The sequence below is a fragment of the Devosia sp. genome (assembly GCF_048261455.1).
Classification (GTDB): Bacteria; Pseudomonadota; Alphaproteobacteria; order Rhizobiales; family Devosiaceae; genus Devosia_A.
In genome coordinates, this window is record NZ_JBLXGA010000006.1 from 95,091 (window position 1) to 150,873 (window position 55,783).

At 65.5% G+C, this 55,783-nt stretch carries 51 protein-coding genes and 2 tRNA genes (1 of these 53 running past the window's edge); 29 read left to right on the forward strand and 24 right to left on the reverse strand.

Annotated features, from left to right (window positions below):
* The 7 genes from ACN0TK_RS08635 to ACN0TK_RS08665 form a co-directional block, all read left to right on the forward strand.
* Window positions 1-1,059 (forward strand): FecCD family ABC transporter permease (locus tag ACN0TK_RS08635; protein WP_417309071.1); only part of this gene is annotated, 1,059 nt, incomplete at its 5' end.
* Between the two features lie 40 nt (window positions 1,060-1,099).
* Complete coding sequence (locus ACN0TK_RS08640) at window positions 1,100-2,065, forward strand: ABC transporter substrate-binding protein (protein WP_417309072.1); 966 nt, start codon at window positions 1,100-1,102, stop codon at window positions 2,063-2,065.
* Window positions 2,062-2,844: an ABC transporter ATP-binding protein gene (locus ACN0TK_RS08645; RefSeq protein WP_417309073.1), complete on the forward strand. Its 783-nt coding sequence runs from the start codon at window positions 2,062-2,064 to the stop codon at window positions 2,842-2,844. Before ACN0TK_RS08640 ends, ACN0TK_RS08645 begins: the two co-directional genes overlap by 4 nt.
* A complete protein-coding gene (locus tag ACN0TK_RS08650; RefSeq protein ID WP_417309074.1) occupies window positions 2,841-3,623 on the forward strand; it encodes a class I SAM-dependent methyltransferase in 783 nt (260 codons plus the stop codon). Before ACN0TK_RS08645 ends, ACN0TK_RS08650 begins: the two co-directional genes overlap by 4 nt.
* 593 nt (window positions 3,624-4,216) lie before the next feature.
* Window positions 4,217-4,672, forward strand: a complete 456-nt coding sequence (locus ACN0TK_RS08655) for a hypothetical protein (RefSeq protein WP_417309075.1) — start codon at window positions 4,217-4,219, stop codon at window positions 4,670-4,672.
* Entirely contained in the window at window positions 4,669-5,514 is an 846-nt protein-coding gene (locus ACN0TK_RS08660; RefSeq protein ID WP_417309076.1) for a copper uptake system-associated protein, read from the forward strand. Before ACN0TK_RS08655 ends, ACN0TK_RS08660 begins: the two co-directional genes overlap by 4 nt.
* A 2-nt stretch (window positions 5,515-5,516) precedes the next feature.
* Window positions 5,517-6,011, forward strand: coding sequence for a copper chaperone PCu(A)C (locus ACN0TK_RS08665; protein WP_417309077.1), 495 nt, complete (start codon window positions 5,517-5,519; stop codon window positions 6,009-6,011).
* A 187-nt stretch (window positions 6,012-6,198) separates the two neighbouring features.
* Here the strand turns inward: ACN0TK_RS08665 and ACN0TK_RS08670 are convergent.
* Window positions 6,199-6,275, reverse strand: a tRNA-Pro gene (locus ACN0TK_RS08670).
* A 168-nt stretch (window positions 6,276-6,443) separates the two neighbouring features.
* Between ACN0TK_RS08670 and ACN0TK_RS08675 the strand changes: the two genes are divergently transcribed.
* The 4 genes from ACN0TK_RS08675 to ACN0TK_RS08690 all read left to right on the forward strand — a co-directional run bounded on the left by ACN0TK_RS08675 (window position 6,444) and on the right by ACN0TK_RS08690 (window position 9,866).
* A tRNA-Gln gene (locus ACN0TK_RS08675) sits at window positions 6,444-6,518 on the forward strand.
* Window positions 6,519-6,750: 232 nt separating this feature from the next.
* Window positions 6,751-7,968, forward strand: coding sequence for a Tm-1-like ATP-binding domain-containing protein (locus ACN0TK_RS08680; RefSeq protein WP_417309078.1), 1,218 nt, complete (start codon window positions 6,751-6,753; stop codon window positions 7,966-7,968).
* The gene (locus ACN0TK_RS08685) at window positions 7,968-8,813 is read left to right on the forward strand and encodes a phosphoenolpyruvate hydrolase family protein (protein WP_417309079.1); all 846 of its coding nucleotides are present in this window, start codon (window positions 7,968-7,970) and stop codon (window positions 8,811-8,813) included. Before ACN0TK_RS08680 ends, ACN0TK_RS08685 begins: the two co-directional genes overlap by 1 nt.
* Window positions 8,814-8,885: 72 nt before the next feature.
* Window positions 8,886-9,866: an NAD-dependent epimerase/dehydratase family protein gene (locus tag ACN0TK_RS08690; protein ID WP_417309080.1), complete on the forward strand. Its 981-nt coding sequence runs from the start codon at window positions 8,886-8,888 to the stop codon at window positions 9,864-9,866.
* Window positions 9,867-9,889: 23 nt separating this feature from the next.
* Here the strand turns inward: ACN0TK_RS08690 and ACN0TK_RS08695 are convergent, their stop codons facing one another.
* The 7 genes from ACN0TK_RS08695 to ACN0TK_RS08725 form a co-directional block, all read right to left on the reverse strand.
* A complete protein-coding gene (locus tag ACN0TK_RS08695; RefSeq protein WP_417309081.1) occupies window positions 9,890-10,918 on the reverse strand; it encodes a zinc-binding alcohol dehydrogenase family protein in 1,029 nt (342 codons plus the stop codon).
* 69 nt (window positions 10,919-10,987) lie between these two features.
* Window positions 10,988-12,967, reverse strand: a complete 1,980-nt coding sequence (locus ACN0TK_RS08700; RefSeq protein ID WP_417309082.1) for a family 43 glycosylhydrolase — start codon at window positions 12,965-12,967, stop codon at window positions 10,988-10,990.
* Between the two features lie 84 nt (window positions 12,968-13,051).
* Window positions 13,052-13,828, reverse strand: coding sequence for an SDR family NAD(P)-dependent oxidoreductase (locus ACN0TK_RS08705; RefSeq protein WP_417309083.1), 777 nt, complete (start codon window positions 13,826-13,828; stop codon window positions 13,052-13,054).
* Between the two features lie 189 nt (window positions 13,829-14,017).
* Window positions 14,018-14,764 (reverse strand): SDR family NAD(P)-dependent oxidoreductase, encoded by a 747-nt coding sequence (locus tag ACN0TK_RS08710; protein ID WP_417309084.1) that lies wholly within the window; start codon window positions 14,762-14,764, stop codon window positions 14,018-14,020.
* A gap of 34 nt (window positions 14,765-14,798) precedes the next feature.
* The gene (gene rhmD, locus ACN0TK_RS08715) at window positions 14,799-16,010 is read right to left on the reverse strand and encodes an L-rhamnonate dehydratase (RefSeq protein ID WP_417309085.1); all 1,212 of its coding nucleotides are present in this window, start codon (window positions 16,008-16,010) and stop codon (window positions 14,799-14,801) included.
* 5 nt (window positions 16,011-16,015) lie between these two features.
* Window positions 16,016-16,333, reverse strand: coding sequence for an L-rhamnose mutarotase (gene rhaM / locus ACN0TK_RS08720; protein WP_417309086.1), 318 nt, complete (start codon window positions 16,331-16,333; stop codon window positions 16,016-16,018).
* 179 nt (window positions 16,334-16,512) lie between these two features.
* Entirely contained in the window at window positions 16,513-17,151 is a 639-nt protein-coding gene (locus ACN0TK_RS08725) for a biotin transporter BioY (RefSeq protein ID WP_417309087.1), read from the reverse strand.
* Between the two features lie 65 nt (window positions 17,152-17,216).
* Here ACN0TK_RS08725 and ACN0TK_RS08730 point away from each other — a divergent pair, with 65 nt between their 5' ends.
* On the forward strand, window positions 17,217-18,128 hold the full coding sequence (locus tag ACN0TK_RS08730) for an MBL fold metallo-hydrolase (protein ID WP_417309088.1): 912 nt from the start codon (window positions 17,217-17,219) through the stop codon (window positions 18,126-18,128).
* On the opposite strand, the gene ACN0TK_RS08735 is transcribed toward ACN0TK_RS08730, so the two are convergent.
* The 4 genes from ACN0TK_RS08735 to pdxH all read right to left on the reverse strand — a co-directional run bounded on the left by ACN0TK_RS08735 (window position 18,125) and on the right by pdxH (window position 21,940).
* Window positions 18,125-18,910: a DUF1499 domain-containing protein gene (locus ACN0TK_RS08735; protein WP_417309089.1), complete on the reverse strand. Its 786-nt coding sequence runs from the start codon at window positions 18,908-18,910 to the stop codon at window positions 18,125-18,127. The two genes, ACN0TK_RS08730 and ACN0TK_RS08735, sit on opposite strands and share 4 nt — an antisense overlap.
* Before the next feature lie 71 nt (window positions 18,911-18,981).
* Complete coding sequence (locus tag ACN0TK_RS08740) at window positions 18,982-20,109, reverse strand: M48 family metallopeptidase (protein WP_417309090.1); 1,128 nt, start codon at window positions 20,107-20,109, stop codon at window positions 18,982-18,984.
* Window positions 20,109-21,305, reverse strand: coding sequence for a DUF898 family protein (locus ACN0TK_RS08745; RefSeq protein WP_417309091.1), 1,197 nt, complete (start codon window positions 21,303-21,305; stop codon window positions 20,109-20,111). The genes ACN0TK_RS08740 and ACN0TK_RS08745 overlap by 1 nt, the downstream gene beginning before the upstream one ends.
* Window positions 21,305-21,940: a pyridoxamine 5'-phosphate oxidase gene (gene pdxH, locus ACN0TK_RS08750; RefSeq protein ID WP_417309092.1), complete on the reverse strand. Its 636-nt coding sequence runs from the start codon at window positions 21,938-21,940 to the stop codon at window positions 21,305-21,307. Before pdxH ends, ACN0TK_RS08745 begins: the two co-directional genes overlap by 1 nt.
* A 111-nt stretch (window positions 21,941-22,051) precedes the next feature.
* Here pdxH and ACN0TK_RS08755 point away from each other — a divergent pair, with 111 nt between their 5' ends.
* Window positions 22,052-23,011 (forward strand): DnaJ C-terminal domain-containing protein, encoded by a 960-nt coding sequence (locus ACN0TK_RS08755; protein ID WP_417309093.1) that lies wholly within the window; start codon window positions 22,052-22,054, stop codon window positions 23,009-23,011.
* Between the two features lie 119 nt (window positions 23,012-23,130).
* Here ACN0TK_RS08755 and ACN0TK_RS08760 read toward each other — a convergent pair whose 3' ends face one another.
* Window positions 23,131-24,063 carry an L-threonylcarbamoyladenylate synthase gene (locus ACN0TK_RS08760; RefSeq protein ID WP_417309094.1) on the reverse strand — a complete coding sequence of 311 codons (933 nt, stop codon included), beginning with the start codon at window positions 24,061-24,063 and terminating at the stop codon, window positions 23,131-23,133.
* Between the two features lie 68 nt (window positions 24,064-24,131).
* Between ACN0TK_RS08760 and ACN0TK_RS08765 the strand changes: the two genes are divergently transcribed.
* The gene (locus tag ACN0TK_RS08765) at window positions 24,132-25,070 is read left to right on the forward strand and encodes a histone deacetylase family protein (protein WP_417309095.1); all 939 of its coding nucleotides are present in this window, start codon (window positions 24,132-24,134) and stop codon (window positions 25,068-25,070) included.
* 288 nt (window positions 25,071-25,358) lie between these two features.
* Here ACN0TK_RS08765 and ACN0TK_RS08770 read toward each other — a convergent pair whose 3' ends face one another.
* Window positions 25,359-25,787: an organic hydroperoxide resistance protein gene (locus ACN0TK_RS08770; RefSeq protein WP_417309096.1), complete on the reverse strand. Its 429-nt coding sequence runs from the start codon at window positions 25,785-25,787 to the stop codon at window positions 25,359-25,361.
* Between the two features lie 107 nt (window positions 25,788-25,894).
* Here ACN0TK_RS08770 and ACN0TK_RS08775 point away from each other — a divergent pair, with 107 nt between their 5' ends.
* Window positions 25,895-26,392, forward strand: coding sequence for a MarR family winged helix-turn-helix transcriptional regulator (locus tag ACN0TK_RS08775; protein ID WP_417309097.1), 498 nt, complete (start codon window positions 25,895-25,897; stop codon window positions 26,390-26,392).
* On the opposite strand, the gene ACN0TK_RS08780 is transcribed toward ACN0TK_RS08775, so the two are convergent.
* Entirely contained in the window at window positions 26,366-26,722 is a 357-nt protein-coding gene (locus tag ACN0TK_RS08780; RefSeq protein WP_417309098.1) for a DUF1294 domain-containing protein, read from the reverse strand. The genes ACN0TK_RS08775 and ACN0TK_RS08780 overlap by 27 nt on opposite strands.
* Before the next feature lie 26 nt (window positions 26,723-26,748).
* Window positions 26,749-27,282 carry a DinB family protein gene (locus tag ACN0TK_RS08785; protein WP_417309099.1) on the reverse strand — a complete coding sequence of 178 codons (534 nt, stop codon included), beginning with the start codon at window positions 27,280-27,282 and terminating at the stop codon, window positions 26,749-26,751.
* A gap of 86 nt (window positions 27,283-27,368) precedes the next feature.
* Here ACN0TK_RS08785 and ACN0TK_RS08790 point away from each other — a divergent pair, with 86 nt between their 5' ends.
* Window positions 27,369-28,283, forward strand: a complete 915-nt coding sequence (locus ACN0TK_RS08790; RefSeq protein WP_417309100.1) for a phosphotriesterase family protein — start codon at window positions 27,369-27,371, stop codon at window positions 28,281-28,283.
* A gap of 30 nt (window positions 28,284-28,313) precedes the next feature.
* On the forward strand, window positions 28,314-28,790 hold the full coding sequence (locus tag ACN0TK_RS08795) for a GNAT family N-acetyltransferase (protein ID WP_417309101.1): 477 nt from the start codon (window positions 28,314-28,316) through the stop codon (window positions 28,788-28,790).
* A gap of 30 nt (window positions 28,791-28,820) precedes the next feature.
* Here the strand turns inward: ACN0TK_RS08795 and ACN0TK_RS08800 are convergent, their stop codons facing one another.
* Window positions 28,821-30,341 (reverse strand): YifB family Mg chelatase-like AAA ATPase, encoded by a 1,521-nt coding sequence (locus tag ACN0TK_RS08800; RefSeq protein ID WP_417309102.1) that lies wholly within the window; start codon window positions 30,339-30,341, stop codon window positions 28,821-28,823.
* A gap of 226 nt (window positions 30,342-30,567) precedes the next feature.
* On the opposite strand from ACN0TK_RS08800, the gene ACN0TK_RS08805 reads away from it, so the two are divergent.
* The 5 genes from ACN0TK_RS08805 to ACN0TK_RS08825 all read left to right on the forward strand — a co-directional run bounded on the left by ACN0TK_RS08805 (window position 30,568) and on the right by ACN0TK_RS08825 (window position 35,182).
* Entirely contained in the window at window positions 30,568-31,101 is a 534-nt protein-coding gene (locus ACN0TK_RS08805; RefSeq protein ID WP_417309103.1) for a hypothetical protein, read from the forward strand.
* Between the two features lie 71 nt (window positions 31,102-31,172).
* On the forward strand, window positions 31,173-32,342 hold the full coding sequence (locus tag ACN0TK_RS08810) for an MFS transporter (RefSeq protein ID WP_417309104.1): 1,170 nt from the start codon (window positions 31,173-31,175) through the stop codon (window positions 32,340-32,342).
* A gap of 4 nt (window positions 32,343-32,346) precedes the next feature.
* Window positions 32,347-33,531 carry an MFS transporter gene (locus ACN0TK_RS08815; protein WP_417309105.1) on the forward strand — a complete coding sequence of 395 codons (1,185 nt, stop codon included), beginning with the start codon at window positions 32,347-32,349 and terminating at the stop codon, window positions 33,529-33,531.
* A complete protein-coding gene (locus ACN0TK_RS08820; RefSeq protein ID WP_417309106.1) occupies window positions 33,524-33,988 on the forward strand; it encodes an MmcB family DNA repair protein in 465 nt (154 codons plus the stop codon). Before ACN0TK_RS08815 ends, ACN0TK_RS08820 begins: the two co-directional genes overlap by 8 nt.
* Window positions 33,989-34,033: 45 nt before the next feature.
* The gene (locus ACN0TK_RS08825) at window positions 34,034-35,182 is read left to right on the forward strand and encodes an MFS transporter (protein ID WP_417309107.1); all 1,149 of its coding nucleotides are present in this window, start codon (window positions 34,034-34,036) and stop codon (window positions 35,180-35,182) included.
* Window positions 35,183-35,198: 16 nt separating this feature from the next.
* Here ACN0TK_RS08825 and ACN0TK_RS08830 read toward each other — a convergent pair whose 3' ends face one another.
* The 3 genes from ACN0TK_RS08830 to ACN0TK_RS08840 all read right to left on the reverse strand — a co-directional run bounded on the left by ACN0TK_RS08830 (window position 35,199) and on the right by ACN0TK_RS08840 (window position 38,888).
* Complete coding sequence (locus ACN0TK_RS08830; RefSeq protein WP_417309108.1) at window positions 35,199-36,860, reverse strand: MBL fold metallo-hydrolase; 1,662 nt, start codon at window positions 36,858-36,860, stop codon at window positions 35,199-35,201.
* A 124-nt stretch (window positions 36,861-36,984) separates the two neighbouring features.
* Window positions 36,985-37,539, reverse strand: a complete 555-nt coding sequence (locus ACN0TK_RS08835) for an ActR/PrrA/RegA family redox response regulator transcription factor (protein ID WP_417309109.1) — start codon at window positions 37,537-37,539, stop codon at window positions 36,985-36,987.
* Between the two features lie 38 nt (window positions 37,540-37,577).
* Window positions 37,578-38,888: an ActS/PrrB/RegB family redox-sensitive histidine kinase gene (locus ACN0TK_RS08840; protein ID WP_417309110.1), complete on the reverse strand. Its 1,311-nt coding sequence runs from the start codon at window positions 38,886-38,888 to the stop codon at window positions 37,578-37,580.
* Window positions 38,889-39,035: 147 nt separating this feature from the next.
* Here ACN0TK_RS08840 and ACN0TK_RS08845 point away from each other — a divergent pair, with 147 nt between their 5' ends.
* Together ACN0TK_RS08845 and ACN0TK_RS08850 are read left to right on the forward strand one after the other, a co-directional pair.
* Complete coding sequence (locus tag ACN0TK_RS08845) at window positions 39,036-39,473, forward strand: DUF2852 domain-containing protein (RefSeq protein ID WP_417309111.1); 438 nt, start codon at window positions 39,036-39,038, stop codon at window positions 39,471-39,473.
* Between the two features lie 102 nt (window positions 39,474-39,575).
* Complete coding sequence (locus ACN0TK_RS08850; protein ID WP_417309112.1) at window positions 39,576-40,310, forward strand: M48 family metallopeptidase; 735 nt, start codon at window positions 39,576-39,578, stop codon at window positions 40,308-40,310.
* A gap of 18 nt (window positions 40,311-40,328) precedes the next feature.
* Here the strand turns inward: ACN0TK_RS08850 and ACN0TK_RS08855 are convergent, their stop codons facing one another.
* Window positions 40,329-42,497, reverse strand: a complete 2,169-nt coding sequence (locus tag ACN0TK_RS08855) for a transglycosylase domain-containing protein (protein ID WP_417309113.1) — start codon at window positions 42,495-42,497, stop codon at window positions 40,329-40,331.
* A 273-nt stretch (window positions 42,498-42,770) separates the two neighbouring features.
* Between ACN0TK_RS08855 and ACN0TK_RS08860 the strand changes: the two genes are divergently transcribed.
* The gene (locus ACN0TK_RS08860; protein ID WP_417309114.1) at window positions 42,771-44,042 is read left to right on the forward strand and encodes an O-acetylhomoserine aminocarboxypropyltransferase/cysteine synthase family protein; all 1,272 of its coding nucleotides are present in this window, start codon (window positions 42,771-42,773) and stop codon (window positions 44,040-44,042) included.
* 83 nt (window positions 44,043-44,125) lie between these two features.
* Here the strand turns inward: ACN0TK_RS08860 and ACN0TK_RS08865 are convergent, their stop codons facing one another.
* The 3 genes from ACN0TK_RS08865 to gyrB all read right to left on the reverse strand — a co-directional run bounded on the left by ACN0TK_RS08865 (window position 44,126) and on the right by gyrB (window position 47,909).
* Entirely contained in the window at window positions 44,126-44,953 is an 828-nt protein-coding gene (locus ACN0TK_RS08865; RefSeq protein WP_417309115.1) for a hypothetical protein, read from the reverse strand.
* A 1-nt stretch (window position 44,954) separates the two neighbouring features.
* Window positions 44,955-45,356, reverse strand: a complete 402-nt coding sequence (locus ACN0TK_RS08870) for a hypothetical protein (protein ID WP_417309116.1) — start codon at window positions 45,354-45,356, stop codon at window positions 44,955-44,957.
* Window positions 45,357-45,452: 96 nt separating this feature from the next.
* The gene (gene gyrB / locus ACN0TK_RS08875) at window positions 45,453-47,909 is read right to left on the reverse strand and encodes a DNA topoisomerase (ATP-hydrolyzing) subunit B (RefSeq protein WP_417309117.1); all 2,457 of its coding nucleotides are present in this window, start codon (window positions 47,907-47,909) and stop codon (window positions 45,453-45,455) included.
* Between the two features lie 216 nt (window positions 47,910-48,125).
* Between gyrB and mutS the strand changes: the two genes are divergently transcribed.
* The 4 genes from mutS to ACN0TK_RS08895 all read left to right on the forward strand — a co-directional run.
* Window positions 48,126-50,804, forward strand: coding sequence for a DNA mismatch repair protein MutS (gene mutS, locus ACN0TK_RS08880; protein WP_417309118.1), 2,679 nt, complete (start codon window positions 48,126-48,128; stop codon window positions 50,802-50,804).
* Window positions 50,791-53,598: a [protein-PII] uridylyltransferase gene (locus tag ACN0TK_RS08885; protein WP_417309119.1), complete on the forward strand. Its 2,808-nt coding sequence runs from the start codon at window positions 50,791-50,793 to the stop codon at window positions 53,596-53,598. Before mutS ends, ACN0TK_RS08885 begins: the two co-directional genes overlap by 14 nt.
* 72 nt (window positions 53,599-53,670) lie before the next feature.
* The gene (gene murJ / locus ACN0TK_RS08890; protein WP_417309120.1) at window positions 53,671-55,233 is read left to right on the forward strand and encodes a murein biosynthesis integral membrane protein MurJ; all 1,563 of its coding nucleotides are present in this window, start codon (window positions 53,671-53,673) and stop codon (window positions 55,231-55,233) included.
* A gap of 127 nt (window positions 55,234-55,360) precedes the next feature.
* Window positions 55,361-55,783: the 5' portion of a hypothetical protein gene (locus ACN0TK_RS08895; protein WP_417309121.1), read on the forward strand. Its footprint extends 111 nt past the window's final position; only the first 423 of its 534 coding nucleotides appear in the window; it begins with the start codon at window positions 55,361-55,363; its stop codon lies off the right edge, out of view.

Consider the following 55,783-nt stretch of genomic DNA (forward strand, 5'->3'; position numbering starts at 1 on the left):
GCGGCGAATCACCCGCTCCAACGCGCCGCGCTTCGCCGGCGCCGGAGCGCCCGTATCCTTGGACTGGTCGCGCTGCTTATCGGTCTGGCGGTAATGTGCATTGGCCTGGGACCGGTGCCGATCGATCCGCCGACAGTGCTGGCGGTCGTCGGGCACAAACTGGTGAACCTGCCCGCCGAAGCCGACTGGTCGAATGCAACCGACGCCATCGTGTGGATCACGCGGGTGCCGCGGGTGCTGATGGCTATCGCTGTGGGCAGCACCCTTGCGATGGCTGGCGCTGCGCTCCAGGCCATGGTGCGGAACCCCTTGGCCGACCCTTACATTCTCGGCGTGAGTTCAGGCGCCTCCACCGGCGCCGCCTTCGCGATTACCATGTTGGGCGGGCTGGCCAGCGCCGTGGTGCTGCCCGTGGCCGCCTTCGCCGGCGCCGTGTTGGCAACGACCATGGTCCTGGCCATCGGCGGCAGGGCGGCGGGGAACAGCCCGTTTCGCCTCATCCTCGCGGGCATGGCGGTGAGCTATGCCCTAAGCTCGGTAACGAGTTTTCTGATTTTTGCTTCTGATTCGCCCGAAGCAAGCCGGTCCGTGATGTTCTGGCTATTGGGCTCGCTCGCCAATGTGCACTGGCCCATGGTGCAGCTCTGCCTGGTGATCGCTGTCTTCGCCGCGCTCGGCTTTTTCGCCGTGGCCGGTCAGCTCGATGCCCTGGCGGCGGGCGACGATACGGCGCTGGCGCTTGGCGTGCATCCCGGCCGCTGGCGCATCGCGTTGATGATCATCATCGCGCTGGTCGTCGGGGTCATGGTGGCCGGCGCCGGCAGTATCGGCTTCGTCGGCCTCATCGTCCCGCATATGGCCCGTGCCCTGGTGGGCACGAGGCACCGCCTCCTGCTGCCAGCGTCCGCCTGTATCGGCGCCAGCTTCCTGCTGATTGCCGATGTCGGCGCGCGCATGCTGTTCGCCCCGACCGAGATGGCGATTGGCGTCGTGACCGGCATCACCGGCGCACCTTTGATGCTGTTGCTGTTGCGACAGGCCAACCGCCAGACCTCCTGATCCCATCACATCATCACTTTAAACAAGCAAAGGATTTTCCATGCTCAGACCATTCGTTGCCGCGCTGGCGGCCAGCACAGTGCTCGCCTTCTCGGCACCTGCCGCCCTGGCCCAGCAGAGCTTCCCGGCCACTGTCGAGAACTGCGGTGCGACTGTGACCATTGAGGCGCAGCCCGAGCGCATCCTCATGGTCAATGCCGATGATGTTGCCTTGCTGGCCGAGCTCGGTGCCCTTGACCGTCTTGTCGCCCGCACCGGCACACCCGAAGCCGAACTTTTCGCCCCGGATGTCTACGCTGCGCTGGACAATGTGCCGTTGCTGACCACCGAGAACAATGTCACCGGCGGCTCTGTCCTCTCGCTCGAGACCATACTGGCCCAGAACCCGGATCTGGTGCTGGCGCCGGAAAATGCCGTCGACCGGCAATTGCTGGCCGAGGCGGGTATTCCGCTTTACTCGCCGCCTGCCTATTGCAACGACCTGTCCCTGATCCCTGGCGGCACGGCGAGTTTCGATCTCGTCTATGACCAGCTTGAGACCTTCGGCACCTTGCTGGGCAAGTCCGATCTGGCGGCGGATCGGATTGCGGCGCTCAAGGCAAGTGTCGCCCCCACGGACGCAGGAGACAGCCACGGCACCGGTTTCGCACTCTATGTCGCGGCCGGCGGCAAGACGCTCTATCCCTATGGCGCCCGCTCGATGGTGACGCCGGTCTTTGCGGCGGCCGGCCTGGACAATGTCTACGCAGACACCGACGAGCGGGTCTTCGAAGCGGGCACCGAAGAACTGCTCGGTCAGGATCCGGACGTCATCGTATTGCTCTATTCAGGCACGTCACCCGATGTGGTGCTGGCGGACTTCATGAGCGTGCCGGGCGTCGAGAACTTCAAGGCGGTCGAGAACGGTCATGTCGTGACCTTGCCCTTCTCGTTCACCGATCCGCCGTCCCCTCTTTCGCTGAAAGGCGCCGCGGCTCTCGCTGAAAAGCTCGCAGCGCTCAAGTGATAGAGGCGGAAGCCATCACTGTGACGCGTGGCCGGCGCCGTCTGCTCGACGGCGTCAGCCTCTCGGTCTCTGCGGGCGAACTGCTCGGCGTTGTCGGCCCCAATGGATCGGGCAAGACGACCCTGCTGCGCGCCCTCTATGGAGCCGTTGTCGCGGATGGCGGCAGCGTTCGCCTCGACGGAGACGAACTCGTGCGCCTCAACCGCCGGGCCATTGCCCGGCGCATTGCCGTGGTCCCGCAGGGCCAGACACTGGACCCCGACCAGACCGTGAGCGACATGGTTGCCCTCGGTCGCCTGCCGCGTCAGTCCTGGTTCGGGGCCCGCCGCCAAAGCGACGACACCGAAATTGCCGAGGCAATTGGTCGCGTCGGTCTCGCTGCGCTGGCAGCAGCGCCACTGCGGCGGCTCTCGGGCGGCGAGTTGCAGCGGGCGCTGATCGCCCGCGCACTCTGCCAGCAGGCCGATCACCTGTTGCTCGACGAGCCGACCAACCACCTCGATCTCGCCTATCAGCACGATGTGCTGCATCTCGTCCGTCAGCTGCATCTCGCGACGCTAGTCGTCCTGCACGATCTCAATCTCGCGGCCCGCTATTGCGATCGCGTAGCGCTCATTGACGGGGGCCGGCTCGTCGCCGTGGGCCCGCCCGATAGCGTGCTCACGCCCGAGCAGGTCTCGAGGACCTACAAGCTTCCGACAGATCGCATCATGACCCCTGCTGGCAGGCCCCATCTCGTTTTTGCCGACTCCCCCCAACCTCCGGAATGCCATCCATGAACGACCTCTCCGCATCATCCGCCCCATCATCAGCCCAATCCCCCGCCGTGGATCTGCTGCGCCGTTGGGATGCCCAGCAAACGGCCTATATCAAGCATCGTGACCAGCGCTTCGACGCCATGGCCGAAACCGTCGCGCGGCTCTGCGGCGAGTCCCCACGCATACTCGACTTGGCCTGCGGTCCCGGCTCGACCAGCGTCGCCATCCTGAACCGCCTGCCAATGGCGAAGATCGTCGCGGTCGACAAGGATCCGGCATTGCTCGCCATCGCCCGGGACGTGTTCGCGAACACACCGAATGTCGAGGTGCTCGAGTGCGACCTCGAGACCTCGGACTGGCCGGCCGGCACCGAAGGTGCTTTCGATGCCGTCATCTCCTCCACCGCGCTGCACTGGCTTTCGCCGGACGCGCTGGCGCGCCTCTATTTCGCCTTGGCCGACAGGCTGCGGGTTGGCGGCGTCTTCTTGAATGCCGATCATCTGCTCTATGGCAGGGACCAGCCGACCTTGGCCGCTCTGGCGAAGCAGGACGACGAGAGCAACCAGAGTGAGGCCTTCGGGTCTGGCACCGACACCTGGGACGGCTGGTGGGACCTGGTGGCCGCCAATCCCCGCTATGCCGAGGCTGCGGCGCAGCGCGAACATGTCTGGAAGGACAAGGCGCCGCCGCCTTATGTCACGCTGGGTTTTCACCTCGAGACCCTGCGCAGCGCTGGATTCCGAGAGGTTGGCACGATCTGGCAATATCTCGACGACTACATCGCGTGTGCCATTCGCTAGAGCGTTCCGGAAACTGGCAAAGGTTTGCCGGTTCGGAAAACGCGACCAGACGATCTTGATCCGCGACGCGCAGCGCCAGGCGCGCTGCGACCGTCTCGCCTATATCTGTCCGTGCAATAAACCCCGACTTCGTAAGTGGCCGGGGCGAATTGTCCCACCCGGGCTCGGGCCCAACCGATTGTCTATTGGCTCGAGCCGACATAGCGTGTGCGTCATATTCTCGCTCGTTGTCCCGGACAGGCTTGTTCCGGAGCAATGAGCCCGCATCGCAATATTGAAAGCGATATGACGGCAACGCGGCAAATCCTGGCAGATCTTTTGAGGGCAGCGCTCGTCTTTGCGCTGTTCGCGTTGAGCTTTGCACACGCGACGCCGCTCTCTATTGCGCACAATGCCGACGGCGCGACCATCGTGCTCAGCGATTGCGGTGGCCCTGACCCAGGCAGTGACGATCGGCAGGCCCCTATGACCGCTACAAATACTGGGGTGAGAAAGACGCCCTCAGCGCGGCGGCAAAGAACGGCGAGCAGCTGTTCTTCGACCACCGCTTCGAGTGCTACCACTGCCACACCGGGACCCTGTTCACCGACAATATGCAGACCAGCCGCAGTGGCACGGCCGAAACCGGCGCGCACAACAACGGCCTCTACAATCTCGGCGGCACCGGTGACTATCCGCGTACCGGCACTGGCCTCCACGAATTCACGGGCCGGAATGAAGACATGGGGCGCTTCCGCACCCCGAGCCTCCGCAATGTCTGGGTCACGGCACCCTATTTCCACGATGGCAGCGCGGCGACGCTGGACGACGTCATCGATCACTACGCCCATGGCGGGCGGGTCATCCCCGACGGCCCGAATGCCGGCGACGGCTCAAAAAATCCCTACAAGGATCCGTTGATCATCGGCTTCGGGATCACCGACGCGGAAAAATCCGATCTGATCGCCTTCCTCGAAAGCCTGACCGACCAGAGCTTTCTCACCAATCCCGCCTATGCCGACCCCTGGCCGGCCGGGCATCCCGCCACCATCCATCGGGTGATGCCATGAAGTCCCTCTTCGCTGCGCTTGCGCTCTTGCTGGGCCTCGTTGCGCCGCCCGCCAGTGCGCACGAGTTCTTCCTCGACGGCTTGCAGATCATCCACCCGGCCATCCCGGCGACGCCGCTGGATGCGACAACGGCCAATATCTACATGGCGATCTACAATGGTGGCACCGAAGACGAGCGGCTGCTGGCGATCGAGACGCCGTTCGGCCGAGCGGCACTTGAACGCCCCCTTGCCCAGCCGGATGGGTCGACCAGCTACGAGAAACTGGCCTGGATCGACATTCCGGTCGGCGAGACGGTGCTGCTGCTCCGCGGCGAAATGCGTGCGCGCATCAGCGGAGTCACCGAGCCGCTGTTCGAAGGTGGAGAACTGACTGGCACGTTCGTTTTTGAGAAGCGCGGACGCTTCAAGATGTTCTTCATGATCGACCCGCTGGAGCCGGTGGAAGATCCGCCGACATCTCCACAGCCGGAGAACGCAACCGTGTCGGATCGGGCAGGGGAGACGGTGCAGATCGCGGAAGCTCTGCGCGCCGCTATTGGTGCGGATGCCATTATCGCGCCCGTCGCCCTCGATGGCGATTTCGCCATTGCCGGCTGGAGCCTCGGTGATGAGGGCGCACGCGCCGTCCTGCGCCGCCGCGACGCTCATTGGCAGGTGGTGATGTGGGCAGGACCGAGCCTGTTGCTGCCGGCGACATTGAGCAGCCTCGGGGTCAGCGCCACTGCCGCCGACCGGCTCCGCACCGAACTGGCGGCGGGTGAGCTGGCGCTGGGCGCCCAATTCACCGACCGCTTCGATGCCTTCCCGGGCACCGTCGTCTTGCCCACCGAGGAGAACTGAACATGCCACCGAATCTGATCCTGAAGCTTGCCCTCGCCGCCTCCGTGACCCTGGGGGCACTCGGTCCTCACTTAGCCTCGGCCCAGGAGACGAAGACCGTCGCAGCCGAAATCGGCCCGATAGAAATCGTGGCGCCGTTTGCGCGTGCCAGCCTGCCCAACGCCCCCACGGGCGGCGCCTATTTCACGCTGGTCAACAACGGCGCAGAGGATGACCGGCTGGTCTCGGTGACCTCCCCCGGCGCGGAGTCGGTGGACATGCACGAGATGAAAATAGAAGACAACGTCGCCATCATGCGAAAGCTGACGGACGGCATCGTCCTGCCGGCTGGTGAGAGCACAGTGCTCGAGCCGAGCGGCACCCACTTGATGCTCAACCATCTGGTCCGACCGCTGGTCGAAGGCGAGCAGTTGAAGCTGACCTTGGTCTTCGAGCAAGCAGGTGAACTCACCCTCGACCTCCCCATCGCCTCCTTCGCTGCCCGCTCGGCGCCCTAGTTTCGAATGAGCAAAGGGGCTGCTCATACTGATCCGAGGTGATCTGCCCGCCGTCGGACATTCTGGGAAGCTTGCGCTGGTGATCGCTTGGGCACGTTGCACGCCCGATCGCGACAGGTGAGTACGACCGCAACCGCCAACCCTGTCGGTGCAAAAAACCCCGACCTCGCGAGAGGCCGGGGTTGATTGGTCGGAGTAGGGTGATTCGAACACCCGACCCCCTGCTCCCGAAGCAGGTGCGCTACCAGGCTGCGCTATACTCCGGTGATGTCGCCATGGTGCCGGTCGATGCCGCGGTCTCGGGAGGGCGCGGCGGCTGCCCATGGCTGCGGGGCGCTTTATAGCTTCGGTGCTCACCGGGTTCAAGCGCCTTCGCACAGCGGCGTCGTGATTGTTGCAGGCCCCTGCCGAACCGTGTAGGAACCCGCCCGTTGGGGCGTCGCCAAGTGGTAAGGCAGCGGCTTTTGATGCCGCCATTCCCAGGTTCGAATCCTGGCGCCCCAGCCAGTTGCTTGATGCGGCTTCAGCCGCCAACGCCCCGCCCGCACATCCCCCGCCCTGCCTGCTTCCCAGCCGGGCGCCGCCTTGCCATAGTGGGTGCTGAGGCCCTGCGTGGCGTTCTGGCCGTCCTGGAGGAGACGGGCGGCCCTGCACCCACTCGGGTGCCTGACGCGCAACGACAGCGACTGCGACTGCGAAAGACCACGAACGGCCCGTCAGAGGCCGCGGGAGGACGTCTATGCCGCACCATGCCTATGTCATCGGCACCTGGGACACCAAGGGCCCCGAACTCGACTATATCGCCGCCTGCCTTCGCACCGCCGGCGCGACGGTCCGAACCGTCGACGTCAGCACCGGCAGCGGTGCCCTGGCGGCAACCGACGTGACGGCCGCCGAGGTCGCCGCCCACCACCCCGATGGCGCAGCTGCGGTACGCGCGGAGGGGGATCGCGGCGCCGCCGTCACCGCCATGGCCCGGGCACTCGAAGCTTATCTGCAGGCCCGCACCGATCTTGCCGGCGTCATCGGCGCCGGCGGCTCGGGCAATACGGCGCTCCTCGCCCCCGCCCTCCGTGCCCTCCCGGTCGGCACCCCGAAAATTCTCGTTTCCACCGTCGCCAGCGGCAATGTCGCGCCTTATGTCGGGCCGGCCGATATCGCCATGGTTTATTCGGTCACCGACGTGCGGGGGGTGAATCGCATATCCCGCCGCGTCCTCGGCAATGCTGCCCATGCCCTCGCCGGCATGGTGCTCAACCCCATCCCGCCCGGCCCGGACACCGAAAAGCCGGCGCTGGGCCTCACCATGTTCGGGGTCACCACGCCCTGCGTCCAGGCGCTCACCGCCGCCCTCGAGGCGGACTATGATTGCCTTGTCTTCCACGCCACCGGCATCGGCGGCCAGTCGATGGAAAAGCTGGTCGATTCCGGCCTCATCGCCGCCGTCCTCGATATCACCACCACCGAAGTCGCCGACTTTTTGGTCGGCGGCGTCTTTGCCGCGACGCCCGATCGCTTCGGCGCCATCGCCCGCACCAAAATTCCCTATGTCGGGTCCTGCGGGGCGCTCGACATGGTCAATTTCGGCGCCCGCGACACCGTGCCGGAAAAATTCCGCGACCGGCAATTCTATGTCCACAACCAGCAGGTGACGCTGATGCGCACCACGCCCGATGAATGCGCCGAAATTGGCACCTGGATCGGAGAAAAACTCAACCGCTGCGAGGGCGAGGTCCGCTTCCTCCTGCCGGAAAAGGGCCTCTCGGCCATCGATGTCGCCGGCGGCGTCTTCGACGATCCCGAAGCCCGCGCGGCGCTGTTTTCTGCGCTAGAAAAAACCGTCATCGAAACCGATCGCCGGCGCCTCATCCGCGTCCCCCACGCCATCAACGACGATGGCTTCGTCGAGGCCGCGCTTTCGGCTTTCGCCCAGATCACCGCAACCCGGAGCCCATGATGGCCGCCATCCCACGTCAGAAAATTCTCGAAAACCTCCGCGCTGCCATCGCCGAGGGCCGGCCCATCATCGGCGGCGGCGCCGGCACCGGTCTTTCCGCCCGCTGCGAGGAAGAGGGCGGCATCGACCTGATGGTGATCTACAATTCCGGCCGCTATCGCATGGCCGGTCGCGGCTCGCTCGCCGGGCTCCTCGCCTATGGCAATGCCAACGACATCGTCGTCGACATGGCCCGCGAAGTCTTGCCGGTGGTCAGGCACACCCCGGTGCTCGCCGGCGTCAACGGCACCGACCCCTTCATGATCCGCGACGAGTTCCTGCCCCGCCTCAAGACACTCGGCTTCAGCGGCATCCAGAATTTCCCCACCGTCGGGCTGATCGATGGCACCTTCCGCGCCAATCTCGAAGAGACCGGCATGGGCTATGGCCTCGAGGTCGATCTCATCCGCGCCGCGCGCGACCTCGATATGCTCACGACGCCCTATGTCTTTGATGCCGATCAGGCGGCCGACATGGCCAGGGCCGGTGCCGATATCATCGTTGCCCACATGGGGCTCACCACCGGCGGCGCCATCGGCGCCGAAACCGCGCTGAAGCTCGAGGATTGTCCGGCGCTGGTCGACAGCTGGGGCGCGGCGGCGCGGCGCGTGCGCGACGACATCATTGTCATCTGCCACGGCGGCCCCATCGCCACGCCCGACGACGCGCGCTACCTGCTCGAAAACACCGAAACCTGCCACGGCTTTTATGGCGCCAGCTCGATGGAGCGCCTGCCTACCGAAACCGCCCTCGTCGCCCGCACCCGCGAGTTCAAGGCCCTGCGCGTCTCCCGCCCGCTGGTCTGATCGCCTCCGCGCTGTTGCCTTCAGCCGGCGCGCATCGGACACTGACAAAAAACCAAAGGGAGACAACACGCCATGGCCGGAAAAATCGCCATTGCCGGCGCCAGCGGGCTCGTCGGCGCTAATATTCTCAAGGCCGCATTGGCCCGCGGCTATGCGGTGAACGGCGCCATGCGCGACCCCTCCGGCCCGGCCGATACACTGATGGCGCTGCCCGGCGCCGATGAGCGGCTGCAGCTCTTTGCGGCCGATATGACCAAGCCGCAGGATTTCGATCCGGTGGTGCAGGGCGTCGATGGCGTCTTCATCGCCTGTCTCGTGCCGGTCTATGCCGCGCCCGACGGCACCCCGGCGCGGGAGCTGGACGATGCGCGCGGCTGGGCCGAGATCATCCAGCCCACGGTCGATGGCTGTCTCAACATCATGCGCTCGGCCATCGCTGCCGGCGTGCGCGATATCGTCATCTGCTCGTCCACCTCCAGCACCAATCCCGTGCCGCCGGTGCCGGTCAAGAACGAGGTCGACCACTGGTCCGACGCTGCCCAGCAATGCGCCGCCAAGAAATATACTTCCGCCACGAAAACCGTGATGGAGCATCAGGCCATGGCCCTGGCGGCCGAAAACGGCGTGCGGCTGCGCATTCTCCTGCCCACCCTGATGCTTGGGCCGGCGCTATTGCCGGCCCATGCGGAAACCGGGTTTCTTGCGGCTCTGCGGCGCATGCTGCGCGGCGAAAAAGGCATGCACGATCAGGCCCCCGACGATTCCGCCTCGATGGCGCATATCGACGACATCGCCGCGCTGTTCCTCGCCGCCTATGAAAGCCCGACGGCCGAGGGGCGCTATTACGCGGTGCGCGAAAGCTGGCACTGGAACGATATCTACCGCACCCTGCACGAGATCGAGCCGGCGCTGGCCATCCCGCCGCTGCACGAGGGCCCGACGGCCGAACCGACCCGCTTCGATTTCACCCGCCGTGACAGCCTCGGCGTCACCCTGCGCGATATCCCCGATATCCTCGCCGATACCGTCGCCTGGGTGCGCGCCAATCCCTGAGCCTCGGCGGCCCGGCCCCGCCGTCAGTCGATGGCGATCAGCGCCTTGATCAGCCCGGTCTTTTCCGTCGCCCAGCGGGGCAGGTCGGTCACCGCACCCTCCAGCGTCGTGCGGTGCGTGATCAGCTTGTCGATATCGACCTGTCCGTCACGGATCGCGCCCATCACCCGCTCGAAATCCTCCGATGTGGCGTTGCGGCTCGCCATCAGCGTCATTTCCTTGCGGTGGAAATCGGCGTCGGCGAAGGTGATCGAGGCTTTCAGCACCCCCACCAGGACGAACCGCCCGCCATGCGCGACATAGTCGAACCCGGCTTCCATCGATTTCGCATTTCCGGTGGCGTCGAACACCAGGTCGAACCCGTCGCCATCGGTCAGCGCCAGCGCCTTGTCCATCGCGTCCGGGCCCGCGGTGATCGTGCCGACGCCGACAATGTCTTCGGCCGCAGCCAGTCGGCCCGTGTCGACATCGAGCATCGTCACATCGGCGCCCGAAATCCTGGCGAACAGCGCCGCCCCGAGCCCGATAGGGCCGGCCCCGATCACCAGCGCCCGGTCGCCCGGCTTGGCGCCGCTGCGCCGCACCGCATGCGCGCCGATGGCGAGGAACTCGACCGTCGCGGCGCCGTCAGTGCTGATGCCCTCGGCGCGGATCAGATTGGCTTCGGGCAGCGCCAGCAGCCCCGTCATCCCGCCATCCATATGGACGCCGAGCACCGACAGCGTCGTGCAGCAGTTCGGCTTGCCCTGCCGGCACGCGACGCATTCGCCGCAATTGAGATAGGGGTTCACCACGCAGATATCGCCGGCCGAAAACGCCGAACCCTCCGGTGCCTCCAGCACTTCCACGGCCAGCTCATGCCCCATCACCCGCGGATACTCGAGGAATGGGTGCTTGCCCTCATAGATATGATAGTCGGTGCCGCAGATGCCGACCCGCCGCGGCTTCACCAGCACCTGACCCTTGGGCACGTCCGGCGCCGGGCGCAGCTCGATCTTCAGTTCGCCCGGGTTCACGCAGACCAGGGTGTCGGTGGCATTGGCTAGGGTCATCTCGTCTCTCGTCTGCTGCAGTGAAAAAGCGTGGCACTCTGGGTGATTGGCGCCCGGGCGCCGGGTCCGTCAAGTCTCATGGTCGCGTCGCGGCACCAGCCGCACCAGATCGCCCGCGTCGGGCGTCGGCCCGGGGCTGATGCAGGCAATCGTGCCGCTCTTTGCGTCAGCCTGGATGAAACGATGGGTTGCAAGGTTCATCAGCACCAGCTCACCGGCCGGCGTTTCGATCCATTGAAAGCCGCTGGCATCGCCCGCGGCTGTGTCTTGCAGCACCAGCCGGCCATCCGGCTCGGCCGCCAATACGCCCTCTTCAGCCTGCAGCGCCACCCGTCCCATGCCGAGATCGACAACCTCGAACCGCGCCGGCGGTCCCAGCCGCACGGTCCCGTCGACGATAGCAATCCCGTCGTCCCGGCCGAACACCGTAAAGCGGATCAGCGCCCCGAACGGGATCGGCTGCCGCAGCCCGCGCGGAAACGGCTCCTCCACCCGGAACCCGGCGAAATCCGCGTGCCCGCCCCCGCGGCCATCGCGGTTGAAGGCGAAGAGCCCATAGCGGATGCCCTGAAACGTCTTCAGCTGAAACACCATGGCGAAACGCGGCCCCAGCGGCGTGAACGTCTCGCCGTCGGCCGACCAGCTCAGCTGCGCCTCTTCGGTGATGAAATCGCAGTCCGCCCGCAGCCAAACCCGCGGTCCGGCCAGCGGCGCCTCCGCCGTCTCGCCCGTCTGCTGGTCGTGCATCAGCACCGCGAAATTCTCGTCGCGCCGCTCCACCCCGATCCAGCGATAGGGCCGCCCCACGAGCGCCAGTCCGGCAACATCGCCCGCCGCGAGACCCGAGGCATCGAGTTCCGCCGCCGGCACCGAGACCGGCCCGATGGCGCGCTGCGTCAGCGTGTTCCGCGCCCGCCACAGGTCCGCTGCCGGCAAGGTGTTGAGCCGCAAATGCCCGGGCCGCTCCGTCAGCGACCATTTATCGGCCACCGGCACGTGGTTCCACTGCCACACCCGCAGCAGCGCCGGCCCGTCGAAATCATCGTCACGCCTGAACAGCGGCCGCGCGGGGGAGGGGGCTGCGACCTTCGGCTTTTCCCAGGTGCGCGGCGTCCGCTTCAGATTGCCAGCAAGCCCGAAATACGGCCAGCCATCCTGCCAGGTTACCGGCGACAGGCAGGTCAGCCGCCCCAGCGCATTATAGTCCATCATCGAAAAGCCCCACCACGCGCCGTCGGGTGTATCGACCACCCCGCCCTGGTGCAGCGACATCCGGCCGCCATCCGCGGTATTGGGGGCGATGATCTCGAACGGCGGCGCATCCCCCCGCAGCCGATAGCCTTCGTTGAGCCCGAAATCCTCGTCCGCACTCAGCGCCGGGTTCACCTCCCACGGGCCATCGAGCGATCTCCCCCGCGCCGCCGGCATCCGCATCCGCCCCTCGAACCAGGCGCTGGTGATCAGATAGGTGCCGTCGATCTTGTAAAAATGCACCCCTTCGCCCATCCCGTCGTCGGGTGCCGTCAGCTGCCGTTCGGTGCCGGGCACGAAATCGGTCAGGTCGGCGCTGAGCTGCGCCATGCGCAGCCCCTGATAGCCCCATACCACCCAGGCCTTGCCGTCATCATCGAAGAGGACGCTCAGGTCATGCAGGTTGCGCGTCATCTCCCGCCGCTGCCACGGCCCCTCCGGGCTGCTGGCGGTAAAGATCTGCGTCCTGTGGCCGTTGATATTGGTGAAGATGTAAAACTGGCCGTCATGGTGGCGCAGGCACGGCGCCCAGATCCCCTGGCCGTAAATCTCCTGCCCGTCCTCCAGCCGCCAGGCGGGGCCGAGGTCCAGCACCTCGAAGGCATAGCTTTTCAGCTGCCAGTTCACGAGATCGGTCGAATGCAGCAGCGGCAGGCCAGGCATCGTGTGCATGGTCGTGCCGGTCATATAGAAATCCGCACCCACACGGATCAGGTCGGGGTCAGAAAACTCTTCGTAAAACAGCGGGTTGGTGAAGCTGCCGTCGCCATTGTCGGCGGTCCAGCTGATGGTCGACATGTGGTTCCCCCCGCGCGGGTGCGTCCCCGCGTCGTTGCCCATGTTTAGCCCATCGCGACCGCTCTGGCGACCGCCGGTGACGCCTCAGCGCGTCGTGTAGCCGCCATCCACCACCAGCACTTCGCCGGTCACGTAGCTGCCGGCAGGCGAGGCGAGGAACAGCGCCGCTGTTGCCACCTCGGCCGGGTCGCCGGCGCGGCCCATCGGCGTCATCTGCCGCCAGATCGGGCCCCATTCGGGGTGATTGATGCCGCCCCGCGACATGTCGGTGTCGATATAGCCCGGGGCGATCGCGTTGACTCGGATATTGTCCGCGGCGAGATCGCTGGCGAGGCTCTTGGTCATCATGTGCACCGCGGCCTTCGAGGCGTTATAGCCCACCTGCTGCTGCGGAATGTTCGAGGCGATACCCGACATCGAGCCGATATTGACGATGCTGCCGCCGCCCTGCTTGCGCATCGGGCCGATCGCCGCCTGGCAGCACTGGAAGACGCTGTCGACATTCAGCGCCATCAGCTCCCGCCACCGGTCCTGCGAAAAGCTCTCGCTGTCGCCGCTCGCGGCAATTCCGGCATTGTTGACGAGAATATCGAGCCGCCCGGCGTCCGCCAGCACCGCCGAGATCAGCTTTTGCGCCGCGCTCGGGTCGCGCAGGTCGGCAGGCAGAAACGTCACGTCGTGGCCTGCGTGCAGGATCGCGCCATCATCGTTGAACGTGTCGTTGCGCGACGCCAGATAGAGTTTGGCGCCCGCTTCGGCAAAGGCATAGGCAATCGCCAGCCCGATCCCGCGCGTTCCGCCGGTGATCAGTGCAACCTTGCCATCCAGCCGGAACCGGTCGAGAACGCCCGTGAAAGCCATGTCACCCCCCTTGATTAATATTACCGTCGTTGCGGCGTCACGGGTTTACTAGGACATTGCCCGGCGGTCCAGCCATTGCTTTGTCCAGGTCTTCGCTGGAACCGTCGTTTCTACAAAAAACCATATCTGCAATAAGAAAGGGCCGCGTGCAGCATGCACACGGCCCCGGATCAACTTTGTGGCGCTCGATCAATAGGTGGCGCGGCCACCCGACAGGTCGAATACCGATGCGGTGGTGAAGCTGTTCTCCTGGCTGACCAGCCAGGCCACCATGTTCGCGGCTTCCTCGACCTCGAGGAACCGGCCGCGCGGAATGCGGCTCAGCATATAGTCGATGAACTCGGGCTTCAGCTCGTCGAGAATTCGGGTCTTCGCCGTCGCCGGGGTAATGGCATTGATGGCGATATCGTATTTCGCGCACTCCTTGCCGACCGCCTTGGTCATGCCAATCACGCCCGCCTTGGCCGCGGCATAGGCGGCGGCGTTCGGGTTGCCCTCCTTGCCGGCGATCGAGGCGATATTGACGATGCGGCCGTAATTGCGCGCCTTCATCCCGGGCAGCACGGCACGATTCACGTGAAACGCGCCATTGAGATCGATGTCGATCACCCGGCGCCATTCATCGAGCTCATACTCGTCGAGCGGCGCATTCTTGCCGGCGATACCGGCCGACTGCACCACGATATCGAGACTGCCCAGCTTGCTTTCGACCTCGGCGACGGCGGCGGCCACCGCATCGTAGTCGGTGATGTTCACGGTCACGGCGCTCGCGGCGCTGCCCAGTTCCTTCACCGCGTCCGCCAGCAGGTCGTCGCGCATGTCCCACAGGCTCACCTTGGCGCCCGAGTCGATGAGCCGCTTGGCGACGGCAAAGCCGATGCCCTGTGCGCCACCGGTAATCACGGCGACCTTGTTGTTGAGATCGATCTGGTTCACTTGCTTGGTCCTCCTGCACCGCTGCCGGTGTCTGTCACCCGGCGCCCGGCGCTGCGTTCGTGTCATTCCCGAAAGGCTGTAACAGGCTTCGGTCCGCTAGTTCCATACCGAAACCGGGCGCGCCACTGACCTTTAGTCTACCTTTGTGCGGCAGGTCTTCACCAGTGAACAGCGCCCCGAAAATCGGCCGGATCGACCGCCCGTCCGGGCTCGCCGCCACATATTCGCACAAGGGTTCCTGCGGCTGGCTGGCAATGAAATGGTACGAATAGGGTCCCGAACCATGCGGGATCACCGGGATATCGTAGGCCGCCGCCTGTGCCGCGATCTGGTTCAGCGCCGTCAGCCCGCCCACCCACATTACATCCGGCTGCAAGACGTCGATGGTCCGTGCTTCGATCAGCCGGCGGAAGCCGTAGCGGGTATATTCGTGCTCGCCCGTGGTCCAGCGCAGCGTAGGATGCGCCTGCTTCAAAAGCGCATAGCCCTCGACATCGTCGGGGTGCAGCACCTCTTCCCACCAGTGGATCCCGAGCGGCTTCGCCGCCTCGGCCAGCGCGATCGCGTAGGGCACGGTCAGCGCCATGTAGCAATCGACCATCAACGGGAAGTCCGGCCCCACTGTGTCGCGCTGCGCGCTCAGATAGTCGATATTGGCCTTCAGCCCCGCCTCGCCGTCGAAATGGCTGTGGGGCAGGGGCACCTTCGCGCCCCAGAACCCGAGCTCCTTCACCGCGTCCGGCGCCGGCCCTGTGCAGTAGAACCGGATCTCTTCGTGGCACTGCCCGCCGATCAGGTTGTAGACCGGCTCGTCCCGCAGCTTGCCGTTCAGATCCCACAGCGCCAGGTCGACCACCGAGATCGTCGCGATCGGCAGGCCCTTGCGCCCATAGGGCATCGAGGCGCGGAACATCTGGTCCCAGATCTTGGTGATGTTGCGCGCATCCTCGCCCACGAGGAAGCGGCTGAAATGATTGACGATCAGCCAGGCCGCCGGCGTGCCGCCGAACCCCGTCGCGACGCCGGTCACCCCGCCTGCGGTTTCGATCTCGACAACGATCGAGCCCATCACCCCAATGCCCCAGCTCTCGCGCGAGCCTTTCCACTTCTCGTAGCCCGACATCGGATTGGCGATCAGCGTGTCGATCAGCCAGTGCCCGCGCTTTTGCTGGAAATAGTCGCCGCCATCGCCCTTGCTCTCGACAAGGAACACGCGCACGTCGGCAATGCTGTTGGGGTTGGACATGCGGGTCAGGGCAGCTCGAAGGCCTTGGTCAGCGGCACCACCACCGGCCGCCCGTCCGCACCATAGTCCATGATGTCGTCCATAAACTTCCACCAGCGCTGGTTGGCGTCGGTTTCGGGCAGATCATCCATCGTGTGGTCGTCTTCTCGCACCAGCGTGGCGAACAGGTAATCGGTCTCTGGATCGTGCCAGATCGTATAGTCCGAAATGCCCGCGGCCTTCAGCGCCGCCTTCATCTCGGGCCACAGCTCGTCATGGCGTTTCTTGTACTCGGCAAATTTGCCCGCGTGCAGCTTCATGCGAAACGCAATGCGCTCGGCCATCGTCTGGTCCCCCTCAACGCTCCCGGCAGCTCTCGGCGCCGGAGCCGCGCGTCTCTCTCCTCACACGCAGCGTGCTGAAGCTATCGCTCCGCGGCGCCTCCGGCAATGAAAAGGGCCGGTCTTCCGACCGGCCCCGTTCAGAATTTCGCTGTCAGCCGTTCGGCTGGCTGGGCGATCGCTCAGCCCTTCTTGGGCACCAGCTGCCACAGCCCGACGACGCTCAGCGCGGCGAGGGCCATCTTCAGCACGTCCCAGACCACGAAGGGCTGCACCGCACCGGCAAAGGCCGTGCCCAGCAGATTGCCGGCATCGAGCCAGGCCGGCAACGCCGCGCCCGACTGGGTCATCATGCTCGCCACCACCATCAGCCAGGCAAAGCCGAAGGCAAACAGCACCGCATCGGCCACCAGCATGGCGCCGAACAGCCGCATCACCTTGCCCGAGGCGCCCAGGTCGGCGGCCTTGCCGATGATGTAGGCCATCGCGAGATAGCCGAGAATGAAGCCGAAGCTCGGCGAGGCGATATAGCCAAACCCGCCGCCATAGGTGAACACCGGCAGGCCGGCGAGGCCTTCGGCGATATAGAGCGCCACCGTGGCCACGGCGATTCGCGCGCCGAAGGTTGCGGCGAGAAGTGCCACGGCGAAACTTGCCAGGGTCACCGGTACCGGCATCACCGGTACGCTGATTTTCGCGGAAATCGCCAGCAGCAGCGAACCGAAAACGACAGTGCCGATGGTCGTCGCCATCCGGGCGGCGCCGGTCTTGGGCGCCAGCGTGCCGAGCAGCGTATTGGTGGGAGTAAGCGTCAGGGCCATTGCCAAACCTTCCGGGAGTGGAGCATTGCTGGCACGATTACTAGTCGGTCACGGAACCCTGTGCAATGGCTGCGGCGCTGCGCTTCGACACCAGTTTCGACCCCGGCCACGGCGTCCCGGCGCTGCTGGCGCCAACCATTACGCGCATCACCGCCCCCAATGCCGGCCCCTATACCTTCACCGGCACCAACAGCTTTCTCATCGGCGACGCCCAACCCTTCATCCTCGATCCGGGCCCCGATGACGACCGGCACTTGAACGCGCTGGTCGGGGCGCTGGCCGGCCGCCGTCCGGCGGCGATCCTGCTCACCCACACCCATCGCGATCATTCCGATCTGGTGCCAAAGCTCGTTGCTGCCACCGGCGCGCCTGTCTGGTCCGGCGGTCCGCACCGGCTCAGCCGCACGCGCCGCCTGCTCGAGTTCAACCCGGTCGGCCGCGAAAGCGATTTCGCGCTGCTGCCCGATCGCACCCTCACCGACGGCGAGATCATTTCCACTGGCAAGCTGAGCCTCGAGGTCGTTACCACCCCCGGCCATTGCGCCAATCACCTCGCCTTCGCCCTGCGCGGCACGCCCATGCTGTTCTCGGGCGACCACGTCATGGGCTGGAACTCCACCCTCGTCGCCGTGCCGGACGGGTCGATGGCCGACTATCTGCGATCGCTGCAAAAGCTCATCGCCCGCCCCGAGCATCATTACATCCCGGCCCATGGCGGCGAGATCGCGGATGGCCGGGCCTATGCCGCGGCGCTGCTCGCCCATCGCGAAGCCCGCAACGGCCAGATCACCCAGGCCGTCAATGCCGGCGCGACCAGCGTCGCAGCGCTTGTCTCGGCAATCTACCCCAGCCTCGCCGCAAAGCTCCGCCGCGCCGCCGCAATGACCGTCACCGCCCATGTCGAATATCTTGCCGCCCGCGGCGACATCATCGCCCGCCCGGGCCTCTTCGGCCCGCGCCTCGCGCCCGCTGCCTAGCCGCGCTCGTCCAGCACGCCCGTCGTCGGTGACACCGGCGCATCGCGCAGCATCAGCGTGATCCGGCTGTCGAGTTCGACGAGGAAGGCCTCGATCCGCTGCCCGTTGCTGCCGAAATCCGGCCCGGCATGCAGCGGCGCCGAGCGCATATCGATTGTCGCGCCCTGGTTCGAGCCGCGCACCCGCATCGCCACCTCGTCGCGCCAGCCGAACAGCGTCGCATCCACCGCCGTCAGCGTACCCATGTCGAGCGCCGATGTCGGAGCCCGCGCCGTGCGGATCTCCCAGCCCTGCGCCCGCGCCAGATCTTCGACCACCGTGAACATCTGCGTCGCTTCGATCGGGTAGCTGCGGCTGCGCGCATTGGGGAAGGCCGCCTCGATCGTCCGCCGGTCGTCCAGACTTTGCGGTCCGGGTTTCGCTGAAACCAGCCGCGGCGGATCGATGAAATCGGTGCTGACCGCGCTCACCATTGGATGACGCCAGGCCTGATAGCCGAACCAGGCGAAGGGGAGCAGGCAGATCACCCCCAGCATCAGGCCCCAGCTCGCCTTGCTCCAGCCCTGGTCACCCGTCACCCACAGCCGGCCATAGGCGCCCAGCGCCAGCAGTACGGCCAGCACCGCCACCGCGATCGCCACCGCCTCGACCACCATGAAATCGCTGCTCGAAATCAGCTGCTCGCGGTGCAGCAGCACCGGCACGACCACCAGCGGCAACGCCAGGCTGCCGAACCGTCGGGCCCAGATGGCCCATTTCGATGTGCGGATCAGGATGCGCAAACAGCCACTGCCGTCTTAAGTTCAGGTGATGTTGCTAAGCATATGCCGGAGGTCTTGCAAAGCCGTTGCGCTCATTCATCCCTGGGCGGCAGACCGCACATCGACTTGATCGCGGTCCATTCCGCATCGCTGAACACCGGTGCGGCATCGTCTTGCGGTGGTTGTGAAGCGGCCAGTGCCGCCAGCGTCTCGCGCCGCTCCGCTGTCAGCGGATGGCTGCTGAGCAGCGCGAAGGTGACGCTCGAGGCATCGTCCTTGGCCACCCGCTCCAGCAATTCGCCCAGCGCTGAGGCGTCGAACCCCAGCCGCGTCGCGGCATCGGCGGCAAACCGGTCGGCCTCGCGCTCGGCCCGGCGCGAAAAACTGGTGTCGATCAGCGCCGCGCCCAGCCCGCCGGCAACCGACAGCCCGGTCATGTCGCCCAACACGAACCCGATCAGCAGCCCGGTCGCCGAGGTCGAAATCAGCGTTTCCATGCCATGGCGATAGACCACATGGCCCAGCTCATGCGCCATCACCCCGGCAAACTCGTCCGGGCTTCGCGTCTCGTGCAGCAGCGCCGAAAAGAAATAGGCCTGCCCGCCCGGCAGCGCGAAGGCGTTGGGCATCGAATGTGCCACGACGTCGATCCGCGCCGAAAATGGCGAGCCGCTGCCCTCAAGCGTTGCGTCGGCAAATCGCGCGATGGCTCGGTTGGCGACGCTCTGCGGGTTCGGGTCGCACAAAGGCAGCCCAAATCCCTCGGACATCGCCCCTTCGATCTGCTGGCGCGCCACTTCGCCCAGGCTTGCTTCCCATTCGGGCGGCACCACGGTGACGATCCGGTCGGCGAGCAGCGGCACCCCGATCAGCCATGCCGCGATCACCGAGCCGAGTGCGGCGGTGCCCAGCGCCAGCAGCCGGAACTGCCTGCCCACCTCCCGTCGCTGGTGCTTTGCCAGAACGGGCAGCATCTTGCGCACGCCAATTGCGTCAGCGGCATTGGTGAACACCAGCCGCGCTCCGGGCGGCCGGTCATTGGCACCCAGCCGCAATTCATCGCCGCGCCCCGGCAGTTCGTAGATCGCATCGGCCGGCCAGCGGTCAATCTCGGTTTCTCCAGCCGGTTCGGCGATCACCACGGCATCGTCTTCCAGCCAGCTGCGCACCGTGCGCGTCTTCGAAACCTTGCCGTCGTGGTAGCGCGCGTCGAGCCCCATCAATAGCCCCCCACGTTGAAGGCATCGGCAAGTCCTTCGCCCACCAGCGAGCGGTCCTCGTCACGGCCCGCGACATCGTCGAGGCTGTCGAGCCCCTCAACCACCGCGCCATTCGCCACCGCTTTCCAGAACCCCAGGCCGAGGAAAATCTCGCTCATCATCGTCGTCGCCGCAAAGATCGCCAGATAGCCGCCAACCGTGGCTATCACGCCCATCAGCCCGGCGCTGCCCAGCTGCGCGACATTGCCCGCGTCGAGCCCGCTGCCGGGGCGGCCGACCACGACGGCAAAGATCACCGCACCGATCAGCAGCAGGCCGGCCACGCTCAGCGCCGCCATCAGCGCAAAGGCGAGATATTGCCCGATCAGCGTGCGCATCTTCACCCGCACCTTCACCGTCGCGCCGCCCAGCGAGACGCGCGACAGCATCCGGCTCGTCTCGCGCGACTTGTAATAGACAAAGGCCAGGGCGAAGGGGATCGTGAACAGTCCGGACACGCTCGCGAGCTGCCACGGCGACACGCCGCCCACGCCTGCATTGAAGACAAGCGCCACGACGATCGCGGCCGAAGGCAGCACCGCCAGCATCCAGGCGAGATAGTACGGCCAAGCCACGGTTTTCCAGCTGCCCGAAAAACCGAATTGGCGGTCGCCATACCAGCTGTTGCGATAGCGGTAGCGCCACAGGTCGCCGGCCATGAACGGATAGGCCAGCCCCAGCGTCACCAGCACCAGCAGCGACCATCCGGCCCGCCGGAACGCATAGCCCCAGGCGCTGCCACGCTGGTCGAAGCGGATGCCCCGCCACAGCGTCCGCGACAGCCGGAAATCGCGGCCGCGATATTGCGCATAGCCGATCACCAGCCAGAACAGCGCGCCCACCACGCCATAGCCGATCAGCGCCACCTCGGAGGTCTGGGTGTAGAAATAGAAAAACGCCGCATAGACCGGCAGGAAAAAAGCCAGCGCGAACAGAAAACCCACCAGCAGCTGCCAGGCCGCGCCGGTATATTCCAGCGGGTCCCCGCCGATTTCGGTGTTCATCCAGTAAAACTGCCGCTTCTTGGTCAGCAGCCAGAACCGGTAAAGCCCCAGCGTCGGCAGCATCGCCAGATAGCCGCCGAACAGCATCCCGAACAGCCATCCGCGCCGACCCGTGAACGTCACCGTGGCGGTGGTCGGGTCAGCGGTTGTCATCAGGGGTAGAGGCGCTGGCGTGACCACGCGCCATCTGGCAGCGTGCGGGTGAAGCGCACCCGGTCATGCAGCCGGTTTGCGCCGTCTTTCCAGAATTCCATGGCCTGCGGCACGATTCGAAAGCCCGACCAGTTGGCCGGCCGCTGCACGGGCTCGTCCTCGCCGAAACTTTTCTTCAGCGTTTCCACCCGCTCCAGCAGCGTATAGCGATTGGCCAGCGGCCGTGACTGTTTGGAGGCATGAGCGCCGATCTGGCTTGCCCGCGAGCGCGTCGCGAAATAGGCGTCGGCTTCCTTGTCCGCCACCACTTCCACCGGCCCGCGCACCCTGATCTGCCGGCGCAGCGACTTCCAGTGCATCACCAGCGCCGCCTTGGGATGGGCCAGCAGCTGCCGGGCCTTGTCGCTCTCCAGATTGGTGAAAAAGCAGAAGCCGCGGTGGTCGCGGGCGTTCAGCAGCACCATGCGCACGTCTGGCATGCCCTCGTCGTCCACACTGGCGATCGCCATGGCATGCGGATCGTTCGGCTCGTTCTGCTGGGCCAGGGTGAACCAGTCCTCGAATAGCGAACAGGGGTCCACCGGCCCCGTGTCGGCATCATCGAAAACCTGGTCGGTAAGGCTAAGGGCGGCCATGTCTTTTCATCTCACGGGCTGATGCACCGGCTCTGGACATCCGCAGGGTGCGTAGCCATATAGGATAGCGCCGCGCGAAAAGGCAATCGCCGCGGCCAAGTGAAGGAACCCATGCGCGATCCATATAGCGTACTCGGGGTGACGCGGTCGGTGAGCGAGAAGGACCTTAAGGCTGCTTATCGCAAGCTCGCCAAGGCGCACCACCCCGATCAGAACAAGGACGACCCCAAGGCCCAGGCGAAATTCGCCGAGGTCTCGTCCGCCTATGACTTTTTGAACGACAAGGATAAGCGCGCTGCTTATGACCGTGGCGAAATCGACGCCGACGGCAATCCGCGCTTTGCCGGCTTCGGTCGTGGCGGCGGTGCAGGTGCGGGCGGTTTCCGCTCCAGCCAGGGCGGCGCCGGTTTCTCGACCGAGGATATCCTCAAGGAGTTCATGTCCGGCTTCGGCGGCCAGCCGCGCGGCGCGCGCGGCAATCCGGGCGCCGGCGGCTGGGATCCGTTCACCGGTGGCTCCACCGGCGGCGGCAGTTTCCACACCGGCCGCACTTCGCATCTGCGCGGTGAGGATATCAACGCCACGGCCACCATCACGCTCGAACAGGCCCAGGCTGGCGGCAGCGTGCCCTTGCGCATGCCCACCGGCAAGGTGCTCAACGTCAAGCTTCCCGACAAGGTCGAGGATGGCCAGCAGATCCGCCTCAAGGGGCAGGGGCACCAGTCCGGTGTGGGCGGCGCGGCCGGCGACGCCATCGTCACCGTGAAATTCGAAAAGCACCGCCAGTTACGCCGCGACGGCAAGGATCTTCGGCTCGAACTGCCGATCACGCTTTACGAAGCGGTGCTCGGCGGCAAGGTGCGCGTCCCCACGCTCACCGGTTCGGCCGAACTCAACCTGCCCGCCTCGGTCAACACCGCCAAGGCGCTGCGCCTCAAGGGCAAGGGCCTGCACGGCGCGGGCGACCTCTATGTCTCCCTCAAGGTCGTCCTGCCCGAAACCGGCGATCCTGACCTCGAAAGCCTCATGCGCTTCTGGCGCGACCAGAAGCCCTATTCGGTCCGCGACTAACTACACGAAATCGAGTGGGGATATGGCTATCACTGGCCGCGCCACACCCTCGGTGTCACCCCGGGCTTGACCCGGGGCCCATCCCCAAAGCCTTCATCCGCACCTGAGCTGCTGCAGAACTACCCCCGTGGCGCTGCCGCCCGCCGCAGCCGGTCGTTGATCGCTTCGCCCAGCCCCGTCTCGGGGATCGGCGCCACGGCGATCCGCGTTGCCGACCCATCCAGTTCATGCAGCATCGAAAAGAGGTTCCGCGCCGCCTCGCGCAGGTCGCCCGTCGCGCTGAGGTTCGCCGCGGCCTCCGGCCCCGGCCCAAACCCCAGATAGGCCTCGCCTGCTTCCGCCGCGGCCGCATCGAGCCGCAAGGTCGCACGCGGCGCATAATGGCTCAGCATCATGCCCGGCGCCGCGATCGCCGCATCCTTGGCCGCGACGGCAATCTCGCGCCCGAGCGCCGCGGCAATCGTCTCGCGCGGCAGCGCGCCGGCACGCAGCTGCGTCACCACATCACCATCCAGCGTCACGATGGTCGATTCGACCCCCGCCTCCGCCGGCCCGCCATCCAGCACCGGCACGCGCCCGCCGAACCCGGCGATCACCTGCGCCGCGGTCGTCGGCGACAGCTGCCCGGATGGATTGGCCGAGGGCGCCGCCAGTGGCCGCCCGACGGCGCGGATCAGCGTCTGCGCCATCGGATGCGCCGGAATGCGGATCCCCACCGTGTCGAGTCCCGCCGTCACGATGTCCGAAAGCCCCGCATCACGGCGCTTCTTCAGCACCAGCGTCAGCGGACCCGGCCAGAACTGCGCCAGCTCCCGCGCCAGTGGCGGCAGCTCCACCAGCTGCTCGGCCATCGCCAGATCGGCGACATGCACGATCAGCGGATTGAACCGCGGCCGACCCTTGGTCTCGTAAATCTTCAGCACCGCGTCCGAATTGGTCGCATCCGCGCCCAGCCCGTAGACCGTCTCAGTGGGGAAGGCGACAACCTCTCCAGCGCGCAGCAGCGCAGCCAGACGGGTGATTTCAGCGGTGGGCAAGCGGGCCTCGGACATGGCGCTCGTTTGACAAGCCCACGGTGGAAACGTCAAGTAAGCGCGATACCCCAGCAAACCCCCGGTTCATGGCCACCCTCCTCGTCTTCCAGCGCAATTATGCCGACCACACCACCCCCAGTGGTCATCCCGAGCGATCAGATCGGCTGCGCGCCGTCGATGAAGCGCTCTCTGCCGAGCAGTTTCAGTTTCTCGATCGCCGCGAGGCGCCCATGGGCGATCTGTCGCTGGCCGAGCTGGTGCATGCCCCCGGCTATGTCGATGCGCTGCGTCAGGCGCGCCCGGCCGAAGGCATCGCGCAGATCGACGAGGACACCTTCATCACCGCCGGCTCGCTCGAAGCCGTCGCCACCGGCATCGGCGGCGCGCTGCTGGCGCTCGATGCGGTCGCCCTGGGGGAAGTGCCAAACGCCTTCTGCGCCATCCGCCCGCCCGGCCACCACGCCGAGGTCGAGCGCCCGATGGGCTTTTGTCTGGTCAACACCGTCGCCATCACCGCGCGCGAGGCGCAGCGCAAATATGGTGCCGAACGCGTCGCCATCGTCGATTTCGACGTGCACCACGGCAATGGCACCGAAGATATCTTTCGCGCCGACCCTTCGGTGCTCTACGCCTCCAGCCACCAGATGCCGCTTTATCCTGGCACCGGCTGGCCCGAATTCACCGGCGTCGGCAATATCGTCAACGCTGCGCTCTCCGGCGGCAGCGGCACCGAGGAGATGCGTGCCGCCTATACCGATCGCATCCTGCCGGCCATCGAGGCCTTCAAGCCCGATTTCCTGCTGATCTCGGCCGGCTTCGATGCCGATTATCGCGATCCGCTCGCTGGGCTCAAATGGCGCCCCGGTGATTTCGCCTGGGTCACCAACCAGCTGCTCGAGCTCGCAGACCGCCATTGCGACGGCCGCGTCGTCTCGCTGCTTGAAGGCGGCTACGATCTCGAAGGTCTGGGGCAGGGCGTCGCCGCCCACGTTTCGGCTCTCATGGGCCAGTCAGAAATCGACTAGGGACCCGCGAAAGCCCCGAATCCGGTTCAGTCGGCGTTCATCCATGCGGCAGCGCTGCGGCGATGGCGGGGCGCTTTCGTGCACCTCGCCGCCGCCGGTCGCCGCGCGAAACCGCGCCGGCCCGGCAAGCCACTGATATCTGTTGGAAATCGCGATCCAATCCCCGTTTCGGCCCGCAGCTATAGACTGTCGGTACGGCAACGCGTGGGGAGGAGAAAAAATGCAAAATAAACGAAGGGCCGCGAACCGTTCAGTTCGCGACCCTTCGCATTGGCAGGCCGGACGGGCTCAGACCTTGGCGGTCAGCTCCACGTCGTGCTTTTCGCGGATCAGGTGCGAATAGGGGCAGATGTCATGGGCGAGCGCCATCACTTCTTCCAGCTTCGCCTTGTCGGCGCCGGGGGCATGGGCGCTGATCGCGGCCTTGATCGAATAGCCGAGATCGTCTTCGCGGTCGACGAAGCTCACATCGGCCGTAACCGTGGTGTCTTCGGGCACCTCGAACTTCAGCTTGCCGGCGGCGCCACGCAGCGCGCCCATGAAGCAGGCCGAATAGCCCACGGCGAACAGCTGCTCGGGGTTGGTGCCCGGGCCGTCATCGCCGCCCATTTCCTTGGGGTAGGAGAGCTTGACCGAAATCTTGCCGTCATCGGTCGCGGCAGTGCCGTTACGGCCGCCACCAGAGGCGGTACCATGTGCGGTGTAGACGACTTTCATCTGGATTTCCTTTCGTGTGCTTCTGCTGTCACAACGTCACCGGCATAGGGGATAGTTCCATTGTGCGCAATTGAATTGTGCGTTATATGTTTGCTCAGGAGGCGATCATGACCGACAGGCAAATGACCGACCCGCGCGACGCGCTGCATCTCGAACACCAGCTGTGTTTCGCCGTCTATTCGGCGGCGCATGCCTTCACGCGCTTTTACCGCCCGCTGCTGACGCAGCTCGGCGTCACCTATCCGCAATATCTCGTGCTGCTGGTGCTGTGGGAGGCCGATGGCCTTTCGGTCACCGCCATCGGCGAGCGGCTGCTGCTCGATTCCGGCACCCTTACCCCGCTGCTCAAGCGGCTCGAGAACATGCAGCTGCTCACGCGCCGGCGTGCGGCCGATGACGAGCGCCGCATGGTGGTCAGCCTGACCGAAAAGGGCCGGGCGCTGCAGCAGGTGGCCGCAGATTTTCCCGCCAATGTCCATGCCGCAAGCCATTGCAAAGCCGACGATATCGCGGCCATGCGCAGCGCCCTGTTCGACCTGCGCGACAAGCTCGATGCCGCAACGGCCCGCGCCGCCGCCTCACCCCAGCTGGGGAAAACCCCATAGCCCGATCATCAGCGTCGCCAGCACCACGGCATGGCCGATGCCGATCGCCGTATCGAGCGCGCTGAACGGCTGCTTGCGGGTCTTGTGCCGCAGCACCTCGCGCGCCATCAGCCCGCCGACGATCCCGCCCACCAGGTCGATCGCCAGCAGCACCGCCTCCGGAACCCGCCAGGCCCCTTGCGCCGCCGCCAGCTTGTCATGCCGGTAAACCAGAAAACTCACAGCACCGGCAATCACATAGACCGCGCCGAGTGCCAGCGGCGCCCGCCCCAGCACCAGCGCCAGCGTCGCCAGCGCCGCAATGATCGCCGCAAGGTAAAGCCGCAGCATCGCTACCCCATCAATCCCGCTTCGTTTCAGCCGAGTGCAGTCAGCTCCGCCGTGCGGAACCGTGCGTCATCGCCAACGATGAACTCGTCGAGCTGCGGCGGCGAAACCTCTGTCCCCGCCAGCATCGCATGCGCCTGTCCGCGGTGGTGCGTCTGATGCATGAACAGGTGCATCAACACGTCATCCGTCCGTTCCGTCTGGATCCGCCCGCTGCGCTGGATGTCGACCGGCGCCGACAGCCCGGCGTCGTCAAGCCGCGCCACCAGCGCCAGCAGCCGCGCATCCACCTCGGCCTGCGCCGCCATCAGTGGCGCCACCGCATCGAAGGGCTCTTCGTCGGCAAAGGCGGCAAGCCCCAGCGTCCCGCCCTCCAGCGCGTCGACATAGAACCAGTCGACGGTGACGATATGGTTCAGCGTCGCCTTCAGCGACGGGAAAAAGCTCGTCCGCCGCGCCGCAAAATCTTCCGCGGACAGCCCTTCGCAGGCGGTCAGCAACCGCAGGTTGGCCAGCCGGTTGTTCTGCGCCAGCTTGCGCATCATCCGCAGCGCCACGCTCATCTGTCGGCTCCCATTGCGCGAATCCGTCGCCCGCACCCTTGCCTGCGGCCGTCGCGCCGTCCAGTCTGCCGCCGGGGAGAACACCAATGAAACAGCTTCACACCACCCTCGGCCCGCGCACCGCCGATCAGCTCGGCATGATACTGCCGCACGAACACGTCTTCGTCGATCTGCGCACGCCCGATCAGCCCGGCTATGCCGAGGCCGATCCGGCCGACGTCGTGCGGCTGATGGCGCCCCAGATCGAAGCCATCAAGTCCCGCGGCATCACTGCGCTAGTCGAATGCTCCCCCACCGGCGTCGGCCGCCGTGCCGATTGCGATCTCGCCGTCAGCCAGGCCACCGATTTCCCCATCGTCGTCCCCACCGGCATCTATCGCGAACCGTGGATTCCCGCCTGGGTCTCCGGCGCCACCGAGGACCAGATCGAAGCCTGGATGGTCCGCGAACTCGAAGAACGCCTCGACGAGGCCGATTTCCGCGCCGGCTGGATCAAGCTGAGCGCCGGCGACGATGGCATCACCTCGCTTGAAACCATGATCCTGCGCGCTGCCGCTCGCGCCGCGCAGAAGACCGGCGCCATCATCGGCAGCCACACCATTCGCGGTCGCGTCGTCATGGATCAGCTCGATATTCTCGCGTCCGAGGGGCTGGCGGCCGACCGCTTCATCTCCATCCACACCCAGCTGGAGCCCGATTTCGACATGCAGCTCGCCGTTGCCGAACGCGGTGCCTGGATCGAATATGACAATATCGGCACCGCCGACGACGCCGAAACCTGCGATCGCATCGAAAAGGTGCTGGCCGCCGGCCATGGCCATCAGCTGCTGCTCAGCCATGATCGCGGCTGGTACGACCCGGCCCAGCCCGGCGGCGGCGAGCCCAAGCCCTACACCCACCTGTCCGATGTGCTGCTGCCCATGCTCGTCGAGCGCGGCGTCGACGACGCGACCCTTCACCAGCTCACCCACGCCAACCCCTTCAACGCCTTCGCGCGCTAAGCCACAGCGCCGCAGGCCGGAAACGCCGCCATGACCGTGTCCATCGTCCCGGCCACCGACGCCGATCGCCCGGTGGTGGCCAATCTCATCCAGCTCTACCTCTACGACATGACCGACAGCCTGCCGTTTCCGGTCGGCTCCGACGGCCGCTTCGAATATGATTTCTTCGAGCGGTTCTGGCAGCACCCCTATCTGATCCACGTCGATGACGAGCTGGCCGGCTTTGCCTTTGTCATCGATGAAAGCCCCGTCACCGGCGCCGCGCGCCACTTCATGGCCGAGTTCTTCGTGCTCAAGGCCTATCGCGGCAGGGGCGTCGGCCGGCAGGCCGCCGAAGCTATTCTCGCCCGCCATCCCGGTCCCTGGCAGCTGGCCGTCATTACCCAAAACGCCGCGGCCAGCGCCTTCTGGGCCAGCGTACTGGCGCCGCGGGCGATCACACCGTTCCCCCATCGTTTCGATGGCGAGGACTGGCAGGTCTACGACTTCGACGTCACGTCGCGCTGACGCTCTACCGCGGCACCGATCCCGAGGCGCTCACGCCGCCGCGCTGGTCAGCCGATAGCTCAAGGCTTCGGCCACATGCGCCCGTCCGACTTTTTCGACGCCCGCCAGATCGGCCAGCGTCCGCGCCACTTTCAGCACCCGGTGATAGGCCCGCGCCGACAGGCTGAACTTTTCCGCCGCCTGCAGCAGCAGGCTCTGGCTGTCCCGGTCCGGCGCCACCACCTCTTCGATCAGCGTCGCCCCCGCCGCTGCATTGGTGAACACCTCGGGGTGCCCGGCCGCGAGATAGCGCTGCCGCTGCACCTCGCGCGCCCGTGCCACCCGCGCAGCCACATCTGCCGAACTCTCCGCGTCCGCCGGCCCGATCATGTCGGCCGCCGAGACCGCCGGCACGTCGATCCTCAGGTCGATCCGGTCCAGAAACGGCCCCGACACCCGACCCTGATAGTCGTTGGCACACGCCGCGCCACGCCGGCAGGTGTGCCCCGGCGTCCCCGCCATGCCGCATTTGCAGGGGTTCATCGCCGCCACTAACTGAAACCGCGCCGGAAAGCTGACCCGCGCATTGGCCCGCGCGATCACGGTTTCCCCGGCCTCCAGCGGTTGGCGCAGGCTGTCCAGCACCGCTGGCGCGAACTCCGGCAACTCGTCGAGAAACAGCACCCCATTATGCGCCAGGCTCACCTCTCCTGGCCGCACCTTCAGCCCGCCGCCTACCAGTGCCGCCATCGAGGCCGAATGATGCGGCGCACGAAACGGCCGCCGGTCGCTCAGCGATCCGCCGGCCAGCTCCCCGGCAATCGACTGGATCATTGAGACGTCCAGCAATTCGCGCGGGTTGAGCGGCGGCAGGATCGAGGGCAGCCGTGCCGCCAGCATGGATTTGCCGGCCCCTGGCGGCCCGATCATAAGCAGATTATGGCCCCCGGCGGCGGCCACTTCCAGCGCCCGTCGCGCCACCTCCTGCCCCCGCACTTCGGAAAGGTCCGGCAGCCCGGCCGCGTCCGTCCGCCGCCGCGCCACCGGCCGCGTGCACAGCTGGTGCCCGGCAATGTGATTGCACAGCGCCAAGAGGCTCTCGGCCGCGATGATGTCGATCTCTTCCCCGGCCCAGGCGGCCTCGGCCCCGACGCTCGCCGCGCAGACGATCCCCATGTCACGCGCCGCCGCGGCGATCGCTGCAGGCAGCACCCCTACGGTCGGCGCCAGCCTGCCATCCAGCCCCAGCTCGCCCAGCGCCATGTGCCCCGCCAGCGCGTCCGAGGGGATCGCCCCGATCGCCGCCATCAGCCCGAGTGCGATCGGCAGGTCGTAATGACTGCCCTCCTTGGGCAGGTCCGCCGGCGCCAGGTTCACGGTAATCCGCTTGGGCGGCAGGCTCAGTCCCGAGGCATAAAGCGCCGCATGCACCCGCTCGCTCGATTCCTTCACGGCCTTGTCGGGCAGCCCGACAAGCAGGAATTTCGGAATGCCCGGCGCAATCTGCACCTGCACATCGACCGGCACCGCCTCGATGCCCTGAAACGCAACAGTGGTGACCCGCGTGACCAATCCTGACCCCCAAAAGCCGGCTGTCATCCCGTCAAGTGAGGCAAAACTATCAGTAAAAATCCGGAATACGCAAGAACGTTTAGAGAACACCGGCAATACGGCCCGTTGTCGTAGAGTTGTAACGAGGACCAGGGCGGGAGTGTCGCCAATCTTAAGACTCCGGAAACACCTGCGGCGCAATTGTTCGCGCGGGAATGTGACGCAACGGTTTCGGGGACGGGAACCAATGCAGGCAGCTGCAATAATCGTGGGCGAAATCGGCAAGTCCGGTGCGCGCTTGTGGAATCTTGCCGAACAGATCGGGTTTACGGCCGTAGTGCCCTATACCGGGCTACAGGCGGCTGAACGTCAGTGCGCGGCAACGCCATTGCTGTTCTTCTTGTTCGACGCGGTGGCCGATATCGCCACTCTCAAACCCACGGCGGAGGCCATCCGCTTTTCCGGCAGCCGCAGCCTGCGCTTTTCGCCAATGGTCTATCTTGATGCCAGCCCCTCGCTCGATGCCATTCGCCGGTGCATAGACATGGGCTTTGACGATGTGGTGACGGCACCGTTCTCGGCCGCCCGCGTCGGCGCCCGTTTGCGCCGTCTGGTCGGTCACCCCCATACCTACTTCGAGTCTGCCGGTTATGTCGGGCCCGATCGCAAGATCAGCCTCACCTCCGAGCCGGGTGACGGCAAGTATCGCCGGCTGGAGATCATGCGCAGCACAGCCGCTGGGGTCAGCATCGTCAGCGACGAGCTTCAGGTGCTGCTGTAATCGGCCTGCGAGCGCTTGTGTCCCTCAGCCGAGTTCACTAGGTTGCGCCGTCTCTCCGAGCGGATTTACTCATGCAGATCGGTCTTGCCCTGCCGCCGCAACAGCGCGTTTACGGCGGTTTTTTCATCTACTCTTTTTGCATGGGCAGCCTGCCGCCGCGCCTGCCCGATTTGCAGCGGGTGATGGGGATTGGCGAGGGCGCGCTCGGCTTCGGCCTCATCGGCGCCGCCGCTGGCACTCTCGTCTCGCTCAGCTTCGCCGGCCCCTTACTTGAACGCATTGGCTATCGCCGCTCCATCCTCGCCGCCATTCCGCTTCTGGCGCTCAGCTATGCCATCGCCAGCCTGGCGCCCGATGCCCTTTTTCTGTTCCTGTTGCTGTTTCCCGTCGGCCTGCTGATCGGCGGCATCGAGATCATCCTCAACCTCGAGGCCGATCGCACCGAGCACCAGCTCGGCCACCGCATCATGAACCGCGCGCATGCCTTCTGGAGCTTCGGCTTCTTCTCCGCCGGCATCATCAGCGCCGCCATCTCGGCCACCCGGCTCGATGTGCACTGGCACATGTTCCTCATGGTGCCCTTTGTCGCCCTCGGCGTGGCGCTCATTCTCGGCCGCTTCAATCCCGCACCGCACCGCACCGGTGGCGCGCCCGATATGCCGAACCGCTTTGCCATGCCCACCAGTGCCATCATGGCCCTGGTCGCGGTCACCCTGTCCGCCATGATCATGGAAGGCGCCGGCATCGACTGGTCGGCCATTTACATGCGCGACGAGTTTGCCGCCGCGCCCTTCATCATGGGCTTTGCCGTGGCGCTCGGCGCCTTTGCCCAGGCCGTCACCCGCTTTTTCGCCGATCGCTTCGTCGAACGCTACAGCCCCACCGATGTGTCGCGGGTGCTGCTCGGTGTTCTCGGTCTCGGCGTCTTGGTCGTGTTCTTCAGCCCCGCCGGCTGGCTATCGCTCGTCGGTTTCGCGCTGATGGGCGTCGGCACCAGCGTCATCTTCCCGCTCGCCATGTCGGCCGCCGCGCAGCGCACCGATCGGCCGGCCGCGGTCAATGTCGCCTCGCTGGCCCAGATTTCCTTTGTCGCCTTCCTGCTCGGGCCGCCGCTGCTCGGCTATGTTGCTGAACATTTCGGCATCCGCTGGTCCTTCGGCATCGGCATTCCGCTGGTCGTGCTCAGCCTCGCTTTCGCCGGCACGCTGGGGCGCCGTCCGATCACCACCGAGCTCGATTGATCCCATGCGCATCGCTCCGCAACAGCGCGTCTACGCCATCTTCTTTCTCTTTGCCCTGGCGCTTGGCGCCATGCTGTCGCGCTTGCCCGATCTTCAGGACCAGCTTGGCGTCGGCGAGTCCGGTCTCGGTCTGACGCTGATTGGCATGGCCATCGGGTCGCTGCTTTCGCTCACCTTTTCCAGCCCGCTGATACAGCGCGTTGGCGCCCGCATCACCGCCATGGTCACGGTCTTCGGCACGGCCAGCATGTTTGCGCTGGTCGCCTGGCTACCCTCGGGCACGACGGTCTTCTTTGCGCTCTTCGTCGCGGGCCTCCTCGGTGGCGCGTTGGAAATCAACGCCAATATGGAGGCTGACAAGCTCGAGGCGCAGCTTGGCCGCCGCATCATGAACCGCGCCCACGGCATGTGGAGCGCCGGCTTCTTCATCGCTGCACTGCTCGGCGCCGTCATGCGCCAGTTCACCGTCAGCATTCAGTGGCACACGCTCGGCACGTTGCTTGTGGTGCTGGTCGTCGGCGGCATCGCCTTTGCGGGCATGCACACGGCACCCAAGCGCCCGGGTGGCCACGAGGGCGAAACGCCCCGCATTGCGCTGCCCACGATCGGTCTGCTGCCGCTGTGTTTCATCGGCATTGCCGCCTTTCTCACCGAAGGCGCCGGCGTCGACTGGTCGGCCATCTACATGCGCGACGTCTTCTCTGTCGAACCCTTTATCGGCGGGCTGGGCCTGACGCTGTTTTCCTTCTTCATGGCCGTGGTGCGCCTGTTTGCCGACCCGTTCGTCGAACGCTTCGGTCCGCGCCGTGTCGCTACCGTGCTGCTCGTCATCTCGATCATCGGCATGCTGGCCGTCAGCTTCGCACCGGTCCCGCTCGTGGCGCTCATCGGCTTTTCTCTGCTCGGCGCCGGTTGCAGCGCCGTCTATCCGCTCGCCGTTTCCGCCGCCGCCCAGCGCACCGATCGGCCCTCGGCGGTCAATGTCGCCGCCATATCGCAGATGACCTTCGTCATCTTCTTTCTCGCGCCGCCACTGCTCGGCTTCGTCGCCGAGCATCTAGGCATCCGCAACTCCTATCTGGTCTGCCTGCCGCTGCTGGTGCTGGCGCTGTTTGCCGTGCCGGCCCTGGGCGGGCGCACCACGGCCAGGCCCACCGCCAATGTGATGGTCGAGCCGCCGCATGCCTGATCTGCCGCCGATCGTCGATCTGCGTCAGTCGCCCACGGCGCTAAGGGTACAGCGGGGCGTCATGCGCTTCCTGCGGGCCGCCCATGGCTTTTCCTGCTTTGCCGAGGTCTCGCTGGCCAATGGCCGCCGGGCCGATGTGCTCGGCATCGGCCCCAAGGGCGAGATCTGGATCGTCGAGATCAAGTCCAGCCTCACCGACTATCAGGTCGATCGCAAATGGCCGGAATACAAGGAGTTCTGCGACCGCTTCTTTTTCGCCAAGCCGCCCGAGCTCGACCCCGACATCTTTCCGCCTGAAGAGGGTTTGATGGTGGGCGATGGCCATGACGCGGCCATCCTGCGCATGGCACCCGACGGTCCACTCCCCCCCGCCCGTCGCCGCGCCATGTTGCTCAAACTCGCCCGTCTCGGCGCCGACCGCGTGCATACGCTGATGGATCCGGGGGAGCCGCTCTGAGCTGCCTCGCCGTTCCTCTGTCTGACTCTATACTGGTACCCCGTCTTGAAGACCTTGCCGCACGTCGTCCCGATCTTTTTCCTCAACGCCGTGGCCCAGGGCAGCATTTTCGCGCGTATTCCGGACATTCAGGCGAGCCTCGGTCTCAATGACTTCGAACTTGGCATGGCTTTGCTCGGCCAACCCGTCGGTGCCATTCTCAGCTTCCTCGTGTCCAGCCTTCTGGTCGAGCGGTTCGGCACGCGACTGATCTGCCTCCTCGGCAATCCCGGCATGGCCCTCGCCATGATCTTCATCGCAATGGCCCCCAATCTACCGCTGGTCTTCACCGGCTTCGTGCTGTTCGGGCTCTGCTTCGGCGTCGCCAATGTGGCAATCAATGTCGAGGCCGATCGGTTCGAGGCGACCGGACACCGGATCATGAATACCTGTCACGGCACCTGGAGCGTCGGCATGCTGGCGACCACCATCTTTTCAACCGTGATGCGCGGCCTGGATGTCGCGCCGGCGTTGCACTTCACGCTGGTCTTCCCTGTCGTGCTGGTCGGCATTCTGCTCACGGCTGGCCGGATGCAGCCGGCGCCGCCCCGCGGCCATGGCGCCGCCATCGGTCGCCACCGTATCGCGCTGCCCACCGTCGCCACGCTGCTGCTGCTCGGTTACATGCTGGGTTCGTCACTGCTTGAAGGCGGTTTGCGTAACTGGTCGGTGATCTTCATGCGCGACAGTTTCTCGGCGCCAGAGTGGGTCGATACCCTCACCCTGCCGTTCTTCCTCGTCGCTCAGGCGGCCGGGCGGCTACTGGCCGATCGTGGTGTGGCGCGCTGGGGCGCCGTCCGGCTGGCCCGCGGGTTGGCCATCACCGCGCTAATTGGGTTGGTGCTTGTGATCGTCTCGCCGCACCTGCTGCTGGCACTGGTCGGCTTTTCGCTGATCGGCCTGGGCGTCTCCGTCAGCTTCCCGCTCGCCACTTCGGCTGCCGCACAGCTAGGTGACCGGCCGGCCTCGGAAAACGTCGCCGCGCTCACCATGAGTCAGCAGGTCCTGGTGCTTGGCGCGCCGGCGCTGCTCGGCCTGATCGCCGAGACCGGCGGCATCCGCGTTGCCTTCATGGCGCTCGTGCCGATGCTGCTGCTCACTATCTATCAGTCTCGCTATCTGGCGCCGCGCCAGGCGCGCGACGCCACGAACTGACGAACGCTGACTATCCCTATTCGTCCACCTCGACAGGCTCCGCCTTGCCGGCCTGCGTCTTGCGGGGCAGGGGCGGCGCCACCGGGCCGAGTTCGGCCAGCCTGGCCTTCAGCGCTTCGACGATCTCCAGCCGCCGCGCATCGTCATCGGCGCCCTGCAGCTGATTGCTCAGATCGATGATGAAGCTCGAATAGCCATTGTGCCAGTCCGATGCGACCTGATTGAGGTCGACGCGGCGCGACTTGGGCTGCGTCTTGTCCGATACGCCTTCGGCCTTGAGTTCAAAGGAATCATCGAGCAGCGGCATCAGCACCTGGTCACCGCCCAGCCCTTCGTTCTTCATCAGCGCGTCACGCAGCGCGCTGCGCTCCTCGTCCTCGCCATGCGTCAGAAACACCGCGCCATGCGCCGGCAGCCGCTCGCGCACCCAGTCTTCCAGCTCCGAATGGTCGGCATGAGCCGAGTAATTGCCCAGGCTGCGCACTTCGGCGCGCACCGGGATGACGCTCGAGTGGATCCGCACGTCCCTGGCGCCCGACTGGATGATCTGGCCCAGTGTGCCCGGCGCCTGATAGCCGACGAACAGCACCGTCGAGTTCTTGCGCCCCAGGTTGTTCTTCAGGTGATGCTTGATCCGGCCCGCGTCGCACATGCCCGATGCGGACATGATGATCGCGCCACCGCGGATCTTGTTGATCGCCTTGCTCTCTTCCACGTCCTGCACGATACGGAACCGTGGGTCGTTGAACAGCTGGTCGGCGCTCAGTTCGACATCCTCGAACATTCCGGCATGCTTGCGGTAGACTTCGGTGACCTTGCTCGCCAGCGGGCTGTCGAGAAACACCAGCTGCGGGTTGATCTCGCCGGTATGGATCAGCGTGCCGATATCGTGCAGCAACTCCTGGCTGCGCTCCACGGCGAAGGTCGGGATCACCAGGTTGCCGCCACGCTCCATGGCGGCATTGACCTCGGTCTTCATCGCCTCGCGGCGCTCTTCCAGAGTGTACTCCGGCCGTTCGCGCCCACCATAGGTCGATTCCGACAGAATGTAGTCGAAGCCCGCCGGCGCGTCGGGTTCGAGGTAGAACACCTTGTGCTCCGGACCCAGATCGCCCGAAAACAGCATGCGGATGCGCTTGCCCTCGCCGTCGTCCACCTCGACCTCAATCGAGGCCGACCCCAGGATATGCCCGGCATTCCAGTAGCGCACGCGCACTCCCTTGCCCGGCTCGATCCACTCTTCGTATTTCACGCCACGCAGCAGCTTCAGCGTGTCCGCAGCGTCTTCCTTGGTATAGAGCGGCTCCATCGGCGGGTCGCCACGGCGGCTGCGCTTGCGCGTCTCGCGCTCGGCTTCGTATTCCTGAATGCCACCCGAATCCGGCAGCATGAACTCCAGCAACCCGCAGGTTGGTTCAGTCGCCCAGATCGTGTTGGTGAACCCGTGCTTGCTCAGCTTGGGCAAGAGGCCTGAATGATCGATATGGGCATGTGTCAGCAGCGCGAAATCGAGCGCGCGCGGATCAAACGGAAAGTCCTTGTAGTTCAGATCGCGGACCGTCTTGTTGCCCTGGAACATGCCGCAATCGATGAGAAACTGCCCGCCGGGGTGCTCCACGCGATAGCACGATCCGGTGACGGTGCCCGACGCGCCGTGAAAATGCAGGGTCACGCTCATGACTGTTCCTCCTCATGGGTCTGTCCTGTCGCAACGTGCGATTCAGGGCGACGCCACTGTGCTGTGCGTCGCCGCGCCTGTCGACACCGACAGGCTGAACAAATGCGTCGCGATAAAGGAAATCTCAGCGCGGGGCGCGCTTGGCCAGAATTCGCTGCAGCGTCCGGCGGTGCATGTTCAGCCGCCGCGCGGTCTCGCTGACATTGCGATCGCACAGCTCATACACCCGCTGGATATGCTCCCAGCGCACCCGGTCGGCCGACATCGGGTTCTCGGGCGGCTCGGGCGCATCCTTACCGGTCGCCAGCAGCGCGTTGATCACATCCTCGGCATCGGCTGGCTTGGCGAGATAATCCACCGCGCCCAGCTTCACCGCGGTCACTGCCGTGGCGATATTGCCATAGCCGGTCAGCACCACCGCGCGGGCATCCTCGCGCTTTTCGTGCAGGGCCGCGACAACGTCGAGGCCGTTGCCGTCCTCGAGCCGCAGATCGACCACGGCATAGGCCGGCGGCGTCTCGTTCACGGCCGCAAGCCCGCCTGCAACGGTGTCGGCGATGCGCACGTCAAAGCCGCGCTTGACCATCGCCCGTTCGAGCCGGGTCAGGAAGGTCTTGTCATCATCCACCAGCAGCAGGCTGCGGTCGGCGCTCAGAAGCTCGTCAACTGTACTTGTCATGGCACCACATCATGTAGGCACTTTGCGTCCGATTGTCATCATGGGGCGAGCCCTTGGTCTATCATGTCGCGGGACCACACCATGGTGACCCGCGCATGCCGGCCCTCGGGCGTTGCATTGGCAAAGCCCAGTTTCGCGCCGGTGCGCTCCAGCAGGGTCTTGGCAATGAAGATGCCGAGACCCAGTCCGCCGGGCTCCGTGCTGTCACCGCGCGCCCGCGTCGTGAGGTAGGGTTCACCCAGCCGCGTCAGCAGTTCGGGCGGAAAACCGGGTCCGTCATCAGTAATGGTGATCGTCAGCCGGCCTTTTTCCCAGTTGGCGACAATCTCCACCTTGTCCTGTGCAAATTGCGCGGCATTCTCCACCAGATTGCCCAGGCCATAGAGCAGGCCAACGCTCCGCTGCACCACCGGCTCGGCTTCCGGCGCCCCCTCCGTGCGAATGTCGATCAGCCCATCGCCCGCATCATGCGGCTGCACCAGTTCTTCCAGCAGTTCCGAAACGGCCACCGCAGCAAAGGGGTCGCCCGGCGTATCGTGGTGACTGCGCAGTGTCGTAAGGATGTCGCGGCAGCGTGCCGCCTGCGACATGATCAGTTCCACATCCTCGCGCAGCGGCCCTTCAGGCAGCTCGTCGTGCATTTCCCGGGCCGCCAGTGCGATCGTAGATAGCGGCGTGCCCAGTTCATGCGCCGCTGCCGCCGCCAGCCCGTCGAGGGCCGTCAGCTGTTCGCGCCGCGACAGCGCCAGTTCCGTCGCGGCCAGCGCGTCGGCCAGCTGCCGCGCCTCATGCGCAACCTTGTTGGTATACGCGGCGATGAAGGTCACGCCGCACACGATGCTCACCCAGATGCCGATCACATAGACCCGGTCGAATATGATCTGAGCATCCGGATCCCACGGCAGCCCGAGGTGAAACACCGCCAGCAGCGACGCCAGAACGACCGCGAGCGCCGCAATGATCAGTGTCGAGCGCCGTGGCAGACTGGTCGCCGAAACCGACACGGCCGCGAGCAACAACAGCGAAAACGGGTTCTCCAGCCCGCCGGTCAGTGCCAAAAGGCTTGCCAGCTGGCACAGGTCCCAGGCCAGCTGCGCCGTGGCGGCGCCGGCGCTCGGCCGATAGCCTTCGCCGAGGCGAAACACCACCCACAGGTTCAGCAGCACGCTCAGCGTCACCAGCCCCAGGCATTCGACTAGCGGCAGCGGATAGCCGAGCCCGAACGACACGAACAGCAGCCCCGCCGTCTGCCCGGCAATGGCCAGCCAGCGCAGACCCACCAGCGTGCCAAGCCGCAGAGATCGGGCATTCTGCGGCAGCTCGGCTACCCCGGTTTCGGCCACACTCATCGTCGAAAATCCTTGTCAAACGCGCTCTGTGGCAGCGCATGGTCACTCTGCGCGGGCTTTTCAAGACCCAAAATCGCTCGCCCGAAAGCTTGATCGGCCGGTTTCAGCGCCCACATCCCAAATGTTCGTGACTGGGAGAACAACACTATGACAACTGCAATTGTAAAACCTCAATGGGGTCCGGCGACCATCGCACTGATGGTCTTGGGCTTTATCGTTTGGTGGCCGCTCGGCCTCGCCATGCTGACCTACATTCTGTGGGGCGAAATGTTTGGAGGCTCCGCCGAAAAGGCTGAGCGCTTCATGCACAAGTCCAAGGATTGGGCACAGCAGTGCGGTCCGCGCATGAGCCGCCGTCACGGGGGCTTTCATCAGGGCAGCGGCAACGCCGCTTTCGATGAATACCGTGCCGAGCAGCTCCGCCGTCTCGAAGAGGAGCGCAGGCGCCTCGACGAGGAAATCAACGAGTTCCACGAGCATATGCGGAACCTCCGCATGGCCCGGGACCGTGAAGAGTTCGACCGCTTCATGCGCGATCGCGGCGGCAATCGCCCCGACAACTACAATACCAACGGCAACAACTGACCGTTCGGACGTATCAGCTCCACTGATAACTGGCGCTCTCCTTTCGGAGGGCGCTTTTTTCTCGTCTGATGGTCCCGCGAATCGGCGATGATCCGTCCCACCATGAATCTGTTTTTCCGCTCCCGCATCCCAGATCGGACCAGCCTCACCATCGAGGGCAAGCCGGTCGAGATCACCGTCAGGGTCAGCGCCCGGGCGCGGTCCTATCGGCTCACCATGCCCCATCACGGGGCGCCGGTGCTCACTGTGCCGCAGCATGGCCGCTGGCGCGAGGCCGAGGATTTTCTCACGCGCCACACCGGCTGGCTGGCGCAACGGCTGCGCCGCGCCGCGCCGCAGACGCGCTTCGCCGAGGGCGAAATGGTCCCCCTGCGCGGCGTCCCGCATCGCATTGTCGCCACGGGCCGGCTGCGGGGCAGGGTGGAACTGGCCGAAGACAATGGTGAGCCCGTGCTGCTGGTGCCGGGCGATGCGGCCCATCACGCCCGCCGCCTCAGCGACTGGCTGAAATCTGAAGCCCAGCGTGATCTGGTCGCCCGCTCCGAGGTGCACGCGCGCACGCTGGGGGTCGAGCTCAAGTCGGTCGCCATGCGCTCGCAGGCGACGCGCTGGGGCTCGTGCTCATCGGCCGGCCGGCTGAACTACAACTGGCGGCTCATCCTCGCGCCGCCCTTCGTGCTCGATTACGTCGCGGCGCACGAGGTCGCGCATCTGGTCCACATGAACCATTCGCCGGCTTTCTGGAAAACCGTCGCGAAGGCGCTGCCCGACATGGAGCGCGGCAAATCCTGGCTCAAGGCCAATGGCAAGCAGTTGATGGGCTACGGGCTCGGCTGAGCCCGCGCCGCCCTCGGGTCAGTCACCGCCGAAGATATCGCCCAGCAGGTCGACCAGCGTACGCTTCTCACGCTGCTGCGTCGGCGGCTGTTCCATCGGCTGTAGATCGGGTTCGAGCAGCCCGCCGCCCGCACTGCCGCCTGGCAGTTCGGCAATCGGAATGCCCTCATGCGCCTTGGCCATAAAGGCGCTCCAGATCTCGACCGGCACATTGCCGCCGCTCAGCTTGGTGCCCTCGTCGTCGTCATTGCCCAGCCACACACCGGCGACCATGCGCGAGGTATAGCCGACGAAGACCGCGTCGCGGGCCTTCTGGCTGGTGCCGGTCTTGCCGGCCATCGGCCAGCCGTTCAGCTCGGCGCGCTTGCCGGTGCCGACCTCGATCGCCGCATGCAGCATGTCGTTCATTTCGGCGACGATGTTCGGCTCGATCACCCGGCCCGGGCCGGCGGGGATCGCTTCGTACAGCAGCTCGCCGTCGGAGGTTTCGATCCGCGTGATCACGTTGGCCAGCACGCCGATACCGCCATTGGCGAAGGGCGCATAGGCCGCGGTCAGCTCCAGCAGCGACACTTCCTGGGTGCCCAGCGCGATAGACGGCACCGGCTGCAGCGGCGAGGAAATGCCCATTCGCATTGCGGCTTCCACCACCTTGTCCGGCCCCACGTCATTGGCCAGCAGCGCCGCCACGGTATTGCGCGACATCGCCAGCGCCTCGCGCAGCGTCATCGGCCCGCGATACTTGCCGTCGGCATTATGCGGTTCCCAGCCATTGATATCGATCGGCGCATCCTCGGCGATGGTGTCGGGCGTATAGCCCTTCTCCATACCCGCCAGATAAACGAAGGGCTTGAACGCCGAACCCGGCTGCCGCCGTGCCGTCACCGCGCGATTGTACTGGCTCTGCGAGTAGTCGACGCCACCCACCAGCGCCCGCACCGAGCCATCGACATCCATGGCCACCAGCGCCGCCTGCGAGAAGCCGCGCTCCGCGCCATGCGCCGCCACGGCTTCCTTCACCGCAAACTCGGCCTGTTTCTGCAGGTCCCAGTTGATCGTTGTCGACACCACCACGTCCTCGGTCACGTCGCCGAGATAGGTGGTCATCAGCGTTTCAACCCAGTCCGCTACATAGCTTTCGGCGCCCAGCACCTTGGTGCGCACCGTCTCGGTCGGGTCGATTGTCGCCGCCTGCGCCTCGGCCGCGCTGATATAGCCTTCCTTGGCCATGGCATTCAGCACCAGCGACTGGCGGGTCTTGATCCGGTCAGGATCGCCCTTGGGGTTCAGCCGCGATGGCGCCTGCAGCGAACCGGCGAGGATCGTCGCCTCGCTCAGCGACAGGTTGCGCGCCGATTTGCCGAAATAATATTGCGATGCGGATTCAATGCCATAGCGCTCGTAGCCGAAATACATCCGGTTGAGATAGAGCTCGAGAATCTCGTCCTTGGTATAGGTCTGCTCCAGCCATACGGCCAGCAGCGCCTCCTGCACCTTGCGGCCGATGGTCTGGTCTGGCGTCAGGAACAGGTTCTTGGCGACCTGCTGCGTAATCGTCGAAGCGCCACGGGTCACGCCGCCGGCGCGCACGCTTTCCAGTGCCACCGAGGCCAGGCCGATCACGTCGATGCCGAAGTGGTCGCGGAAGCGCCGGTCTTCGATCGAAATGAACGCCGCCGGCACGTAATAGGGCAGCTCGCGGATCGGCACGGCTTCGCCGCCCGTCTTGCCGCGGTTGGAGATCAGCTGGCCATTGGCAGCGAGAATGCGGATATTCGCGGCCCGGTCCGGCACTTTCCAGGTATCGGCCGAAGGCAGCTGTACGGCGTAATAGACGATGACGCCGGCCACCGCGAGCCCGGCCCAGAAGCCGAGCACCAGCATCCAGTAGAACAGCTTACCGATGATGCCGAACAGCGTGATCGGCTTGCGCTCGCGTTTGCGCCGCCCGCGGGTTGTCTTGGCCTTGCCGCGCTTGGGCTTGCTGACGGGGGCATCGTCGATGCGCAGGTCCCCGTCGGCGAATCCGGGTTCGATCCGGCCGCTGCCGCGCGCAGGTTTGCGCGCCTTGCCGCCAGACTTGGCCGTCTTGGCCTTGCCGCGCGATTTCTTGGGCGCATTCCCGACGCGATCGTCGTCGGATACGTGAAAGTCCATAAACAGGGCCCCGGCGTTCTTTCTGCGCATGGCCTGTCCCCGCTTCGTTGCAATCCCCGACAGGGTGCGCACTGCGCGAAAGCCATGCTTGGCCGTCCGACCGTCACGCCACCCAGCCCGGTGGCGCGGTCACCCATGGCTATCGAAGTTAAATGTGGCCGGTTTATGTGGCCTTAAGCGAGGGACCGGCGCTTCTGTGATGTTCGCGCAACAGTGCACTTTGGTCGAAAACCTATGGGCGCGCGCCCTGAAACTGCGCTACCACTCGCAGCCGCGATTGGAAGCCCTCGAAAGGAACAGCACGTGCGCCTCGAAACTCTTGCCCTGCATCACGGATACAGCCCCGAGCCGACCACCAAGGCTGCCGCGGTGCCGATCTATCAGACCACGTCCTACACCTTTGACGATACCCAGCATGGTGCCGATCTTTTCGACCTCAAGGTCGCCGGTAACATCTACACCCGCATCATGAATCCGACGACCGCGGTGCTCGAGCAACGCCTCGCGGAAATGGAAGGCGGCATCGGCGGTCTCGCCGTCGCCTCGGGCATGTCGGCCATTACCTACGCCATTCAGGCCATCGCCGAGGCGGGCGACAACATCGTCTCCACCAGCCAACTCTATGGCGGCACCTTCAACCTGTTCATGCACACTTTCCCGCGTCAGGGCATCGAAGTGCGCATGGCCGCCGCCGATGATTTCGACGCCTTCGACCGGCTGATCGACGACAGGACCCGCGCAATCTTTTGTGAGTCGATCGGCAATCCGGCCGGCAACGTCGTCGACCTCGAACGCCTGGCGCAGATCGCTCACAAACATGGCGTGCCGCTGATCGTCGATAACACGGTGGCGACCCCCTACCTGTGCCGCCCCTTCGATTTCGGCGCCGACATCGTCATTCACTCGCTGACCAAGTATATTGGCGGGCACGGCAACACGATCGGCGGCATCATCATTGATTCCGGCAAGTTCGACTGGGTGGCCAACAAGGCCCGCTTCCCCATGCTCAACCAGCCCGACCCGTCCTATCACGGCGTCGTCTACACCGAGGCCCTGGGCGAAGCCGCCTATATCGGCCGCTGCCGCGTGGTGCCGCTGCGCAACACCGGCGCTGCGCTGGCGCCGCATTCGGCCTTCCTGCTGCTCATGGGTCTCGAAACCCTTGGCCTGCGCATGGAGCGTCACTGCGCCAACGCCATCAAGGTCGCCGAATATCTCGAGCAGCACCCCAAGGTGAAATGGGTCAACTACGCCGGCCTCAAGTCCTCGAAATACCACGAGGTCGCCGGCAAGATCGTCAAGGGCACGCCGTCCGGCATCCTCAGCTTCGGCATCGAGGGCGGCAGCACGGCGGGCGCCAGCTTCATCGACGCGCTGCAGATGATCTACCGGCTGGTCAACATCGGTGATGCCAAGTCGCTGGCCTGCCACCCGGCCTCGACCACCCACCGCCAGCTCAGCCCCGAAGAACTGGCCACCGCCGGCGTCTCCGAAGATCTCGTCCGCATCTCGGTCGGCATCGAACACGTCGACGACATCATCGCCGACATCGAACAGGCCCTCGCCAAGGCCTGATCTAGACCAAGTCCCCGCTCTCGCGCCTCATAGCGCGGGAGCGGCCAAGTTCGGCGAATTGTCGGCGGCATCGCATCGGCCGCCTAGCCAAATGGCCAGATCCGGTGCCATAGGCTCGACAGTTCGCTTCGCGTCATGGGTTCTATCGGCAGCGACTGAATCCCCTCGCAACTGCCAAAGCAAAGCCGCACGCCACCCTCGATACGTGTCGACAGTGAGTCATATCGAATGATCAGGCCTTGCGCGCCGGCCGGGTTCACAAAGAAATCGATGCCAGATGCCGTTGGCCCTGATGCTGGTTTGAACTTGAACAGGAAGTTGTTCAGGCCGACGTCGAACGCGCTTGTGGTCCTGCGGTCCAATTGCCACCAGGTCCGGACGCTGTTGCGCCCGTCGGGCGTCGCCTGCGCGTGGAACATGCCGCGCAGTTTGGTGTCGAGAACCTTCAGCACACGATTGCCGTGCGTGGCGCTCCACTGCTCTGGCGTTAGCGGCAGCGCAGTGTCGTTTGCGGCATAGGGGCCGATCTTGCTCCTGCCACGGAACCAGTCCGCCCCAGTGCTCCGATAGGCTTTGACGAAGTTCCGGTCCTGTCCGGCTTCTCGAGGGAACAGCTTCAACACTTGCACAGCGAGGTCGCGGTCCGTGTTGTCCTGTTGTTCTTGGCTGGTCAGATGGTTGTTGACCAGCAGGAAAGCACGCTTTTGCGATCGCTTCTGTTCCAGCAGGTAACAGTCGCCCTCCAGCAGGTAGTAGGCCTTCTCCTGCCGCAAGATCAGCTGTCCGGCCGCATCGTTTGAAAATGCATAAGAGACGTCCACCCTGGCACTAGCAATGTCTTGGCAAGCGGCCGTCGCAGGTCCGCCGAGAGCAATTATGGCTGCGAACGTGAGTAGCGCGATCGTCTTCATGTCAGTGCTTGCCACTGAAATGCGCAAAGGAGGGCCAGGCGATGCCAGCCCATAGAATGACGAGAATTGGCAGCACCATCTGAACCAGTGGCACCAACTCGCCATGCGAAATCAGCAAGACGTTGCCGATGTCGATGTTCAGGCTCCAGATGAGAAAAGTAGCGGCCATGAAAAGGCGTAGCGACCAGTCTACACCAGTCCGAAAGACGCCCAGAACGACCGGCGTGGCAAGCGTAAGCACAACGATGATGAAGAACGACAGCCATGCGCCGATCTGCGGGGTGTTTCCGCTACCGAGTTCCACAACTGAGCGGATAGCAAGAAAGACAGCGGTAAGCTCCGCCGGCAGGAGCTTGAGGAGCCTGTCCTGAAAGGTGTCACTCTCGACGATTCCACGCTGCATTCTACATCCCCCTTTCGTACTCGGGGGAAAGCTTGCACAGCGCGATCAGGTTGTCGTCCGGGGTCTGCCGAACGCAGATGTACCTAAGGGAACGGCCTAAACGTCCAGGTTCGCCACGCTCAGGGCATTTGTCTGGATGAAGTCGCGGCGCGGTTCCACCAGGTCGCCCATCAGCTCGCTGAACAGCCGGTCGTGGTCGTCGCTGTCGCGGATCTGCACCTGCAGCAGTGTGCGGGCATTGGGGTCGAGCGTCGTTTCCCAAAGCTGGCCGGGGTTCATCTCGCCGAGGCCCTTGTAGCGCTGCAGCGACACGCCCTTGCGGCCGGCCGTGGTGACCGCTTCGAACAGCGACGACGGCCCGTAGATATCGGTGACCATGTCCTTGCGGCTGAACTGCGCCACCCCGCCATAGATGTCGCCGAGCCTTTCGACCGCGCTGCGGATCTTGCGCACATCGGCACTCGTCAGCAATTGCGCGTCGATCGCATGCGATTCGGTGACGCCGCGCACGGTGCGGGTGAACACCAGCCCGCCATCGCCGTCCACTGCGCCTTCCCAGCCGCGCTCCACCTCGTCCGCCAGCCGGTCCAGCCGGCGCACCACGCGGGCGATGACGTCCTGATTGCGCTCCGGATCGGCCAGCGCCTCGGGGTCGAGCCCGCCGACGATCGCCGCCTGCTCGATCAGCGAACGGTTGTAGCGCGTGTTCAGCGCGTCGATCGCATGCACGATCTCACGGGCCTGCCGGGCAATTGCCAACAGGTCCTGTCCGGCATGGGTCACCCCGTCGCGCGTCGTCAGCACCGCATCTTCGGTGCCGGTCTCGATCAGATAGTCCTCGAGGCTGCGTTCGTCCTTGAGATACTGCTCCGACGAGCCGCGCTTGATCTTGTACAGCGGCGGCTGCGCGATATAGACGTGCCCGCGATCGATCAGCTCGCGCATCTGCCGGTAAAAGAAGGTCAGCAGCAGCGTGCGGATATGGGCGCCGTCGACATCGGCGTCCGTCATGATGATGATCTTGTGGTAGCGCAGCTTGTCGGCGTTGAACTCTTCGCGGCCGATCGAGGTGCCCAGTGCCATCACCAGGTTGCCGATCTGCTCCGAGCCCAGCATGCGGTCGAACCGCGCCCGCTCGACATTGAGGATCTTGCCGCGCAGCGGCAGCACCGCCTGGGTATAGCGGTCGCGCCCCTGCGACGCCGAACCACCGGCCGAGTCACCCTCGACGAGGAACAGCTCCGACTTCGTCGGGTCCTTTTCCGAACAGTCCTTCAGCTTGCCGGCAAGGAAGTTGACGTCCAGCGCCGTCTTCCGCCGCGTCAGCTCGCGCGCCTTGCGCGCCGCTTCGCGGGCCGCGGCCGCCTCGGCCACCTTGCTCACCAGCGTCTTGGCTTCGGCCGGGTGCTCTTCCAGCCATTGCTGCAGCTTGTCGCTCACCCCGTTCTCGACCACCGGCCGCACTTCGGAGCTCACCAGCTTGTCTTTCGTCTGGCTCGAGAATTTCGGGTCCGGCACCTTCACTGAAAGCACGCAGGTCAGGCCCTCGCGAATGTCATCGCCGGTCACCGACACCTTTTCGCGCTTCAGGATGCCGCTGGAATCGGCATAGCTCGTCACCTGCCGCGTCAGCGCCGCGCGCAGCCCCGCCAGATGCGTGCCGCCGTCGCGCTGCGGGATGTTGTTGGTGAAGCACAGCACATTCTCGTGGTAGCTATCGTTCCACCACATGGCGACTTCCACCGTGATGCCGTCGCGTTCCGACTGCAGCATGATCGGCGTCTGGATCAGCGGCGATTTGGCCGCATCCAGATAGCGCACGAAGGCCTCCAGCCCGCCCTCGTAGAACAGCTCGGTCTCGAGTTTTTCCGGGTGCCGCAGGTCGCGCAGGATAATGCGCACGCCCGAGTTCAGGAATGCCAGCTCACGCAGCCGGTGCTCCAGCGTCTTGAAGTCGAACTCCACCATGGTGAAGGTTTCGCTCGAGGGCATGAAGGTCACTTCAGTGCCCGAGCGGCCCTCATAGGTCCCCGGCTGCTTGTCCTCCTCATAGGTGCCGATCACTTCCAGCGGCTGCGTCGCCACGCCATGCTCGAAGCGGATCGTGTGGATCTTGCCGTTGCGGCGCACCGTCAGCTTCAGCCACACCGACAGCGCGTTCACCACGGAAACGCCCACGCCGTGCAGGCCGCCCGACACCTTGTACGAATTCTGGTCGAACTTACCGCCCGCATGCAGCTGGGTCATGATGACCTCGGCCGCCGACACGCCTTCGCCGGTGTGGATATCGGTGGGAATCCCGCGCCCGTTGTCGATCACCGTCACCGAACCGTCGGCATTCAGCTGCACGGTCACCAGATCGGCATGATCCGCCAGTGCCTCGTCGATGGCGTTGTCCACCACCTCATAGACCATGTGGTGCAGGCCCGAGCCGTCATCGGTATCGCCGATATACATGCCGGGGCGTTTGCGCACCGCGTCCAGGCCCTTGAGGACCTTGATGGAATCGGCGCCGTAATCTTCTGGAAGCTTTGGGGTCTCGGAGGTGCTCAAGGGGTGTCCCGAATCAGGTCAGCAGGTCCGCTGCTTGTCTCTAGCGGATAGACCGCCATTACCCAAGACAAATGGCTATTTTGAGCCCGTTTCACAAGGCTTTGGGCAACATCTTCCACGGCCTGTTGCCGCAGCGCGCCATTCTCTGGCCCCTGTTGGCAACGTCGAACAAACCCCATAGGGTTGCGCCAACCTCCTCTCCCCAGCCCAGACATCATGCACGAAGCGTCCGACACCGCCCAGCGCTCAGCCGATGCCGCGCCCGTAACCCCCATGATGGCCCAGTTTCTGGAGCTCAAGGCCCTGAATCCGGGCTTTCTGCTGTTCTATCGCATGGGCGATTTTTACGAGATGTTCTTCGACGACGCCGAAATCGCCGCCCAGGCGCTCGGCATCGTGCTCACCAAGCGCGGCAAGCATCAGGGCCAGGATATCCCCATGTGCGGCGTGCCCATCCACGCCGCCCAGGATTACCTCAAAAAGCTCATCGGCCTCGGCCATCGCGTCGCCATCTGCGAGCAGATCGAAGATCCGGCCGAGGCGAAAAAGCGCGGCGGCAAATCCCCGGTCAAGCGCGATGTGGTGCGCCTCGTCACCCGCGGCACCATCACCGAGGATGATCTGCTGCCCGCCCGCGGCGCCAATCATCTGGCGTCCCTCGCCATGCTGCGCCATGGCGAAACTGATTTCGCCCTCGCCTGGGCCGATGTCTCGACCGGCGAAACCGCCGTCATCGATCTGCCCACCGACGCGCTCGCCGACGAACTGGCCCGCGTCGCCCCCGCAGAACTCCTGCTCACCGATACGACGCGCGAGGCCCTTGCGGCCGCCCATATCCCGCTGCCCGATGCGGCGCTGGTCCTGCTGCCGCCGACCGCCTTCGACAGCGCCGCGGCGCCTAGCCAGATCGCCGCCGGTTTCCCCGATGGTTCGGTCGATCCCACCGCCTACACCCGGGCCGGCCGCGCCGCGCTCGGTGCGCTGTGCGATTATGTGCGCGAAAGCCAGAAGGGCGTGCCGCTGGCGCTGCGCCCGCCGCGGGCCGAACAGCTCGCGACCCACATGGCAATCGACCCAACGACGCGCGCCTCGCTCGAACTGCTGGTCACCCAGCGCGGCGAGGAGAAGGGCGCCCTGCGCGCCGAAATCGATCGCTGCGTCACCCCCGCCGGGTCCCGGCTGCTCGCCCGGCGTCTCGCGGCGCCGCTCTGCCAGCCCGCCGCCATCGAAGCGCGGCTCGATGCCGTCACCGCCTTTGTCGATGATCCGATGACAGCGACCCGCCTGCGCCAGGATCTCAAGGCCGTCCCCGATCTCACCCGCGCCCTGACCCGGCTCGTTCTCGAACGCGGCGGCCCGCGCGATCTGCGCGCCATCGGCCAGGCCGCATCCGGCGCCATTGCCATCGCGGCCCGCCTCGACGCCATGGCCGAACTGCCCGCCGAGCTCAAATCCATCGCCGCCCGGCTCGCCGATGCCCCGGCCGAACTCGCCGCCGATCTCGGGGCGGCGATTTCCGATGAGGCGCCGCTCCTCGCCCGCGACGGTGGCTTTGTCGCCAGAACCTACGATCCGGCTCTCGACGAGGATCGCGCGCTGGCCACCGAGACCCGGGGCGTCGTCGCGGCGCTCCAGTCGCGGCTCATCGAAGAGACCGACGTCAAGGCGCTTAAGATCCGCCACAACGGCGTGCTCGGCTACTTCGTCGAAGTCCCTGCCGCCCATGGTCCGCGCCTGATGGAGGCGCCGCATCGCGAAACCTTCATCCACCGCCAGACCATGGCCAATGCCATGCGCTTCACCACGGCCGAACTGGCCGAGCTCGAAGGCCGCATTGCCCGGGCTCATGAATCGGCGGTTGCCCGCGAACTGGCGATCTTCGAGCGCCTCGCCGCCGCCACCCGGGCCGAGGCCACCCGCCTGCGCGCCGTGGCCGATGCGCTGGCCGAGCTCGATCTCGCCGTCGCCCTCGCCGAACTGGCGACCACCCGCAATTTCTGCCGCCCGCGCATCGATGACAGCCTCGCCTTCGAAATCGTCGGCGGCCGCCACCCGGTGGTCGAATCCCACGTCCGCAATGCCGGCGGCACTTTCGTCGAAAACGCCTGTGATCTCTCGGGCGGTGCGCTGTGGCTGGTCACCGGGCCCAACATGGGCGGCAAGTCGACCTTCCTCCGCCAGAACGCGCTCATCGCCATCCTGGCGCAGATGGGCAGCTACGTGCCCGCCACCAGCGCCCATATCGGCACGGTCGATCGCGTCTTTTCCCGCGTCGGCGCCTCCGACGATATCGGCGGTGGCCGCTCCACCTTCATGGTTGAGATGGTCGAAACCGCCGCTATTCTGAACCGCGCCACCAAATCCTCGCTCGTCGTCCTCGACGAAATCGGCCGCGGCACCGCCACCTTCGATGGCCTGTCCATCGCCTGGGCCGCCGCCGAGGCCCTGCACGACGAAACCTGCTGCCGCGCGCTCTTCGCCACGCATTTCCACGAAATGACCGCGCTGGCCAAAACCCTGCCGCGCGTTTCCAACGTCACCATGAAGGTGCGCGAATGGGAGGGCGAGGTGGTGTTTCTGCACGAGGTCGTGGCCGGCGCTGCCGATCGCAGCTATGGCATTCAGGTCGCCCGTCTCGCCGGTCTGCCCGATCGGGTGCTGGCCCGCGCCCGACAGGTGCTCGACCTGCTCGAGCAGCGCTCTTCCGGCAGCAAACCCGTCGTGTTAGACGATCTGCCTCTTTTCGCCCACCAGCCGCCGCCCTCCCGCGCGTCTCAGCAGCCCGTTAATCCTCTGCATGACATGCTCGATGGGGTCCGCCCTGATGAACTCACCCCGCGCCAGGCGATCGATCTGGTCTACGAGCTGAAGAAACTGCGTGATGCAAGTCGCTGAACCCGAAACCCGCACGCGAAAACCCGGCTTTCGCCTGACCGAGGCAGAGACCATCTATGCCGAGATCATGCGTCGGCTGGGCGAGGCCGACACGGCCGCCAATTCGGCACCCGGCCGCATGCTGTTTCTCGAATATCTGCGCGAAGTGCTGGCCGATGCGCGCAAGCAGGCCGAGGCCGAACTGCTGGTCTCGGGCAAGGGCACCCGCTGCGCCATGAACCTGGCCGCCGCCGAGGACGAAATCATCCGTGCCGTGCACCAGTTCGCCGTGCGCGAGGTCTACCCGGTCGACAATCCCTCGGGCGGCGAACTCATTTCCGTCGCCGCCGTCGGCGGCTATGGCCGCGGCACGCTGGCCCCCGGCTCCGATATCGATCTGCTCTTCATCCTGCCCTACAAGCAGACCCCCTGGGGCGAGCAGATCACCGAATACATCCTCTACATGCTGTGGGATCTCGGCCAGAAGGTCGGCCACGCCGTGCGCTCGGTGGATGATTGCATCCGCATGGCCCGCTCCGACATGACCGTGCGCACCGCCACGCTGGAATCGCGTTATGTCGTCGGCGACGAGGGCCTGTTCAGCGAAATGGTCACCCGTTTCGAAAACGACATTATGGCCCGCACCGGCCCCGAATTCATCGCTGCCAAGATGGCCGAGCGCGATGAGCGGCATCGCCAGATGGGCAATACCCGTTACGTCGTCGAGCCCAACGTCAAGGACGGCAAGGGTGGGCTGCGCGACCTGCACACCCTGTTCTGGATCGGCAAGTACTTCTATCGGGTCAAGACCAGTGCCGAGCTGGTCGGCAAGGGCGTCCTCAGCGCCTCCGAGTATCGCCTGTTCCAGCGGGCCGAGGATTTCCTCTGGGCCATCCGCTGCAACCTGCATTTCCTCACCGGCCGCGCCGACGAAAAACTCACCTTCGACGTCCAGCCCGATCTCGCCCAGCGCCTCGGCTTTGCCGATCGCGCCGGCATGCTGGCGGTCGAGCGGCTGATGAAGCGCTATTTCCTCGTCGCCAAGGACGTGGGCGATCTCACCCGCATCTTCTGCACCAGCCTCGAATTCCACCACGCCAAGCCGCTCGATGTCGTCGGCCGCGTGCTGGCGCCCTTCCGCCGTGGCCGCGTTGCCATCCGCAACGAAACCGATTTCGTCATCGATTCCGGCCGTCTCAACATCGCCGGCCCCGAGGTGTTCGAGCGCGACCCGCGCAATCTCATCAAGGCTTTCCTGCTCGCCGGACAGCTCGATCTGCACTTCCACCCCGATGCCATCAAGGCGGTGCGGCGCTCCTTCCGGCTCATCAGTCCGGAATTGCGCAACGACAGGCAGGCCAACGCCTGGTTCCTCGAAATTCTCACCGCACCGCGCTACGTCGAGCGCATCCTGCGCCAGATGAACGAGTCCGGCGTGCTCGGGCGCTTCGTGCCGGAATTCGGCAAGATCGTCGCGCTGATGCAGTTCAACATGTACCACCACTATACGGTGGACGAGCACCTGATCCGCTCGCTCGGCGTCATGGCGCAGATCGCCAATGGCGGCCTCCGCCAGGAACTGCCGCTGACCCACGAACTGCTGCCGCACCTGTCCGATACGCGCCTGCTTTACGTCGCGCTCTTTTTGCACGACATCGCCAAGGGCCGCCCCGAGGATCATTCGATCGCCGGCGCCCGTGTCGCCCGCAAGTTCTGCCCGCGCCTCGGCCTCGATGAAGCCGAAACCGACACCGTCGCCTGGCTCGTCGAATATCACCTGCTGATGAGCGAGGTCGCCCAGTCCCGCGACATCCAGGACCCCGAAACCTCCCGCGCCTTTGCCGACATCGTCCAATCGCCCCAGCGCCTCGCGCTGCTGATGATTCTCACCGCCTGCGACATCCGTGCCGTCGGTCCGGGGGTCTGGACCGGCTGGAAGGGTTCGCTGCTGCGCGCCCTTTATTACGCCACCGAGCCGCTGCTCTCGGGCGGGCATTCGCAGGTCACCCAGGGGGCCCGCGTCGAGGATGCGCAGTCGGTCCTGCGCCAGGGCCTTACCGATTGGTCGGCCGAAGAGGTCGACGCCTATTTCGCCCGCCACTACGAACACTACTGGCTGCGCGCCGAACCCGAACTGCAGATCGAGCACGCGAAGATGATCCGTGCCGCCGATCGCGCGGAAGAGGTCTTTGCCGGCTCGATGCGCATCCAGGGCTTCGAGGGCATCACCGAGGTCAGCTTCTATACGCCCGACCATCCCCGCCTGCTCTCGCTCATCGCCGGCGCCTGCACCATGTGCGACGCCTCGATCATCGGCGCGCAGATCTTTTCCACCCGCGACGGCTATGCCCTCGATACCTTCCGGCTGCGCCGCTCCTTCCAGTCCGACGAGGATGAAAAGGTCCGCGCCACTCGCATCATCGAGACGGTCAAGCAATTGCTGCAGGGCAAGCGCCAGGTCCTCATCGACCTCGGCAAGGTCTCTCGCCAGAACAAGCGGCTGAAGCCCTTCCGCCTGCCGGCCCAGGTCTCGGTTTCCAACGCCATCTCGGAAAAATTCACCGTCATCGAGGTGATGGGTCTCGATCGCACCGGCCTCTTGCACCAGCTCACCCGGCAGATCTCCGATCTCAACCTCACCATCGGTTCGGCCCATATCGGCACCTATGGCGAAAAGGCCGTCGACGTCTTCTACGTCACCGATCTCACCGGGCTGAAGATCGACTCCAAGCCGCGGCAGAAGAAGATCCGCGACGCGCTGCTGGCGATCTTCACCAACCGCGCCGCCGAAGAAAAGAAGGCGTCGGGTGGCTGACGCAGACCGTGGCTTCGGCATGATCGTGACCCTCACGACGGCGCAAGCGCGCCCTGGCGTGGCGAGACACCCATGAGCCTTTATCGCAACTTCCTCTCGGTCGGCGGGCTGACCCTGCTCAGCCGCGTCTTCGGCTTCGTCCGCGACGCGCTGCTGGCCGCCGTGCTCGGTGCCGGTCCGGCCGCTGACGCCTTCTACGCGGCGTTCCGCTTCCCCAACCTGTTCCGGCGCCTCTTCGCCGAAGGGGCCTTCAACACCGCCTTCGTTCCGATGTTCTCCGGCGCCCTGGCCCAGCGCGGCAATGCGGCTGCCGTCGATCTCGCCTCGCGCATCATGGCGTGGCTGGTTGCCGTCCTCGTCGTCGTCACCATCCTCGCCGAAATCTTCATGCCCTGGGTACTCACCCCCTTCGTGCCGGGCTTTCTCGATGATCCCGAAAAGTTCGAACTCACCGTCCTGCTGACGCGGATCCTCTTTCCCTATCTCGCCTGCATGTCGCTCATGGCGGCCTATGGCGCCATTCTGAACTCGCTCAACCGCTTCTTTGCCGCCGCCTTCGCGCCGGTCATTCTCAACCTCGTCACCATCGCCGTCCTGGTGCCGCTCGCGACCATCTGGGTGCAGCAGCCCACCGAGGCGACGGTCTGGGTGGCCATCGCCACCGTCATCGCCGGCGTTGCCCAACTGGGGTCGGTCTGGTGGGCCGTACGCCGCAGCGAGGTCGTGCCGCGCTTCCAGCTGCCCAGGCTCGATCCCGAGGTGAAGCGCTTCTGGCTGCTCGCCTTGCCGGCGGTCATTTCCGGCGGCGTCGTCCAGATCAACATCTTCATCGGCACCATCATCGCCTCGGGCGCCGCCAGCGCCATTTCCTACCTCTATTATGCCGATCGGCTCTATCAGCTGCCGCTCGGCATCATCGGCATCGCCATCGGCACCGTGCTGCTGCCGGTGCTCTCGGGCCATCTGAAATCCGGCCGCGACACCGAAGCGCGCGACACGCAGGATCAGTCGCTGCTCATCGCCATGCTGCTCTCGCTGCCAGCCGCGACAGCGCTCGCCGCCCTCGCCGAGCCCATCGTGCGCGTGCTGTTCGAGCGCGGTGAGTTCGGACCCATCGCCACCACGCAGACCGCCGCAACATTGTTCGCCTTCGCCATCGGCCTGCCGGCCTTTGTGCTGGTCCGCGTGCTGCAGCCGGGCTTTTTCGCCCGCGAGGACACCGTCACCCCCACCGTCTTTGCCGGCATATCGGTGGCCATCAACATCATCCTGTCGCTGCTGCTGTTCCCCGCGCTCGAGCATGTTGGCATCGCCATTGCCACCACCGTCTCGGCCTGGGCCAATGCGGCGCTCCTTGCCGGGCGTCTGGCCCAGCTGGGGCACTATACGCCCTCGCGCGCGGTGATCCTCCGCCACGCCGCCATTCTCGGCATCGCGCTCGGCATGGCGGCACTGCTCCGCGCCCTCTACTGGCCGCTGCAGGGCGTCTTCGCGCCGGGTGGCAATATCCTCGCCCAGGCTGGGGCGCTCGCGGCGCTCTGCATCATCGGCGCCGGCGCCTATTTCCTCGCCATCCACCTCACCGGCGTTCAGCCGCTCGGATTGCTGCTGCGCCGCCTGCGCCGGCGCGGCTGATCCGCCACGCCGCCGTTGATCACGAAACGTCGGCATCGCGGCCAAATGCTGCGGCGGGGGTCGCCTTGGCTCCCCGGCTTGGATACCCTCGGTCTCACGCACCCCAAATCCACCACGAGGCCGTCCGATGATCCGCCCAGCTCTGCTGACCCTGTCCGTGCTGCTCGCGCCCACCGCGGCCCACGCGGCTGACGAACTCACCACTGCCGATCATCTTGCGGCCATGACCCTCGGCGTCGCCGATGGCGCCACGGTCATGGTGCTCGGGTCCGAGGCCGCAACTGTCGAACGCACCGCACCGGGCATCTACGGCGGCGTAGTGCAGACCGATGGCACTGCCTATGACCTCACTTTCGTCGAAACTGACCCCTGCGTGTTCCAGGCCACCTTTGCCTGGCAGGGCGAGGCCTTCTCCATTCAGTTTCACCCGCACAACATGCAGTCTGTGGACTTTGTCAGCCCGCAGTCGGCCGCCGAGTTCACCCGCTACCGGGTGCAGCTGACGGGCGCGCCGGCCATGGTCCTGTCGCAGGAGGACGGCGAGTGGGTC

What these genes read in the sequence shown, in the direction of transcription:
- ACN0TK_RS08790 (WP_417309100.1), top strand. Translation starts at nt 27,369, where the DNA reads ATGAAACAGCTTCACACCACCCTCGGCCCGCGCACCGCCGATCAGCTC.
- rhmD (WP_417309085.1), bottom strand. Translation starts at nt 16,010, where the DNA reads ATGTCCAACCCCAACAGCATTGCCGACGTGCGCGTGTTCCTTGTCGAG.
- ACN0TK_RS08850 (WP_417309112.1), top strand. Translation starts at nt 39,576, where the DNA reads ATGAATCTGTTTTTCCGCTCCCGCATCCCAGATCGGACCAGCCTCACC.
- ACN0TK_RS08745 (WP_417309091.1), bottom strand. Translation starts at nt 21,305, where the DNA reads ATGACAACCGCTGACCCGACCACCGCCACGGTGACGTTCACGGGTCGG.
- ACN0TK_RS08725 (WP_417309087.1), bottom strand. Translation starts at nt 17,151, where the DNA reads ATGGCCCTGACGCTTACTCCCACCAATACGCTGCTCGGCACGCTGGCG.
- ACN0TK_RS08640 (WP_417309072.1), top strand. Translation starts at nt 1,100, where the DNA reads ATGCTCAGACCATTCGTTGCCGCGCTGGCGGCCAGCACAGTGCTCGCC.
- ACN0TK_RS08690 (WP_417309080.1), top strand. Translation starts at nt 8,886, where the DNA reads ATGGCCGGAAAAATCGCCATTGCCGGCGCCAGCGGGCTCGTCGGCGCT.
- ACN0TK_RS08760 (WP_417309094.1), bottom strand. Translation starts at nt 24,063, where the DNA reads ATGTCCGAGGCCCGCTTGCCCACCGCTGAAATCACCCGTCTGGCTGCG.
- ACN0TK_RS08650 (WP_417309074.1), top strand. Translation starts at nt 2,841, where the DNA reads ATGAACGACCTCTCCGCATCATCCGCCCCATCATCAGCCCAATCCCCC.
- ACN0TK_RS08765 (WP_417309095.1), top strand. Translation starts at nt 24,132, where the DNA reads ATGGCCACCCTCCTCGTCTTCCAGCGCAATTATGCCGACCACACCACC.
- rhaM (WP_417309086.1), bottom strand. Translation starts at nt 16,333, where the DNA reads ATGGCCGAGCGCATTGCGTTTCGCATGAAGCTGCACGCGGGCAAATTT.
- ACN0TK_RS08785 (WP_417309099.1), bottom strand. Translation starts at nt 27,282, where the DNA reads ATGAGCGTGGCGCTGCGGATGATGCGCAAGCTGGCGCAGAACAACCGG.
- ACN0TK_RS08740 (WP_417309090.1), bottom strand. Translation starts at nt 20,109, where the DNA reads ATGGGGCTCGACGCGCGCTACCACGACGGCAAGGTTTCGAAGACGCGC.
- ACN0TK_RS08665 (WP_417309077.1), top strand. Translation starts at nt 5,517, where the DNA reads ATGCCACCGAATCTGATCCTGAAGCTTGCCCTCGCCGCCTCCGTGACC.
- ACN0TK_RS08855 (WP_417309113.1), bottom strand. Translation starts at nt 42,497, where the DNA reads ATGCGCAGAAAGAACGCCGGGGCCCTGTTTATGGACTTTCACGTATCC.
- murJ (WP_417309120.1), top strand. Translation starts at nt 53,671, where the DNA reads ATGAGCCTTTATCGCAACTTCCTCTCGGTCGGCGGGCTGACCCTGCTC.
- ACN0TK_RS08805 (WP_417309103.1), top strand. Translation starts at nt 30,568, where the DNA reads ATGCAGGCAGCTGCAATAATCGTGGGCGAAATCGGCAAGTCCGGTGCG.
- ACN0TK_RS08770 (WP_417309096.1), bottom strand. Translation starts at nt 25,787, where the DNA reads ATGAAAGTCGTCTACACCGCACATGGTACCGCCTCTGGTGGCGGCCGT.
- mutS (WP_417309118.1), top strand. Translation starts at nt 48,126, where the DNA reads ATGCACGAAGCGTCCGACACCGCCCAGCGCTCAGCCGATGCCGCGCCC.
- ACN0TK_RS08700 (WP_417309082.1), bottom strand. Translation starts at nt 12,967, where the DNA reads ATGTCGACCATCAGCTGGACCGCCGACAATGGCGACGGCAGCTTCACC.
- ACN0TK_RS08835 (WP_417309109.1), bottom strand. Translation starts at nt 37,539, where the DNA reads ATGACAAGTACAGTTGACGAGCTTCTGAGCGCCGACCGCAGCCTGCTG.
- ACN0TK_RS08730 (WP_417309088.1), top strand. Translation starts at nt 17,217, where the DNA reads ATGGCTGCGGCGCTGCGCTTCGACACCAGTTTCGACCCCGGCCACGGC.
- ACN0TK_RS08755 (WP_417309093.1), top strand. Translation starts at nt 22,052, where the DNA reads ATGCGCGATCCATATAGCGTACTCGGGGTGACGCGGTCGGTGAGCGAG.
- ACN0TK_RS08865 (WP_417309115.1), bottom strand. Translation starts at nt 44,953, where the DNA reads ATGAAGACGATCGCGCTACTCACGTTCGCAGCCATAATTGCTCTCGGC.
- ACN0TK_RS08685 (WP_417309079.1), top strand. Translation starts at nt 7,968, where the DNA reads ATGGCCGCCATCCCACGTCAGAAAATTCTCGAAAACCTCCGCGCTGCC.
- ACN0TK_RS08780 (WP_417309098.1), bottom strand. Translation starts at nt 26,722, where the DNA reads ATGCTGCGGCTTTACCTTGCGGCGATCATTGCGGCGCTGGCGACGCTG.
- ACN0TK_RS08840 (WP_417309110.1), bottom strand. Translation starts at nt 38,888, where the DNA reads ATGAGTGTGGCCGAAACCGGGGTAGCCGAGCTGCCGCAGAATGCCCGA.
- ACN0TK_RS08795 (WP_417309101.1), top strand. Translation starts at nt 28,314, where the DNA reads ATGACCGTGTCCATCGTCCCGGCCACCGACGCCGATCGCCCGGTGGTG.
- ACN0TK_RS08845 (WP_417309111.1), top strand. Translation starts at nt 39,036, where the DNA reads ATGACAACTGCAATTGTAAAACCTCAATGGGGTCCGGCGACCATCGCA.
- ACN0TK_RS08695 (WP_417309081.1), bottom strand. Translation starts at nt 10,918, where the DNA reads ATGACCCTAGCCAATGCCACCGACACCCTGGTCTGCGTGAACCCGGGC.
- ACN0TK_RS08660 (WP_417309076.1), top strand. Translation starts at nt 4,669, where the DNA reads ATGAAGTCCCTCTTCGCTGCGCTTGCGCTCTTGCTGGGCCTCGTTGCG.
- ACN0TK_RS08655 (WP_417309075.1), top strand. Translation starts at nt 4,217, where the DNA reads ATGCAGACCAGCCGCAGTGGCACGGCCGAAACCGGCGCGCACAACAAC.
- ACN0TK_RS08815 (WP_417309105.1), top strand. Translation starts at nt 32,347, where the DNA reads ATGCGCATCGCTCCGCAACAGCGCGTCTACGCCATCTTCTTTCTCTTT.
- ACN0TK_RS08705 (WP_417309083.1), bottom strand. Translation starts at nt 13,828, where the DNA reads ATGGCTTTCACGGGCGTTCTCGACCGGTTCCGGCTGGATGGCAAGGTT.
- pdxH (WP_417309092.1), bottom strand. Translation starts at nt 21,940, where the DNA reads ATGGCCGCCCTTAGCCTTACCGACCAGGTTTTCGATGATGCCGACACG.
- ACN0TK_RS08820 (WP_417309106.1), top strand. Translation starts at nt 33,524, where the DNA reads ATGCCTGATCTGCCGCCGATCGTCGATCTGCGTCAGTCGCCCACGGCG.
- ACN0TK_RS08775 (WP_417309097.1), top strand. Translation starts at nt 25,895, where the DNA reads ATGACCGACAGGCAAATGACCGACCCGCGCGACGCGCTGCATCTCGAA.
- ACN0TK_RS08830 (WP_417309108.1), bottom strand. Translation starts at nt 36,860, where the DNA reads ATGAGCGTGACCCTGCATTTTCACGGCGCGTCGGGCACCGTCACCGGA.
- ACN0TK_RS08680 (WP_417309078.1), top strand. Translation starts at nt 6,751, where the DNA reads ATGCCGCACCATGCCTATGTCATCGGCACCTGGGACACCAAGGGCCCC.
- ACN0TK_RS08870 (WP_417309116.1), bottom strand. Translation starts at nt 45,356, where the DNA reads ATGCAGCGTGGAATCGTCGAGAGTGACACCTTTCAGGACAGGCTCCTC.
- ACN0TK_RS08810 (WP_417309104.1), top strand. Translation starts at nt 31,173, where the DNA reads ATGCAGATCGGTCTTGCCCTGCCGCCGCAACAGCGCGTTTACGGCGGT.
- ACN0TK_RS08885 (WP_417309119.1), top strand. Translation starts at nt 50,791, where the DNA reads ATGCAAGTCGCTGAACCCGAAACCCGCACGCGAAAACCCGGCTTTCGC.